Annotated in this window: 55 protein-coding genes, 1 tRNA gene and 1 pseudogene (1 of these 57 running past the window's edge); 13 read left to right on the top strand and 44 right to left on the bottom strand. The window is 54.7% G+C overall.

Annotated features, from left to right (window positions below; genetic code table 11):
• Positions 1-1,029 carry the 3' portion of a class I SAM-dependent RNA methyltransferase gene (locus Yoon_RS15140; protein ID WP_370642188.1) on the top strand. 54 nt of this gene lie to the left of the window's left edge, so the window shows 1,029 of its 1,083 coding nt (coding positions 55-1,083); its start codon lies beyond the left edge, outside the window; the stop codon is at positions 1,027-1,029.
• On the opposite strand, the gene Yoon_RS15135 is transcribed toward Yoon_RS15140, so the two are convergent.
• From Yoon_RS15135 to Yoon_RS15050, 18 genes are all read right to left on the bottom strand, one after another.
• Entirely contained in the window at positions 1,026-1,667 is a 642-nt protein-coding gene (locus Yoon_RS15135; RefSeq protein WP_238113314.1) for an ATP-binding cassette domain-containing protein, read from the bottom strand. The two genes, Yoon_RS15140 and Yoon_RS15135, sit on opposite strands and share 4 nt — an antisense overlap.
• Positions 1,660-3,351, bottom strand: coding sequence for an ABC transporter permease (locus Yoon_RS15130; RefSeq protein WP_238113313.1), 1,692 nt, complete (start codon positions 3,349-3,351; stop codon positions 1,660-1,662). The genes Yoon_RS15135 and Yoon_RS15130 overlap by 8 nt, the downstream gene beginning before the upstream one ends.
• A gap of 24 nt (positions 3,352-3,375) precedes the next feature.
• The gene (locus tag Yoon_RS15125) at positions 3,376-4,575 is read right to left on the bottom strand and encodes an ABC transporter substrate-binding protein (protein WP_238113312.1); all 1,200 of its coding nucleotides are present in this window, start codon (positions 4,573-4,575) and stop codon (positions 3,376-3,378) included.
• 13 nt (positions 4,576-4,588) lie between these two features.
• The gene (locus Yoon_RS15120) at positions 4,589-5,197 is read right to left on the bottom strand and encodes a CDP-alcohol phosphatidyltransferase family protein (protein ID WP_238113311.1); all 609 of its coding nucleotides are present in this window, start codon (positions 5,195-5,197) and stop codon (positions 4,589-4,591) included.
• Positions 5,198-5,292: 95 nt separating this feature from the next.
• The gene (locus Yoon_RS15115; RefSeq protein WP_238113309.1) at positions 5,293-7,293 is read right to left on the bottom strand and encodes a hydantoinase/oxoprolinase family protein; all 2,001 of its coding nucleotides are present in this window, start codon (positions 7,291-7,293) and stop codon (positions 5,293-5,295) included.
• A gap of 9 nt (positions 7,294-7,302) precedes the next feature.
• On the bottom strand, positions 7,303-9,075 hold the full coding sequence (locus tag Yoon_RS15110; protein WP_238113307.1) for a hypothetical protein: 1,773 nt from the start codon (positions 9,073-9,075) through the stop codon (positions 7,303-7,305).
• A gap of 39 nt (positions 9,076-9,114) precedes the next feature.
• Positions 9,115-9,489 (bottom strand): GtrA family protein, encoded by a 375-nt coding sequence (locus tag Yoon_RS15105; RefSeq protein WP_238113305.1) that lies wholly within the window; start codon positions 9,487-9,489, stop codon positions 9,115-9,117.
• A gap of 33 nt (positions 9,490-9,522) precedes the next feature.
• A complete protein-coding gene (locus tag Yoon_RS15100) occupies positions 9,523-10,458 on the bottom strand; it encodes a glycosyltransferase family 2 protein (protein WP_238113303.1) in 936 nt (311 codons plus the stop codon).
• 120 nt (positions 10,459-10,578) lie between these two features.
• Positions 10,579-11,421: a pantoate--beta-alanine ligase gene (gene panC, locus Yoon_RS15095; RefSeq protein WP_238113301.1), complete on the bottom strand. Its 843-nt coding sequence runs from the start codon at positions 11,419-11,421 to the stop codon at positions 10,579-10,581.
• Positions 11,418-12,248: a 3-methyl-2-oxobutanoate hydroxymethyltransferase gene (gene panB / locus Yoon_RS15090; RefSeq protein WP_238113299.1), complete on the bottom strand. Its 831-nt coding sequence runs from the start codon at positions 12,246-12,248 to the stop codon at positions 11,418-11,420. The genes panC and panB overlap by 4 nt, the downstream gene beginning before the upstream one ends.
• Before the next feature lie 612 nt (positions 12,249-12,860).
• Positions 12,861-13,847, bottom strand: a complete 987-nt coding sequence (locus Yoon_RS15085) for an ABC transporter substrate-binding protein (protein WP_238113297.1) — start codon at positions 13,845-13,847, stop codon at positions 12,861-12,863.
• Between the two features lie 43 nt (positions 13,848-13,890).
• Positions 13,891-14,742 (bottom strand): ABC transporter permease, encoded by an 852-nt coding sequence (locus Yoon_RS15080; protein ID WP_238113295.1) that lies wholly within the window; start codon positions 14,740-14,742, stop codon positions 13,891-13,893.
• Positions 14,739-15,659: an ABC transporter permease gene (locus tag Yoon_RS15075; RefSeq protein ID WP_238113294.1), complete on the bottom strand. Its 921-nt coding sequence runs from the start codon at positions 15,657-15,659 to the stop codon at positions 14,739-14,741. The genes Yoon_RS15080 and Yoon_RS15075 overlap by 4 nt, the downstream gene beginning before the upstream one ends.
• Positions 15,656-16,084, bottom strand: coding sequence for a GNAT family N-acetyltransferase (locus Yoon_RS15070; RefSeq protein ID WP_238113293.1), 429 nt, complete (start codon positions 16,082-16,084; stop codon positions 15,656-15,658). The genes Yoon_RS15075 and Yoon_RS15070 overlap by 4 nt, the downstream gene beginning before the upstream one ends.
• The gene (locus Yoon_RS15065; protein ID WP_238113292.1) at positions 16,077-16,859 is read right to left on the bottom strand and encodes an ABC transporter ATP-binding protein; all 783 of its coding nucleotides are present in this window, start codon (positions 16,857-16,859) and stop codon (positions 16,077-16,079) included. The genes Yoon_RS15070 and Yoon_RS15065 overlap by 8 nt, the downstream gene beginning before the upstream one ends.
• Before the next feature lie 22 nt (positions 16,860-16,881).
• Positions 16,882-18,336 (bottom strand): dihydropyrimidinase, encoded by a 1,455-nt coding sequence (gene hydA, locus Yoon_RS15060; RefSeq protein ID WP_238113291.1) that lies wholly within the window; start codon positions 18,334-18,336, stop codon positions 16,882-16,884.
• Positions 18,337-18,349: 13 nt separating this feature from the next.
• Positions 18,350-18,565, bottom strand: coding sequence for a hypothetical protein (locus Yoon_RS15055; protein ID WP_238113290.1), 216 nt, complete (start codon positions 18,563-18,565; stop codon positions 18,350-18,352).
• A 44-nt stretch (positions 18,566-18,609) separates the two neighbouring features.
• Complete coding sequence (locus tag Yoon_RS15050; protein ID WP_238113289.1) at positions 18,610-19,860, bottom strand: Zn-dependent hydrolase; 1,251 nt, start codon at positions 19,858-19,860, stop codon at positions 18,610-18,612.
• A gap of 170 nt (positions 19,861-20,030) precedes the next feature.
• Here Yoon_RS15050 and Yoon_RS15045 point away from each other — a divergent pair, with 170 nt between their 5' ends.
• Complete coding sequence (locus Yoon_RS15045; protein WP_238113288.1) at positions 20,031-20,642, top strand: TetR family transcriptional regulator C-terminal domain-containing protein; 612 nt, start codon at positions 20,031-20,033, stop codon at positions 20,640-20,642.
• A gap of 42 nt (positions 20,643-20,684) precedes the next feature.
• Here Yoon_RS15045 and preA read toward each other — a convergent pair whose 3' ends face one another.
• A complete protein-coding gene (gene preA, locus Yoon_RS15040) occupies positions 20,685-21,989 on the bottom strand; it encodes an NAD-dependent dihydropyrimidine dehydrogenase subunit PreA (protein WP_238113287.1) in 1,305 nt (434 codons plus the stop codon).
• A gap of 1 nt (position 21,990) precedes the next feature.
• Positions 21,991-23,325, bottom strand: a complete 1,335-nt coding sequence (locus Yoon_RS15035; RefSeq protein WP_238113286.1) for an NAD(P)-dependent oxidoreductase — start codon at positions 23,323-23,325, stop codon at positions 21,991-21,993.
• Between the two features lie 319 nt (positions 23,326-23,644).
• On the opposite strand from Yoon_RS15035, the gene Yoon_RS15030 reads away from it, so the two are divergent.
• On the top strand, positions 23,645-24,493 hold the full coding sequence (locus tag Yoon_RS15030; RefSeq protein WP_238113284.1) for an SDR family oxidoreductase: 849 nt from the start codon (positions 23,645-23,647) through the stop codon (positions 24,491-24,493).
• On the opposite strand, the gene Yoon_RS15025 is transcribed toward Yoon_RS15030, so the two are convergent.
• A complete protein-coding gene (locus Yoon_RS15025; RefSeq protein ID WP_238113282.1) occupies positions 24,459-25,112 on the bottom strand; it encodes an androgen-induced gene 1 family protein in 654 nt (217 codons plus the stop codon). The two genes, Yoon_RS15030 and Yoon_RS15025, sit on opposite strands and share 35 nt — an antisense overlap.
• Positions 25,113-25,302: 190 nt before the next feature.
• Between Yoon_RS15025 and Yoon_RS15020 the strand changes: the two genes are divergently transcribed.
• Positions 25,303-26,079, top strand: coding sequence for an ion transporter (locus Yoon_RS15020; RefSeq protein ID WP_238113281.1), 777 nt, complete (start codon positions 25,303-25,305; stop codon positions 26,077-26,079).
• A gap of 6 nt (positions 26,080-26,085) precedes the next feature.
• On the opposite strand, the gene dxs is transcribed toward Yoon_RS15020, so the two are convergent.
• The 6 genes from dxs to Yoon_RS14990 all read right to left on the bottom strand — a co-directional run bounded on the left by dxs (position 26,086) and on the right by Yoon_RS14990 (position 31,293).
• On the bottom strand, positions 26,086-27,999 hold the full coding sequence (gene dxs / locus Yoon_RS15015) for a 1-deoxy-D-xylulose-5-phosphate synthase (RefSeq protein WP_238113279.1): 1,914 nt from the start codon (positions 27,997-27,999) through the stop codon (positions 26,086-26,088).
• 12 nt (positions 28,000-28,011) lie between these two features.
• Positions 28,012-28,875, bottom strand: coding sequence for a polyprenyl synthetase family protein (locus tag Yoon_RS15010; RefSeq protein WP_238113277.1), 864 nt, complete (start codon positions 28,873-28,875; stop codon positions 28,012-28,014).
• On the bottom strand, positions 28,868-29,104 hold the full coding sequence (locus tag Yoon_RS15005; protein ID WP_113776828.1) for an exodeoxyribonuclease VII small subunit: 237 nt from the start codon (positions 29,102-29,104) through the stop codon (positions 28,868-28,870). Before Yoon_RS15005 ends, Yoon_RS15010 begins: the two co-directional genes overlap by 8 nt.
• A complete protein-coding gene (locus Yoon_RS15000) occupies positions 29,101-30,024 on the bottom strand; it encodes a histone deacetylase family protein (RefSeq protein WP_238113275.1) in 924 nt (307 codons plus the stop codon). Before Yoon_RS15000 ends, Yoon_RS15005 begins: the two co-directional genes overlap by 4 nt.
• Before the next feature lie 64 nt (positions 30,025-30,088).
• The gene (locus Yoon_RS14995) at positions 30,089-30,790 is read right to left on the bottom strand and encodes a response regulator (RefSeq protein ID WP_238113273.1); all 702 of its coding nucleotides are present in this window, start codon (positions 30,788-30,790) and stop codon (positions 30,089-30,091) included.
• On the bottom strand, positions 30,787-31,293 hold the full coding sequence (locus tag Yoon_RS14990; RefSeq protein WP_238113272.1) for a MarR family winged helix-turn-helix transcriptional regulator: 507 nt from the start codon (positions 31,291-31,293) through the stop codon (positions 30,787-30,789). Before Yoon_RS14990 ends, Yoon_RS14995 begins: the two co-directional genes overlap by 4 nt.
• Before the next feature lie 147 nt (positions 31,294-31,440).
• Between Yoon_RS14990 and Yoon_RS14985 the strand changes: the two genes are divergently transcribed.
• The gene (locus Yoon_RS14985) at positions 31,441-32,310 is read left to right on the top strand and encodes a branched-chain amino acid aminotransferase (RefSeq protein ID WP_238113271.1); all 870 of its coding nucleotides are present in this window, start codon (positions 31,441-31,443) and stop codon (positions 32,308-32,310) included.
• Here the strand turns inward: Yoon_RS14985 and Yoon_RS14980 are convergent.
• Positions 32,307-32,486: a hypothetical protein gene (locus Yoon_RS14980; protein WP_238113270.1), complete on the bottom strand. Its 180-nt coding sequence runs from the start codon at positions 32,484-32,486 to the stop codon at positions 32,307-32,309. The genes Yoon_RS14985 and Yoon_RS14980 overlap by 4 nt on opposite strands.
• A 173-nt stretch (positions 32,487-32,659) precedes the next feature.
• Between Yoon_RS14980 and Yoon_RS14975 the strand changes: the two genes are divergently transcribed.
• Positions 32,660-33,265, top strand: coding sequence for a hypothetical protein (locus tag Yoon_RS14975; RefSeq protein ID WP_238113269.1), 606 nt, complete (start codon positions 32,660-32,662; stop codon positions 33,263-33,265).
• Here Yoon_RS14975 and Yoon_RS14970 read toward each other — a convergent pair.
• Positions 33,262-34,182 carry a DMT family transporter gene (locus tag Yoon_RS14970; RefSeq protein WP_238113268.1) on the bottom strand — a complete coding sequence of 307 codons (921 nt, stop codon included), beginning with the start codon at positions 34,180-34,182 and terminating at the stop codon, positions 33,262-33,264. The genes Yoon_RS14975 and Yoon_RS14970 overlap by 4 nt on opposite strands.
• A 113-nt stretch (positions 34,183-34,295) precedes the next feature.
• Here Yoon_RS14970 and Yoon_RS14965 point away from each other — a divergent pair, with 113 nt between their 5' ends.
• Complete coding sequence (locus Yoon_RS14965) at positions 34,296-35,321, top strand: fatty acid desaturase (protein WP_238113267.1); 1,026 nt, start codon at positions 34,296-34,298, stop codon at positions 35,319-35,321.
• Here Yoon_RS14965 and queG read toward each other — a convergent pair.
• The 4 genes from queG to Yoon_RS14945 all read right to left on the bottom strand — a co-directional run bounded on the left by queG (position 35,289) and on the right by Yoon_RS14945 (position 38,354).
• Positions 35,289-36,335 carry a tRNA epoxyqueuosine(34) reductase QueG gene (queG, locus tag Yoon_RS14960; RefSeq protein WP_238113266.1) on the bottom strand — a complete coding sequence of 349 codons (1,047 nt, stop codon included), beginning with the start codon at positions 36,333-36,335 and terminating at the stop codon, positions 35,289-35,291. The genes Yoon_RS14965 and queG overlap by 33 nt on opposite strands.
• 6 nt (positions 36,336-36,341) lie before the next feature.
• Positions 36,342-37,007, bottom strand: a complete 666-nt coding sequence (locus Yoon_RS14955) for a glutathione S-transferase family protein (protein ID WP_238113265.1) — start codon at positions 37,005-37,007, stop codon at positions 36,342-36,344.
• A gap of 63 nt (positions 37,008-37,070) precedes the next feature.
• Complete coding sequence (mtgA, locus tag Yoon_RS14950) at positions 37,071-37,823, bottom strand: monofunctional biosynthetic peptidoglycan transglycosylase (protein WP_238113263.1); 753 nt, start codon at positions 37,821-37,823, stop codon at positions 37,071-37,073.
• A gap of 57 nt (positions 37,824-37,880) precedes the next feature.
• Complete coding sequence (locus Yoon_RS14945; protein WP_238113261.1) at positions 37,881-38,354, bottom strand: helix-turn-helix domain-containing protein; 474 nt, start codon at positions 38,352-38,354, stop codon at positions 37,881-37,883.
• A 51-nt stretch (positions 38,355-38,405) separates the two neighbouring features.
• Between Yoon_RS14945 and Yoon_RS14940 the strand changes: the two genes are divergently transcribed.
• Positions 38,406-38,792, top strand: a complete 387-nt coding sequence (locus tag Yoon_RS14940; protein ID WP_238113259.1) for a hypothetical protein — start codon at positions 38,406-38,408, stop codon at positions 38,790-38,792.
• Between the two features lie 37 nt (positions 38,793-38,829).
• Here Yoon_RS14940 and gltB read toward each other — a convergent pair whose 3' ends face one another.
• The 4 genes from gltB to Yoon_RS14920 are packed head-to-tail and all read right to left on the bottom strand — an operon-like array spanning position 38,830 to position 46,194.
• Entirely contained in the window at positions 38,830-43,362 is a 4,533-nt protein-coding gene (gene gltB / locus Yoon_RS14935; protein WP_238113258.1) for a glutamate synthase large subunit, read from the bottom strand.
• Positions 43,349-44,059, bottom strand: a complete 711-nt coding sequence (locus Yoon_RS14930) for a hypothetical protein (protein ID WP_238113256.1) — start codon at positions 44,057-44,059, stop codon at positions 43,349-43,351. Before Yoon_RS14930 ends, gltB begins: the two co-directional genes overlap by 14 nt.
• Positions 44,056-44,727 (bottom strand): hypothetical protein, encoded by a 672-nt coding sequence (locus Yoon_RS14925; protein ID WP_238113254.1) that lies wholly within the window; start codon positions 44,725-44,727, stop codon positions 44,056-44,058. The genes Yoon_RS14930 and Yoon_RS14925 overlap by 4 nt, the downstream gene beginning before the upstream one ends.
• A 39-nt stretch (positions 44,728-44,766) precedes the next feature.
• On the bottom strand, positions 44,767-46,194 hold the full coding sequence (locus Yoon_RS14920; RefSeq protein ID WP_238113252.1) for an NAD(P)-dependent oxidoreductase: 1,428 nt from the start codon (positions 46,192-46,194) through the stop codon (positions 44,767-44,769).
• A gap of 217 nt (positions 46,195-46,411) precedes the next feature.
• Between Yoon_RS14920 and Yoon_RS14915 the strand changes: the two genes are divergently transcribed.
• Positions 46,412-47,215 (top strand): undecaprenyl-diphosphate phosphatase, encoded by an 804-nt coding sequence (locus Yoon_RS14915; protein WP_238113249.1) that lies wholly within the window; start codon positions 46,412-46,414, stop codon positions 47,213-47,215.
• On the opposite strand, the gene Yoon_RS14910 is transcribed toward Yoon_RS14915, so the two are convergent.
• Complete coding sequence (locus Yoon_RS14910; protein WP_238113248.1) at positions 47,212-48,189, bottom strand: complex I NDUFA9 subunit family protein; 978 nt, start codon at positions 48,187-48,189, stop codon at positions 47,212-47,214. The two genes, Yoon_RS14915 and Yoon_RS14910, sit on opposite strands and share 4 nt — an antisense overlap.
• 163 nt (positions 48,190-48,352) lie before the next feature.
• Between Yoon_RS14910 and Yoon_RS14905 the strand changes: the two genes are divergently transcribed.
• Positions 48,353-48,438, top strand: a tRNA-Leu gene (locus Yoon_RS14905).
• 209 nt (positions 48,439-48,647) lie between these two features.
• Here the strand turns inward: Yoon_RS14905 and istB are convergent.
• Positions 48,648-49,316, bottom strand: a pseudogene (istB, locus tag Yoon_RS14900) (IS21-like element helper ATPase IstB); the annotation flags it as partial.
• 114 nt (positions 49,317-49,430) lie between these two features.
• Between istB and Yoon_RS14895 the strand changes: the two are divergent.
• The gene (locus Yoon_RS14895; RefSeq protein ID WP_238113247.1) at positions 49,431-49,763 is read left to right on the top strand and encodes a hypothetical protein; all 333 of its coding nucleotides are present in this window, start codon (positions 49,431-49,433) and stop codon (positions 49,761-49,763) included.
• Positions 49,764-49,841: 78 nt separating this feature from the next.
• Here the strand turns inward: Yoon_RS14895 and Yoon_RS14890 are convergent, their stop codons facing one another.
• From Yoon_RS14890 to Yoon_RS14880, 3 genes are all read right to left on the bottom strand, one after another.
• Positions 49,842-50,633 (bottom strand): endonuclease, encoded by a 792-nt coding sequence (locus Yoon_RS14890; RefSeq protein ID WP_238113246.1) that lies wholly within the window; start codon positions 50,631-50,633, stop codon positions 49,842-49,844.
• On the bottom strand, positions 50,630-51,961 hold the full coding sequence (locus Yoon_RS14885) for a DNA cytosine methyltransferase (protein WP_238113245.1): 1,332 nt from the start codon (positions 51,959-51,961) through the stop codon (positions 50,630-50,632). Before Yoon_RS14885 ends, Yoon_RS14890 begins: the two co-directional genes overlap by 4 nt.
• Positions 51,962-52,217: 256 nt before the next feature.
• Positions 52,218-53,360, bottom strand: coding sequence for a site-specific integrase (locus Yoon_RS14880; protein ID WP_238113244.1), 1,143 nt, complete (start codon positions 53,358-53,360; stop codon positions 52,218-52,220).
• 821 nt (positions 53,361-54,181) lie between these two features.
• Here Yoon_RS14880 and Yoon_RS14875 point away from each other — a divergent pair.
• A complete protein-coding gene (locus tag Yoon_RS14875) occupies positions 54,182-54,823 on the top strand; it encodes a sulfatase-like hydrolase/transferase (protein WP_238113243.1) in 642 nt (213 codons plus the stop codon).
• A gap of 152 nt (positions 54,824-54,975) precedes the next feature.
• Positions 54,976-55,122: a hypothetical protein gene (locus Yoon_RS14870; protein ID WP_238113242.1), complete on the top strand. Its 147-nt coding sequence runs from the start codon at positions 54,976-54,978 to the stop codon at positions 55,120-55,122.
• A 166-nt stretch (positions 55,123-55,288) separates the two neighbouring features.
• On the opposite strand, the gene Yoon_RS14865 is transcribed toward Yoon_RS14870, so the two are convergent.
• A complete protein-coding gene (locus Yoon_RS14865; RefSeq protein WP_238113240.1) occupies positions 55,289-55,906 on the bottom strand; it encodes a DNA-3-methyladenine glycosylase I in 618 nt (205 codons plus the stop codon).
• 42 nt (positions 55,907-55,948) lie between these two features.
• Positions 55,949-56,728, bottom strand: coding sequence for an IS110 family transposase (locus Yoon_RS14860; RefSeq protein WP_238113239.1), 780 nt, complete (start codon positions 56,726-56,728; stop codon positions 55,949-55,951).
• Positions 56,729-56,939: the final 211 nt, after the last annotated feature.

The raw sequence follows: 56,939 nt of genomic DNA, 5'->3' as shown, positions 1-56,939 counted from the left end.
GGTTTTGCCGACGCTAAGCTGACCCAAGGCGGCGTGACATTTATGGGCGGTTGGCCGGATGTGTGGCGCGCCAATCTCAAGATGCGCGGTGCCACGCGTGTTTTGGCGCGGGTTGGGTCGTTCATGGCGTTTCACCTTGCGCAGCTAGATAAGCGCGCGCGCAAATTCCCTTGGGGTGATATTTTAGACCCTAAACTGCCTGTTCGGGTCGAAGTATCGACAAGTCGTAAATCCAAAATCTACCACGCCGGGGCAGCAACCCAGCGGATCGAAACCGCATTGCGCGAAAGCCATGCAATGACCATCAGCGCAGATGCGACCATCGTGATTAAGGCCCGGATCGACGACAACCGGGTGACGATCAGCATCGATACCTCGGGTGAAAGCCTGCACAAACGCGGACACAAGGAGGCCGTCAACAAGGCGCCAATGCGTGAAACGCTCGCGGCATTGTTTTTGCGTGAATGCGGATATGATGGAAATATGCCCGTGTTAGACCCGATGTGCGGTTCGGGCACCTTCTTAATAGAAGCCGCTGAAATCGCGCGTGGGCTTGATCCGGGGCGCACCCGCAGTTTCGCGTTTGAACAATTGGCTAGTTTTGACCCAGACCAATGGGCGCAGATGCGCGCGCAATCCCCGACAGAGACAGAGCAGCGGTTTTTCGGCAGTGATCGCGATGCGGGCGCTATCCGAATGAGCCAAGCAAATGCAAAGCGCGCCGGTGTGGATGATCTGATCACCTTTCAAAACCACCCCGTCACGGATTTACAGCGCCCCGACGGCCCGCCCGGCCTAATTGTCTGCAACCCGCCTTACGGCGGACGGATTGGCAACCCGAAGTTGCTATTCGGGCTTTATGGAAGTCTTGGGAAGGCCTTGAAAGAGCGCTTTGCGGGATGGCGCGTTGGGATTGTTACCAGCGATGCCGGTTTGGCCAAGGCAACTGCTCTGCCCTTTAAACCCAAAGGGCCACCCGTCCCACATGGTGGGCTCAAGGTCTGGCTCTTCCAAACTGGTCCACTTTAGCTTTGCGCTTGTAGCGTAATGATCGGGCCGCCTGCGGCTTGCGCGTCATCTGCATCATGGGTCACCATCAGCACCGGCAGCGACCGCGCCTTTGCACGGGCAAAGACCAAGTCACGCACCTGCGCACGTAAGGCGGCATCAAGGCGCGAAAATGGCTCATCCAACAGTAACGCACAGGGCTCTGATAGCAGCATACGCATCAAGGCAACGCGCGCCTTTTGCCCACCAGAAAGCGTGGCGGGATCACGATCTTCAAATCCGGCGAGATCAACCTCAATCAGCGCCTGCGCGATCTTATCGCGTCGCTCAGTCTTGGTGCCACCGGGCGCGAGGCCAAAGGCCAAATTCGCCCCAACCGAAAGATGCGGGAAAAGCAGGTCATCTTGGAACAAGATGCCAACCCGGCGCTTATGCGCGGGTAAACCCGTAATATCCTGACCGTCTAACATCACAGACCCTTGCGCAGAAAAATCCGCAGGCAGGGTCCCTGTGATAAACGCAAGCAAGGTTGACTTCCCAACACCCGACGGCCCCATAACGGATAGGACCGCACCCGGTGCAATGTCATGTGATACGGTTAGCAATCGCCCTTTCTGGCTAGAAATTTCGATATTCCGCAGGAATAGACCCTTATCCATCGCGTAATCCTTTTCGGTTGCTCCACAGCATCGCCGGGAACGCAAGCGCCAGCGCAAAGGGCAGCAATGCCGCCCCGGTTTGCAAGAGGCCGTAAACTCCGATCGCCCGGCGATCCGCCCCTGATGCCAATGCGACAGCTTCGGTTGTCAGTGTCGTGACCCGGCCACCGCCAATCAACAATGTTGGTAGGTATTGCCCAACTGAAACAGCTAACCCGACCGCGAGCGCTGTTAAGATCGGGCGCAACAGCATCGGCAAACGTACCCGCCACAACACCGCATCCGGGCTTGCGCCAAGCGCCGCAGCAACAGTGCCCGTGCGCACATCCCACGCCCGAAACGGGGCTGAGAGTGACAAAAACACATAGGGAAGTACAAAAACCAAATGCGCCAGCATGACAGGAAAGCGCCCGTTTTCGGCGCCAATGCCCAGCATGAGCGTCTGTAGCCCCGGCAAAAATGCCGTTTGCGGTATGAGCAGCGGCAGATAGAGCAACCAAATGCCGCGCTGCGTGACCCGCAAACCGTAGCGGTACTCAGCCTCTAGGCAGCCGATGGTCAGCGCAAGCGCCACAATAGAAACCGTCACGGCGATCACGGCGGTTTCGCCTAAGGCCGCGAGCGCGCCCGGCCCGTGCCGCATCCAATTGCGCAGCGTAAACCCATCCGGGAATGCGTCTGGAAAACCCCAGTACCCAGCAAACGACCAAATCGTAAGAACAACCAGCCCAAGGAAAACAGCTGCAGATGAAACTCCGCCAAAAAATAGTGCTCCTTGGGCAAGAATAGGATCGAATTTACCGCGCGCACCCCTTGCCACCCAGCCCTGTCCAAGCTTGGCGATAATGCCTTCGGCCACCCGCCATAGGACCAATACGCCGATCACCAACCCAAGCTGCAACAGCGCACCTGCCGCCGCCAATAGCCGCATGTCAAGATCGGGATCCGACATCCATTTTACGATCTGTACGGATAATGTTGGTGGCGTGTTCGGCCCCAAAATCACGGCCACGTCGACGACTGACATCGCATAGGCCAGCACGACATAGACCGGCAACCTGATCTGCGCATAGACCCTTGGGAATACAGTTTTCATCCAGCCCGTGATCCGACCATAGCCCAAGGCTTGAGCAATCTTAATACTGCTTTGGCTTTGCGCCTGACCAAGGGCGGCAATGCTGATCAGGATCAAAAATGGTATTTCTTTGACGATAAGCCCAGCCATCATCGATAGGCCCAAAGGGTCTTGAACGATTAAGACGTCAGGCGGACGGTCCCAGCCTGTGATCGCTGGCGACACCAGCCGCGCAATCCAACCTGAGGGCGCAATCAAGAAAGCCAGCCCAAACGCGGCGGCGGCATGTGGAACCGAAAGAAGCGGCGAAAGTAGCCGTTCTAACGTCCGAAATGCGCGTGTGCCTGACCAGCCAGCCAGCAATAGCATTACCGCGCAAAGCGAGATAACCGTCGCGCCAACCCCGGTTGTGATGGATAACAATGCCGCGCGCGGCAGGCCAGGCCAATCCAAGACAGCGTGAAACGGATATAGCGACGGCCCGGTTAGCCCAGCCGCAGGCAAATGCCCAAAGGCAGGAAGCAATGCGCCCCATAGCCCGGCAGCAACCGGGCCAAGCATCAGCAAAAGCGTCAACGCAGGAAGAGCTGGCAAAACGGGACGCCGCATTAGATCACACGCCCCGCAATCATGTTATTGCGCAACACCATACCGCAGCGCCCAATCATCCGCGATGCGTGTCATCCAGCTTGGGTGCGGCTCTGCTTGAATAGCGCCTAATTCAGCAGGTGTGAGGGTCGCGACGCCTAGTTCCAGCCCGTCAAATACGGCGCGGTCTGCTTCGGTCAATGCTTCCATATTTAGAACTGTGCCATATCCCAATACCGCTGGGTCTTGGGCGCGCGCTTGGGCCTCCGGGGACATCAGGAAATCGGCGACAATCATTGCCCCTTCTTTAGACCCTGAATTATAGGGAATCGCGACAAAGGACGCGTTGCCGATTGTGCCGTTGTCCAAGACGAATGTGCGCACAGTGTCAGGCAGTTCATAGTTCGCAATCGCGGTTGAGGCCGCACCGGGGCTGAACGAGATCGAAAGATCAATTTCCCCATCTGCAATCAGCGGGAACATGGCCGTGCCCGTCGCAGGATAGGCTTTGCCATCACGCCATAGATGCGGAGTTAATGCATCCAGATAGGCCCAAAGCGGAGCTGTCACCGCATCGTAGTTTTCGTCTGTTGCAGGCACTTGCAACGTGTCAGGGTCTTCCAAGATGTCGACCAAGACCTGTTTTAGAAACGTCGTGCCCAAGAAATCCGGTGGCTGCGGATAGCTAAAGCGACCGGGGTTTTCCTGCGCCCATTCGAGCAAGGCCTGCATTGACCCGAGTGTTTCCGGCATGGTTGCCGTGTCATGCACGAGAACGACCTGCGCCATGGCCCACGGGCTTTCGTATCCGTCCGTTGGCACTGTGAAATCTGTTTGCACGGCTTTGCCATCAACATCAACCAGCGCCCAGTTTGGCAAGCTTTCGGCATAGGGACCAAACAGCAGGTCGGCATCTTTCATCGCCGCAAAGTTCGACCCGTTAATCCAAATCATATCAATCGCGCCGTCGTCATCTTCGCCGGCCTGCTTTTCAGACAAAACGCGGGTCACCGCATCTGCGGTATCCGTTAGCTTTACATGCTCTAACGTCACCCCGTATTCGGCCGCAACCCGGTCCCCGACCCATGCGATGAATTCGTTGGTTGTTGTCGATCCACCCCATGCGTTCCAGTAAACGGTTTGTCCGTCTGCAGCCGCAATCACGGCATCCCAATCGGCTGGATCGACATCAGCGAGCGCTGGCAAGGGGGCCAGCAGTGCGGCCAAAACAGAGAGATGTTTCATCAAGAGGTATCCTTTATGCAGTGTAAATCTGTTTTGCGGCATAGATCCGCAGGCTCGCCGTCACGAAACAAAGCGCGCCAAATGCCCACGAAAGCGGGGCAAAATAGTCGGGCAATAGGCAAAGCAGCACAAAAAACACGATGGTTTCTGTGCCTTCGAGAATGCCATTGGAGTAATAGAGCGACTTTTGCCCCTGCGCATCCGTCTTAAGCCCATGTTTTTCAGCCAAGACTGCATAGCCCAGAAAGCTCGCGCCATTGAAGTAGAACGCCGTCAGCAAGAACGCCCCCGCCGCGCCATTGGCGATGGGCGATAGCCAGACAAAGCCCATGGGAATGGCCCCATAAAACAAAAAGTCGGCCGTAATATCGAGATAGCCACCAAAGTCGGTTTTCTTGGTCGCCCTAGCCACCGCGCCATCCAGTCCATCGGCCATGCGGCTTGCCAGCAGCGGGATAAGCGCCAACATTGGCGCGCCAAGCGCGATGACAAGCGCCGCGAATAGCCCCAGCCCTAAGCCAATCAACGTCACGCTATTCGCAGTCATGCCTATCGCAGCAATACCGCGGCCCAGCCTGTTCAATGGCGGGTCAATCAATTGGCGTGCATAGCGGTCGAGCATTCTTCCATCCCTTAAGTCCACATCTTGTCGCCGATGCCGCCAAGCGGTGCAATCAGGCTGACACGAATGTGAGACAACCACCGTTTTTTGACACATTAGCCAGTTGCGATACGCGGACGCCCAGATGCGGTGACCCGCAAAATAGCTTCTATGAACATGTGTTTGTCCGCTATTTTGGCCTGCTTTATATCGCGATCCACGCTTACCCGGGGGGCGTCAACCCCGGCGGCTTGGGCCTTGGCCGTAACATGTGCAGATAGGCCTGCTTCAAGCGCAGCCAATCCGACCTCTTGATTATCATAATGCTGCGGCCCGTCGGGAAGATGGGCCGTGAAGCCGCCATTGTCAGACGCGACCAACGATCCCGTCACAGAAACCCGCACCTGCCCAACGACCGCACCAATCGCATTGGCCACTTCCCCATGTTTGGGTAAGACCATCTGCGCACCAAGCCGATCGCCGACTGCGCCGTAATATGTCGCAGCCGACGCCCCAAGCCCAACGACAGGCACGCCAAGGCTCAACTGCATCTGTAAAATTCCCTGATGCCTGTTGAGCCCTGCACGTGTGAGCGCATGTTGGGTCAGCGCAGCCGGATCATCCGCAAAACCATCCTGTGCAAAGCTGGCTTGCAATAAACAGTCAACGGTTTGCGCAACCAATTGGTCGACAATCATCTGCCCCAGCGTCGCGGGATCAGCAGCTACACGCTGCCCGCTGCCATTGCGGCGACGCGCAAACAAAGTCGCGGCCTTGATTGCCGCAGACTTGTCCCAACTCTGCGCGAGATTCAACACATGCGCCGCATCCGAGGGGGTAAGCCCCGCGAGCATCACAAAGCCGCGTTTGATCAGGCGCCCGAGCGCCGGGTTCTCATTACGTGTCTGAACGGCCTCGCCCAGCCGCAAAGGTCCCGCCGCTAACCGCTGTGCAATCGTTGTTTCGCGCGCATCTAATCCTTGCGGCATCGTTTTCCACACGGGAATGACAAGTTGACCACCATCCGCAGGCGGAACGTCATGTGCCAATGCGCGATCTAAGGCTGCATGAACCAATTCCGGAAACTGCACGGCCGCCAATGACAAGGGCATTAATCGGCGCGGACCCAAATGTAACCCGCCATTCAGACCGTCAGTTATATGGACCTCGCTATCGCCACCCAAGCCCGTCGTGCGCATCGCAACAGCTTCGACCATGGTGCGAAACGGACCGACCCGCGCGCCGCGCGGGTCAATCTGTGGGCACCCATCCTGGAGCAAGCAAACATCTGTGGTGGTGCCGCCAATATCGCTGACCAGCGCGTTGTTTTCACCAGTCAGCCAGCTTGCACCAGCAACCGATGCGGCTGGTCCGCTTAAGATGGTTTCAATGGGTTTTTCGCGCGCAACATCCGAGGAAATCAGTGCCCCGTCCCCGCGCACGACCATCAGACGCGCACCTATACTACGGGCGCGCAGATGCGCTTCACACGATGAAATCAGCCCATCAATAAGCCCAATCAGGCGGGCATTTAACACTGCGGTCAACGCGCGTTTTGGACCACCCAACCCCTGTGACAGCTCGTGCGAGCACGTAACCGGCTTGCCGGAGTACCCGCGAATGGCATCGCGGACTGCGACTTCATGGGCTGGATTGCGGGTTGCGAAACTTGCGGCGACTGCAAATGCCGTTACCCCAGGATCAAGCCCTTCTAACGCTGTATTCAATGCAACCAAGTCGAGCGGAGCTATTTCAACACCGCCGTGATTATGGCCACCGTTTAACGCAATAACCGGGTCACCACCCATTGCGTCATTCAGGCCCGCACGCCGTAAATCGGCCTCTTCGAACCCAATCGCAATCAAGGCGACACTGCCGCCGTGTCCTTCGACCAATGCGTTGGTGGCCAATGTGGTCGACAGGGAAACCATTGCAATGTCTGATGGGGTCACATGCGCATCTGCAAGCACCCTATCAATTGCGGCACCGACACCAATGGATAAATCGGGGCGCGTCGTCAGCGCCTTTGCGGTTGCCCGAACGGTGTCTGATGCCTCGTGCAAGACGACCGCATCTGTATATGTTCCGCCCGTGTCGACACCCAAGAGATACGCCATCGGTCTCAGCTACCGCACTATTTCAAACAGCATTTGTTCGTCATTTGACAGGGGAACAGGGCGCAACCAATCCGCCGTTTCGCCCATCGCTAAGCCGCGCACAAATATGCTTTTGTAAGAATAGCCGCGACATAAAAGCAGATGGGTCGCGGACGTGTTTTGCGAATAGGCTTTCATCTCCTCTGCTTCCATCTGGAACGGAACAATCCCATTCATAAAGGCGGCGGTGCTGCGATGATAAGGGGCTGAAATGGCCGCGTGATGCGTCGCCCACATCAATGAAGGGCCGTAATTGACATGCGATAGAATGACGGCCGGCGGGACATCGTTTAGTGCATTCAAGGAGGTATAGCTGCGGCAATTGTCCTGTGTAGCGACAGCCGTGCTGTTGCTAGACGGAAGCAGAGGCATCAATGCCTGAACAACCGTCACCGGCGACACAATCAAAATGGCAATAACCAGTGCAAGCAATCCATCTTTCAGGTCGCGGGTTGTGAAATAGCTTCGTCCATAATGGGCAATCACCACGCCGCCAATCATCGGCACCACGCTGGCCGCGATAATGACTGTCCGCATCTGTAAAAGCATCATCGGCAGCCCGATCAGACATAATATCAGCAGCAGACCTATCGGTTTACCCATTGGATCGCGACGTGTTTGCACCCAAAGTATTGCGCCAAAAATCAACGCCGAAAAGATCGGGAGCACAAAGACCAACGCGACCGCAGGTTTTGAAATTGCGTAGACGATCCCCGGTTTTGCTTCGGTAATTTGCGTGCTGATCAATTCTTGCAGGTCCGATGGAATCTGTGCGTAGGGCCCCGCAAGACAATGCGCCAGCATGGGCCATGCAAGCGCAAGCCCGCCCGCAGTAACCACCGCCGCGACGCCAAGACTGCGGATCGGTCGGACTTGCGCCCCAGCGACAGCGACGGATAGCAGGCTTGCCGCCATTGCGATCGCAACCAGGCTCAAGGTTGGTCGGGCCAGTTGATCACACATCAAATCCATGCGGATATCAGGCCCGGTTTGACCAAGCCAGAACACGGTGCTTCCTGCCCCAAGCGCAAGACAAAATGCGATCAGTGTATGCCGGGTCTGTCGGGTGGCCGCAAATACAGCATGCACCAAAAGAACCGTCCCGACGCCCACGATAAACACAAGGCTTTCAAGCCCAACGGCCAACGAAAACGCACCTGCAAACCCACCGATTATACCGGCCATAATCGGGCGGCTTGGCCAAATCACGGCAAAGGCCATGATCACCATCATCAGAAACTGAACGTTGTGATGATCGAGGTTGCCTGCACTCGTATGTAAATCAGCCGTCAACGGCCAGATCACCGTGCACACCATCGCGAAACAGGCCGCAGTGACACCAAAAACCCGCCGTGTGCCAAACCCGATGATCAACAAAGTGAGAACCATGATGAGCGTCGGCCAAGCTGTCACGGCAATTTGCTCGGCAGTCTCGGGGCTAAAGAACCATGACATGGGCACGATAATGGCCGCAATTCCCGCATCAATGTAGCGCGACCAATGCAGTGACACACCTTCTGGCGGGATCAACCGGTATTGCCGGACCTCATACCAGCCTTGCCCAGCAAGCCAGTCGCGCACGGACAGCAGCCGCATAACGTCATCGTTGCCTTTGGTCCCAAAATCTTCGCGCAGCGTCATCCCGTCAACGGCGGCTTTACCGATAACCAGTGCCAAAGCTGCCAGAATCACAAGTAAAAATGCGTTGTCACGCAGGATGCGCAAGACGGGAGTGCTTTTCATAACGGCATCCTTTGTTGATTTGGCGCAGTGCATATCATCTTAATCAATGTCGCGAAACGCGATCTGGCGCGCGCCCCAAAAGTTGAGAAACATACCCACAAACGACCCCGATATGAAAGCAATGATGATCACCTGGGCGTCAGCGCCGAATGTACGAATTACGCTTGTGTATACACAGTAATTAATTGCCGTCCCGACCAATTGCACTGCGAGGTAGCGGTTAAACTGTCGGCGTTTCCCAGACCTTCCAGCACTCCCAAATGTCCACACCCGATTCAGGCCCCATGTGACGACAACGGCCAAGGGGAACGATAGCGCCCGCGCGATATAGGGGTTTAGCCCCGATGATAAGAAAATCCACAGCGCGCCGCCGTCGACAACAAAGCCCACGGCGCCAACTACTCCAAAGCGCATGATTTGCCCGACAAGGCCCGTGCGCATCGCGATCTAGCCGTCGCGCGGCGCAGGATGGGACAGATAGGCAAGGCGCTTCATCTCGCGGCGTCCGCGAGTGACAGTATCCAAGATCAAGCCCGCCATGAATGACAGGGTTGCGATGATCATGATTGCAGAGGCCAAAATTGCCGAAGGAACACGTGGCACTAATCCGGATGCAACAAATTCGGTTAAGATCGGGTAGCCGATGATCACGGACAACAGCGCCAAAAGCACCGCAATACCGCCAAAAAACGGCAAAGGCCGTTCTTCTTTGACCAGCGATACAATCACCTTCAAAATGCGCACCCCGTCGCGAATTGTATTCAATTTGCTGTCGGACCCCGGCAAGCGGTCGATATAGACCGTGTCGTGATCCGCGATGGGCATCCGCAGTTCAAGCGCGTGCACGGTCAATTCTGTTTCGATCTCAAACCCATGCGAAAGCGCAGGGAAGCTTTTGACGAAACGACGCGAGAAAATCCGGTATCCGGTCAGCATATCGCTGGTCCGACGACCAAAAATCGCGGCAACTAAACCTGTCAGCATCCAGTTCCCAAGACGGTGGCCGGGGCGGTAAGCCTCTTGAATTTCGGTCACGCGGCAACCGCTGACCATATCAAGCGATTCCTGTCTAAGCTTGGCAATCATCGCGCCTGCGGCGCCAGCCTCGTAGGTGTTGTCGCCATCAACCAGCACGTAAATATCCGCGTCGATATCTGCAAACATCCGGCGCACGACATTACCTTTGCCCTGTTGCGGCTCTGAGCGGACAATTGCACCTGCGGCCTTGGCCACGGCGACCGTGTCATCCGAAGAGTTGTTGTCGTAGACATAGATATCCGCGCCCGGCAGCGCCTTTTTGAAGTCCGCAACGACAAGGCCAATCGGCTTGGCCTCATTATAGCAGGGAATCAGAACTACGACTTTATCATCGGATTGAGACACGTGAACGGTCCGTCATTAGGCTTACATTAGACTGCTGTATAAATGAGCAATCAAAACCTTAACAGTGATAACTTCATACCGCCTTTTGTGGACAAAAACGGGTGGCAATGCTGCCGCAGTCTAAACCGCGATATTGTCGATCAAACGCACGCCCGCCAACCATGCTGCCGCAAACAGCCGCGCGCCGGGTTCGGTTTTGTTCAACAGCCCAAGATCGGTCCCATCGCGCAATTCAAGATAGTCGATATCATTGAAACCCGCGGCAAAGATGCGAGCACGTGCTTCGGCGCCGACCTCTGTCATAGCGGCGCCTGTAAGCAACTGATCACGCAAATCTTCCATCACCTCGGCAAGGATCGGGGCAAATACGCGTGAGCGATCTGACAACAACAGGTTGCGCGAAGACATCGCAAGCCCGTCTTCTTCGCGGATGGTCGGGCAGCCGACGACCTCGATCGGGATGTCCAAATCCTTGGCCAGACGGCGCACGATCTGCAACTGCTGATAGTCTTTTTCGCCAAAAAACGCTTTGTCCGCGCTTGATTGTAAGAACAGCTTGGGAACGACAGTCGCGACGCCGTCAAAATGACCCGGGCGGGTCGCACCGCATAGCATATCCGTCAGCCCGGACACGGTGACCGTCGTCGCGAACCCGTCAGGGTAAATCTGATCCGCGTCAGGCACATAGATCAGATCCACACCCGTAGATTCCAATTTGCGCGCGTCGTCATGTTCCGTGCGCGGATAGTTTTCAAGATCATCAGGATTGTTGAACTGCTTGGGGTTCACAAAAATCGTCACGATCACGCGGTCGCAGGTTTTGCGCGCGGCACGCGCCAGCGACAAATGCCCCTGATGCAACGCCCCCATCGTGGGAACGACACCAATAGTTTCGCCAGCTTTGCGCCAAATGGCTGTCTGCGCACGTAACCCCGCAAGGGTCCGCTCAATCGGTGCGATCATGTCTTGGGGGCCTTGTCTGCAAAAATATGCTCGGGTGCAGGAAAGCTACGCGCGCGAACTTCATCAGCATAGGCCGCGATCGCTTTCTCTGCATCATCGCCAAGATGCGCGTAGCGTTTCACGAACTTCGCCTTAAACGCGGTGAACAGGCCCAGCATGTCGTCCACGACAAGAATTTGTCCGTCACAGCCCGCACTTGCGCCGATCCCGATGGTCGGGATTTCAATCGTGTCGGTGATTTCATTGGCAAGGTTTTCAGGCACTTTTTCGAGCACAACGGCAAAGGCCCCGGCATCAGCGACGGCTTGGGCATCAGCGATCAATGCGGTCGCGCCAGTATTGCCCCGCCCTTGAACCTTGTAGCCACCTAGCGTGTTCACCGACTGCGGCGTAAGCCCGACATGCGCCATCACAGGAATGCCGCGATCAACAAGAAACGCGATAGTTTCTGCCATTGCAACGCCGCCTTCAAGCTTCACCGCGCCTGCGCTTGTTTCACGCATCAGATGTGCCGCGTTGCGAAACGCTTGCTCGGGGCTTTCCTCGTAGGACCCAAACGGCATATCGATCACCATCATCGCGCTATTCAACCCGCGTGCGACGGCCTGACCATGCATGATCATCATCTCCATCGTCACGCCAAGCGTCGACGGCAACCCATGTAGAACCATGCCAACACTGTCGCCCACCAAAACAAAGTCACAGTGATCATCCATCATCTGCGCCATTGGCGTTGTATAGGCAGTCAGGCTGACCAAAGGCGTGCCGCCTTTTGCCGCCAGAATATCAACGGGCAAAGGGGCTCGTTTTTTTGCGGTTGCGCTCATCTGGTCCTCCAAACGGATACGAAAGTTAACCCCCGTTACCAGCGAAACCACGCGCTTTCCAGCATCTAGCGATGCGACAAAGTTGATTTTACCCAACGTTGAAGGGAAATACTGGTGAAGGGCAAGTAAACTTGGGGCTACAAACACCACGAACGCAACCATTCACAACGATCGATGCTAATGTCTGCTGTGCGGACGAAGCGACTTCATGAGAAGTGCAAGCCTTACTCTCCAAAGTCGCAACTTTTTGTGGCTTCGTCCCAACGGCCCCCCGAATCCAAGCAACTGTCTACCTGAAGAAAAGCCTTATCGATCAACCAGATCAAACCAACGACGATGACGACGCCAACACCCAATCTTCTCGCAATTTTCATTCTTTACGCCAAATCATTGTATTCAGAAAAGTCTCATCGGTTCGGCCTGTTCTGTCAACAAGGGCTCAAACCCGACATTCGCCGCGAAATGCTGTCGCGTCTGATTGTTGGTTTGTTTGGGGAAATCGTTCCGGAAACTTGACGATAAACACTGTCTGTTTTCAATGCATTGGTGGAACCCAAGACACCGAAAAGAAAACCCGCCCCGGATCATATCCGCGGCGGGCCATAACATAGTTTAGTTCAGCGCTGCATCGGTGATGACGCTTGTCCAAGCGCCTTCCGGCGCGGCAGAGATCACAGGATCAGAACCGCCAGCAAGCAGCGTATCAACGGTGCGCTGGTAGTCAGCTGGGTCCAAAGCGCCGTTTGACCCTGCGGTCAGCTTGGCGATTTCACCCATCATGCGGATTTGTGCGGCTTCGGTCTGCGCACCTGTTTCATCGTTATCTAGCACGATGCCAGCGGCGGCTTCTGGGTTTGCTTCGGCCCATTTCCAACCTTCCATGGACGCACGCACGAAGCGGACCATTTTGTCAACGAACTCCGGATCTTCGAGGTTCTCTTCCAGCGCGTAAATGCCATCTTCAAGCGTCGCAACACCCTGATCTTCGTAGGCAAATGTGATCAGCTCATCCGGGGAAACACCTGCATCAAGCACCTGACCATATTCGTTGTACGTCATTGTCGAAATACAATCAGCCTGACGTTGCAGCAGCGGATCAACGTTAAAGCCTTGCTTAAGAACGGTGACACCGTCTTCGCCGCCATCGGTAGAAATGCCTTCTTGTGACATCCATGATAGGAACGGATATTCGTTACCAAAGAACCAAACACCGATGGTTTTACCAGGGAAGTCTGCGACGCTTTCAATGCCGGAATCCTTCCAGCATGTCAGCATCAAACCTGATGTTTTGAACGGCTGCGCGATGTTCACAACTGGCAGACCTTTTTCACGGGCGGCCAGTGCGGATGGCATCCAGTTCAGCATCACGTCAGCGCCGCCACCGGCCAAAACTTGCGGAGGTGCGATGTCTGGGCCGCCGGGCAGAATTGTCACGTCAAGACCTTCGGCCTCGTAGAAACCTTGATCAAGTGCGACGTAATAGCCCGCAAACTGTGCCTGTGTGACCCACTGCAATTGCAGCGTCACATCGTTTTCGCCCGCAATCGCCGGGCTGCCAAGACCTGCGGCAAGCGCCGCCGCTGTCATAAGTTTTTTCATTTTGACCTCCAAGTCAGTTAGCGCCCATTTGCGGGCATTCGTGTTATTTCCTTTGTGACGGGTGCCAGAATGTGACCCGCCCTTCGATCCACGCCATCAGCCCATAAAGTGAACTGCCAGCAATCGCGGCTATGACAATTTCAGCCCAGACCATATCTAACGCAAGCTGCCCGACACTTGTTGAGATACGAAACCCCATCCCAACCGTCGGAGAGCCGAAAAATTCAGCAACGATGGCACCAATAAGCGCTAGGGTTGTGGCAATTTTCAACCCGTTAAAAATAAACGGCATTGCGGCAGGCAGTCGCAGTTTAAACAATGTCGGCCAATAGCCTGCGCCGTATGTGCGCATCAGGTCGCGCTGCATGACCGTCGTGTCCCGCAATCCAGCAACCGTGTTCACCAAAATAGGGAAAAACACCATGACGCCCACAACGGCGGCTTTGGATTCCCAATCGCTGCCCAGCCATTTCACAAAGATAGGCGCGGTGCCGACAATGGGCAGTGCGGCCATAAATCCACCCACGGGCAGAATGCCGCGCGTCAAGAATTCGGACCGATCCGCAAGGATTGCGACGCCAAAGGCAGCGATCCCACCGATGATGTACCCTGTCGCCGCACCTTTGATGACGGTCTGTTCAAAATCGGCCCAAAGTCGAGGCCCCTCTTGCATCAACCGTTCGCCAATGATCGAAGGCGCCGGCAGGATGACGGCCGAGATATCAAGCATCCGTACCAGCCATTCCCACATCAACAGCAAAGTCACGCCAAAGATGATAGGCGCCAAAATTTGCACAAAACGCATGTTTGACTGCGGCCCATTTGCTAACCGCGTGTTGACAAACCAACCCACAGCCCAAATGCCCAACGCACCAATAATACCTGCCCAAATCATGCCTGCACCATCCCCATCCGACGCAGGGTCAGACGTTCCAACAGACTAAACAACCCGACCAATGCCGCTGCTGTGATGGCGGCTGCAAAAAGCGCCGCCCATGTCACCAACGGTTGCCCGTATTGATCGCCAACCAGCATCCGCGCCCCAAAACCGGCGCGTGCACCTGTTGGCAATTCCGCGACAATCGCGCCGACAAGCGACGCCGAAATGCCGATCTTTAGCGAAGCAAACAAATAGGGCACAGAGGCCGGGAGCCGGAGTTTCCAGAACCCCTGCGACGGGCTCGCGTGATAGGTCCTCAGCAAATCAAGCTGCATGCCATCGGGGCTACGCAGACCTTTGACCATGCCGACGACGACGGGGAAAAAGCTGAGGTAGGCACTAATAATCGCCTTAGGGAACAATCCCTGAATGCCGATAGATCCCAGCATCACAATGATCATCGGCGCAAGCGCGAGGATCGGAATTGTCTGGCTGGCGATGGCCCATGGCATCACGCTCATATCCATCGCGCGATTGTAAACGATCCCTACGGCCAGCAGAATGCCAAGACTGGTTCCGATTCCAAAGCCCAGCAAAGTCGCCGAAAGCGTGACCCAACCGTGATAGACCAGTGACCGTTTTGAAGTGATTTTTTTAAGTACAATCGTGTTCCACATCTCAACGGCCACCTGATGCGGCGAAGGAAGACGTGGGCGCTCTTGGACGAATGTCGCGGCGATAAGGCTTGGATTACGCAGAGTCAGACCAAGGCCAGTGTACTCTTGCCGCGCGGCAGGCGTATCGGGTGACACAACCACCCCATCACGCTGTGCCTGATCCGCGGTCAAATGCATATTCATCGGCACAACGGCCAATACCCAAAGCATTAGGATCGCGCCAACAACCGTCAGAACAGGAAGAATGGATTTCATCGGTTCCACTCCATCGTGATTTCGTCAATGCCATCCTCGCCCATCCAAGCATCCCCGATCTGAATAAATCCATGTCGGCGATAGAACCTATGTGCCCGATCATTTGCGGCATGTGTGTTGAGCTTAAGATAGTCGCGGTTTTCTTTGGCCCGGGCCAACAAGGCGGCGCCGCCCCCCTGCCCTGTGTTTTCAACGTAAAAACCCCAAATATGGCTTTCCGCAGGATCAAGCGACAAATACCCTTCGACAGGATCACCGAGCACATAGGCCTCGCGCATGGGGAACCCCTTGGTCAACGCATCAACAATTGCATCTGGGGCAAGCGTGCGCGGCATCCAAGAGGTTCTATCGATCCAACCGTTCACTATGGCACCGCAGGACGGGCCATCAGCGGCGACCGCGCGCCGTATTGTTGTTTCACCCATCCAAATGCCCCGCGCGCAGACCGTCACGCACGCGGTGCGCAATTTCGATGAATTCAGCACTATCGCGAATGTCCAAGGGACGCTCTTTCGGCAAGGGGCTTTCGATCACATCGGTGATCCGGCCCGGGCGTGGGGACATCACAACGATCTTTGTCGACAGGTAAACCGCCTCTGGTATCGAATGTGTGACAAATCCAATGGTTTTTTCGGTCCGCGCCCAAAGCTGCAAAAGCTGTTCATTCAGGTGGTCACGCACGATTTCATCAAGCGCACCAAAGGGTTCATCCATCAGCAAAATATCGGCATCAAACGCCAGCGCACGCGCAATAGACGCGCGCTGCTGCATCCCCCCAGAGAGCTGCCATGGGAATTTATTTTCAAACCCGGCCAGATCAACCAGTTCTAACACCCGTTCCACTCGCGCAGCTTGATCGCCTTTACTAAAGCCCATGATTTCAAGCGGCAGGCGAATATTGCCGCCAATCGTGCGCCACGGGTATAGCCCTGCCGCCTGAAACACATAGCCATAAGCGCGCGCTTTGCGGGCTTCTTCGGGGGTCATCCCGTTCACTGTGAGCGTACCAGCGGTTGGGGTTTCCAACCCCGCCATACAGCGCAAGAACGTGGTTTTCCCGCAGCCAGACGGGCCAATAAAACTGACAAAGTCACCCTTATTGATTTCTAGGTTCACGTCCTTAAGCGCATGCACTGGGCCGTCGTTGGTTTGGAACGTCAGGTCAAGTCCCTGCGCGTTAATGATCGTTTGCTGGCTCACTGCTCTCGTACTTTCTTTTTACTTATACGCCACTTGCCGGGATGCCCGAGCGCTGAACGGGACGTGGGTTAGTCACTTCTTTCCAAGATGACAGTGCTTTGTTCACGGCCGTATTGGGTGCGCGCTTGACGAATTTACCGTGGCCTTCCTCGGCACGCATTTCACCGTCATAAATTGCCACCTGACCGCGTGTCAGGGTAAAGCGCGGCAAGCCTTTGACCTCTTTGCCTTCGAATACGTTGTAGTCAATCGCTGATACTTGCGTGTCGGCTGTGATCGTTTTGGATTTTTCCGGATCCCAGACCACCAAATCCGCATCAGCGCCCACAAGAACCGCACCTTTTTTCGGGTAGCAATTCAAGATTTTCGCGATATTGGTTGATGTCACGGCAACAAATTCATTCATCGTCAAACGGCCTGTCGCGACGCCGTGGGTCCAAAGCATCGGCATCCGATCTTCAAGCCCGCCAGTCCCGTTCGGAATTTTCGTAAAATCGTCGATTCCATTGCGTTTTTGTTCTGTCGTAAAGGCGCAGTGGTCAGTCGCGACAACCGACAATGATCCGCTTTGCAGACCCGCCCACAGGCTGTCTTGGTGTTGTTTGTTGCGGAACGGCGGCGACATCACGCGGCGCGCAGCGTGGTCCCAATCTTGGTTGAAATATTCACTTTCGTCCAACGTCAGATGCTGGATCAGCGGCTCGCCCCAAACGCGCTTGCCTTGCATACGCGCACGGCGGATGGCCTCGTGACTATCTTCGCAAGACGTGTGCACCACATAAAGCGGCACACCCGCCATGTCGGCAATCATGATGGCGCGGTTTGTGGCCTCACCTTCGACCTGCGGGGGGCGTGAATAGGCGTGCGCCTCGGGACCTGTGTTGCCTTCGGCCAGCAGTTTCGCGGACAGTTCCGCTACGACATCGCCGTTTTCAGCGTGTACCATCGCGATGCCGCCCAATTCGCTCAGGCGTTTGAACGACGAATACATTTCATCATCGTTCACCATCAGAGCGCCTTTGTAGGCCATAAAGTGTTTGAACGTGTTGATGCCACGCTCTTTTACGACGCTTTCCATCTCGTCAAAGACTTGCTCTCCCCACCATGTCACCGCCATGTGGAAGGAATAGTCGCAAGCCGCACGGCCTGATTTATTGTCCCACATTTTTAGCGCGTCATGCAGACCTTGGCCCGGGCTAGGCAGCGCGAAATCGACAACCATCGTGGTGCCGCCAGCAAGCGCTGCACGCGTGCCGCTTTCAAAGTCATCGGTGGAATAGGTGCCCATAAACGGCATTTCGAGGTGCGTATGCGGGTCGATCCCGCCGGGCATGACATAGCAACCAGTTGCATCTAGCTCTTCGGCACCCGAAAGGTTCTGGCCTATCTCGATGATCGTGCCATTTTCAATCAATACATCCGCCTTATAGGTCAGGTCGGCTGTAACAATGGTTCCGTTTTTGATGACTGTAGTCATGGCGGTGGCTCCTTTAGGCGCTTAAATCAGGTAAACAGATCGGGGCACCGCTATCGTCATTCACGGTAAACAGGCTGGCCCCGTAGGTATAAAAATAGCACCCGTTGGTGTCGCGGTTCACTTCGGACATATCGATGTCCGGGGGAATAAACGCAGCAACATCGGCGGGTATCGCGATTGGGTCGACAGACGGCAGCCCACAGGCTGATAGCAATGCGAGGGCGACCAATGCCGCCCCGCGCCTTACCAGGCTTGTTTGCTGGCAACCTATCATCAGCTGACGACTTCCGCGGTTTCAATAACCGCGTGGAACAGCACATCAGCCCCGGCAGCAGCCCATTCTGGACTAATTTCTTCGGCCTCATTGTGGCTGAGGCCATCAACACAGGGGCACATGACCATCGCCGTCGGTGCCAATCGGTTGATCCAACAAGCATCGTGGCCCGCGCCGGAAATGATATCGGTGTGCGTGTACCCCAAACGGTCCGCTGCATCGCGCACCGCTTTCACGCAGGTCGGATCGAACGTGACCGGGTCAAAGTGACCAACGGCCTCAATCTCCATTTGCAGACCCAATTCTTCGATAATTGGCACCGCTTCGGCCTCAAGCCGGGCTTTCATGCCATCGAGCTTTTCCTGATCAGGCGAACGGAAATCAATGGTAAACACCGTTTTTCCGGGGATCACATTGCGTGAGTTGGGGTATACATCGCAGTGGCCAATTGCGCCAACCGCACCGGGCTGGTTTTCCATCGCGATTGTGTGGACCAATTCCGTGATCCGCGCCATGCCAAGCCCCGCATTCACCCGCATATTCATCGGGGTAGACCCGGTGTGGGCATCTTTGCCGGTTAGTGTGACTTCTAGCCACCATAGCCCTTGGCCGTGTGTAACGACGCCAATTTGCTTATTTTCCGCCTCAAGGATCGGGCCTTGTTCAATATGCAGTTCAAAGAACGCATGCATCTTGCGGTCGCCAGTGGTTTCTTCGCCTTTCCAGCCAATCCGCGCCAGCTCATCGCCGAATTTCTTGCCTTCTGCATCTTCGCGATCATAAGCCCAATCTTGGGCATGCATCCCTGCAAAAACACCAGAGGCCAGCATCGCTGGGGCAAAACGCGTACCTTCTTCGTTGGTCCAATTGGTCACGACGATGGGGTGTTTGGTCTTGATATCGAGATCATTCATCGTACGCAGGATTTCCAAACCGCCCAACACACCAAGCACACCGTCATATTTGCCACCCGTAGGCTGCGTATCCAAATGCGATCCAACGTATACCGGAAGCGCATCCGGGTCCGTGCCTTCGCGGCGGGCGAACATATTGCCCATCTGATCCAACCCCATCGAACAGCCCGCATCCTTGCACCAATTTTGGAACAGGTGACGGCCTTCGCTGTCGGCATCAGTCAATGTTTGGCGGTTGTTCCCGCCGGCAACGCCGGGGCCAATTTTCGCCATCTCCATAAGACTATCCCACAAACGTGCGCCGTTGATCTTTAAGTTTTGGCCTGGGGCTGTCATGAAGTGTCTCCGCATATGTTCGTCGTGATTTGACCAACTGGTCAAAGAGAGGCTATCAGAGACGAAGGCCCAGTCAAGTTTTCTGCGCAAAAGACACGCATATGCTGTAAAAGAAAACAGTTATACCGAGTAGTCAAAGTAGACGCCCAAAAAATGAGCAGTTACCCATCATGAACAAGCCTGAAACCCGTATTCAACAACGCAATCGCGCGGCTATTATGTCTGCCGGGCTTGAAGTTTTTTCACAGTTTGGGCTGCGTGGATCGACGCTCGATCAAATCGCTGAAGCCGCAGGGCTATCAAAGCCGAATCTGCTTTATTATTTTCGGTCGAAAGATGCGATTTACACGGCCCTTCTCGAAAAGCTTTTGGAAACTTGGCTTGACCCGCTGCTTAAGTTGGATCCGCAAGGCGACCCGATCCAAGAGGTTTTAGGCTATGTGCGTCGCAAGCTCACCATGAGCAAAGAGTACCCGCGCGAAAGCCGCCTTTTTGCAAATGAAATTCTGCTGGGCGCGCCGCATATCGCGGAGCACCTTAGCAAAGATTTGCGGGCACTGGTCACGGAAAAAGCCGTGGTGATTAGGGAATGGGAAGCTGCGGGCAAAATTGCACCTGTCGATCCCTACCATCTGATATTCTCGATCTGGTCAACGACGCAGCACTACGCCGATTTTGATGTGCAGGTGCGGGCTGTTTTGGGCGGCATTGATCCGTTTGACGATGCGATGAAATATCTCGACACGCTGTTTCGTCGGATGTTAACGCCGCCAAAGGCGTAAAAATGGCCTTGGCAGATTTTCCGTCAAGGCCCTTTTCCGTGTCTATTCCGCCGCAAAGTTGCTCGGATTATTGGGATGCGTTGTCCAATTTGCGTAGTCTTTTTCGACAATTTTCCCGGTGCGTGGATCTATTTCACCGGGGGTTATTGCTTCCATTGTGATGCAGTTTTCAATTGGGCAGACATCAACGCAAAGATTACAGGCAACACATTCTTCATCGATGACGCTAAACGTGCGGTCTTCTGACATTGCGATTGCTTGGTGGCTGGTGTCTTCGCAGGCCGCATAGCAGCGCCCGCATTTAATGCAATCATCTTGGCTAATTTTGGCTTTGGCCACGTAGTTCAGGTTTAGGTACTGCCAATCCGTCACGTTTGGCACGGCCATCCCAACAAAATCAGCGGTCGAGGTATAGCCCTTTTCATCCATCCATTGGGACAGGCCGCTGATCATTTCTTCAACGATCTTAAAGCCATAGGTCATCACAGCCGTACAAACCTGCACGTTACCACAGCCCAACGCCATAAATTCAGCCGCGTCACGCCATGTTGTCACACCGCCAATGCCGGAAATCGGGAGACCATGTGTGCCGGGATCGCGGGCAATTTCAGATACCATGCTCATCGCAATGGGTTTCACCGCCGGGCCGCAATACCCGCCGTGCGTGCCTTTGCCGTCAATCGTCGGCTGTGGTGCCATCGCGTCAAGATCAACGCTGGTGATGGAATTGATCGTGTTGATCAGGCTCACCGCATCGGCCCCGCCATTTTTGGCGGCTTGGGCTGGTTTACGTACGTCCGTGATGTTTGGCGTCAGCTTAACGATGACAGGCTTGTCATAGTATTTCTTGCACCATTCCGTGACCATCTGAATGTATTCAGGCACTTGACCGACAGCCGATCCCATACCCCGTTCGGCCATGCCATGCGGGCAACCAAAATTCAGCTCAATCCCGTCAGCGCCCGTTGCTGCGACCTTTGGTAGGATCGCTTTCCAAGCGTCTTCTTCGCAAGGGACCATGATTGACACAATGATGGCGCGGTCAGGGTAATCCGCTTTGACGCGGGTGATTTCATCAAGGTTAGTTTGCAGATCGCGATCCGTGATCAATTCGATATTGTTCAGCCCGAGCAACCGCCGATCGGCACCGTAAATCGCGCCATAGCGTGGGCCGTTCACGTTCACCACTGGCGGCCCTTCAGCCCCAAGTGTTTTCCAAACGACACCGCCCCATCCTGCCTCGAACGCGCGACGGACGTTGTATTCTTTATCCGTTGGCGGGGCCGAGGCCAGCCAGAAAGGATTCGGAGATTTGATGCCCAAGAAATCTGTTGTTAGATCAGCCATTTTAGTTGCTCCCCATCAAGGTTGCATGAATATCCATTGCCGCGTCGCGACCTTCGGCAACGGCAGTGACCGTCAAATCATCACCGCCGCTTGCGCAATCGCCGCCGGCCCAAACACCTGCAACGCTGGTGCGCCCGGTTTCGGTCACCGCGATTTTGCGGCCTGACAATTCAAGCCCAGCGTCGGTTTCAAGCGTCTGGCCAATAGCCTTAAACACTTGATCGGCCTGCAACCGGATCATTTCACCGGTACCTTTCAGACCGTTGCCATCATCACTTGTGTATTCCAGTTCAACCTCGCGCACTGTGCCATTGCCGCGCAGTGCGACAGGTTGAACGTTGAACATCAACCGCACGCCCTTAGAGGCAGCAAGATCTTGTTCATAGGAGCTTGCGCTCATACCTTCACGGCCACGACGATAGGCGATTGTGACGTTCTGCGCACCAAGCAGTTTGGACTGCACAGCCGCATCCACGGCGGTCATACCACCCCCGATCACAACGACATCGCGGCCAACGGGCAATTTGGTCAGGTCACTGGATTGACGCAGTGCTTTGATGAAATCAACAGCATCTTCGACGCCGTTCTTGTCTTCACCGGGGGTGTGCAGCGCGTTTACGCCGCCCAGACCAACCGCAAGGAAGACAGCGTCGAAATCCGCCTGCAACTGGTCAAGCGACAGATCCGCGCCCAACCGTTTGCCGTTTTCAACCGTTATCCCACCAATGCCCAGCAGCCAGTCAACTTCGCGCGCAGCAAAGTCATCCGTCGATTTGTAGGCAGCGATTCCATATTCGTTTAGCCCACCTGATTTTGGCAGCGCATCAAACATCGCAACATCATGGCCAAGCATCGCAAGACGGTGCGCGCTTGCCAGCCCGGCAGGTCCGGCACCAACAACGGCGACGGTCTTACCGGTGGCCGCTGCACGATCGTAAGGGTGGCTTTGCTTTGCCATCAGCTTATCCGTCGCGTGGCGTTGCAGGCGGCCAATTTCAACCGGTTTACCTTCAGCGGCTTCGCGCACGCAGGCTTGTTCACAGAGCTCTTCTGTCGGACAAACGCGGGCGCACATACCGCCAAGAATGTTCTGATCGAAAATCGTTTTCGCTGCCGCCTCGGCAGTGCCGGTGCTGATCTGGCGAATAAACAGCGGAATATCAATCGACGTCGGGCAAGCCGTCATGCAGGGCGCATCATGGCAAAAATAGCAGCGATCTGCGGCGACGGAGGCCTCGTGCGGGGCAAGTGGAGCGTGCAAATCCGCGAAGTGAGTCTCGACGGTTTCAGAAGGTAATCGCGCTGCGGCGATACCCGGAGTCATTTGGCTGGACATTTGATCTTCCTGTCGTGGCTTGTTCGCGTAGCTTTGCACAGGTTTATTTTTTATCAAATGGTAAATTTTTGAATTTGGGAAATAATTTGAACTCGTCAGAGCACACAGATCCTACTCAATAACATTTTATCTTTATGTTTCAGAATACTACCCGGAACATCATTTACCTTATTCCCGCGACTGTTCGCGAAGTCAGTCCGAAATTGCAAAGCAAAGGCGTCGAAATATTCACCAAACCCTAGACGAGTCCATGAAATATTTGGGTCGTATTGTGCCCACCGGACTTGCGAACCCCCCTCCACTCCGGCACCTAAGACACATGAAATATTCGGTTTTGACATTTGGATACGGCTATAGCGCCCAAGCGCTCGGGCGTGTTTTGCTCCAACAAGGCCACAGCATTTTGGGCACAACCCGGGGTGAGCCCACCCCGGCCGACGGCGCGCAAATCGTGCAATGGCCGGGAACGGATATGACGGCCGCACTGGATGCGGCGACACATCTTTTGATTTCTATCGCCCCCGATGCGGCCGGCGACCCGGTATTGGCCGCACTGCAAGACGAAATTACCGCCCGTGCAGCACAATTCAAATGGGTGGGCTACCTGTCTACTACCGGTGTTTACGGCGATCATAACGGCGGTTGGGTCGATGAAACGACCGCGCTGTCCCCTGCAACCAAACGCGGCATCGCGCGGGTCAAGGCAGAGGCCGCTTGGGCCGCGATCCCCGATATTCCGCTGCATATCTTCCGGCTTGCGGGCATCTATGGCCCCGGCCGCGGTCCGTTCGCGAAAGTACGCAATGGTACAGCCCGCCGGATTATCAAAGAGAACCAAGTTTTTAGCCGCACCCACGTCGATGACATCGCCCAAGTGCTCGCGGCCTCGATGGCCCGTCCAAACCCCGGTGCGATCTACAATGTTTGCGATGACGACCCCGCCCCGCCGCAAGATGTGATGGGCTACGCGGCCGACCTATTAGGCCTGCCGTTGCCGCCTGCGATAGATTTCGAAACCGCCGAGATGACCCCGATGGCGCGCAGTTTTTATGCTGAAAGCAAGAAAGTGCGTAACGACAGGATCAAATCTGAGCTGGGTGTGAAACTTCTATATCCCGATTATCGATCCGGACTTAAGGCGCTGCTGGCACAGGAAAAGCCCGCCTAACACCCCACGCGATTGCCGCAAACAGCAGCAGCAACACAATCGCGATGGCGATGTTTGATCCGTAGAATACCATGCGCTGCGGCAGTTCGAGATCGTTCAAGAAACGGTAGGGCAAACCGCTCGTCACGGTACCAACGGGCGATGGATTCAGCGGACCCACAACAAATTCAGCCCAAAGAACATAACTGCCAATCACCCCAACCAACCACGCGAATGCAGGTGCTAAACGCCGATAACTGCGGTGAATAAAGATCGTATCAATAAGCTGCAGCAATGGCCCGAACAAATGCAAATAGAGCTCAAGGTGCCATGCCATCAATTGGCCATCGCTGGTCACCGAAGTTGGATCACCAAAATACAGGCGCCAAAACAAGAATACGACCATCGCGTTGATGACCGATGTCATGCAAACGAAGCCGTCCCAACGCTTGTCAGAACGGCCTTCTTGAATCGCCATCATGCGGCTGGCTGCAAAGAACGATGCAAACAGCGCCCAGATCGTCAGATAACGGGCGGGCCCTCCAAAACCATCATAGCCGCCAAAGACCAGTGTCCGCAGAACATAGCCCCCCGCCAGCAAGAATACCGCCCAGCGGTAGAAATGAATAAAGCGCGCCATATGAATTCCTCCTCGTGCAGGGACGTTGCGTTGAATTTCGCGAGGCGTCTATGATGACGCAGCGTCTGCTGCAAAATCCACCGCGAGCCAATGCGCAGGCGTCAATCTGCCCATGCAGACCGAGCTAACCCTTGCCGATCACAGCCAAAGACCGCATATCGATCCTGTTTTTGCACCTAAGGGACACGACATGACTTTGCGCCAAAGAACTGCAACACTGCTGAACACGCCTCTGTTTGTTAACCTGATCATCGGCGTGATTGTGTTTAATGCCATTATCCTTGGGCTCGAAACTTCAAAACCATTGATGGCGCGCGTCGGCAGGTTGATCACCTTGTTGGACCAGCTGTGTTTGACCATTTTTGTGATCGAATTGCTGGCCAAGCTCTTTGCTTCTGGGCCGCGATTTTTTCGCAGCGGCTGGAACATCTTTGACTTTGTGATTGTCGGCGTATCGCTGCTGCCCGGCGGCGGCGGCTTGTCGGTGCTGCGTGCGTTGCGTATCTTTCGCGTGATGCGCGTTATCTCTGTGGTGCCGTCTCTGCGGCGTGTCGTCGAAGGGTTCATTACCGCTCTGCCCGGCATGGGATCCGTATTCCTGCTGATGGGCATCGTCTTTTATATCGGGTCCGTCATGGCGACAAAACTATTCGGCGATAGCTTCCCGGAATGGTTCGGCAGTCTGGGCCAATCGGGTTATTCTCTATTTCAGATCATGACACTCGAAAGCTGGTCGATGGGAATCGTCCGCCCCATCATGGAAGTCTACCCATACGCTTGGGCGTTTTTTGTACCCTTCATCTTGGTCACAACATTTGCCGTTGTGAACCTGCTGGTCGGTTTGATCGTCAATTCGATGCAAGACGCCCACGCCGAAGAAGACAACGCCGCGACAGATGCTTACCGTGACGACGTGATGGCCAAACTGGACGCGATTGAAAAGCGGTTAGCCGGTCTGGATAAATAGCTACGGTTAAGCCCGCTTTTCCAGACTCGCCACCCCGAGCACATCCAAAACCTTCGCTTCGATATCTGAGGCATTCAGCCCGGCGGTATCATACATCGCGCGGGGGCTGGCCTGATCGATGAACGTATCAGGTAAAACCATGGACCGGAATTTCAGGCCCTGATCGAACACGCCCTCATCCGAAAGCATTTGCGCAACATGCGATCCAAAACCGCCGACGCTGCCTTCTTCGATGCAGATCAGCGCCTCGTGGTCAGCGGCAAGTTTAAGGATCATGTCCTTATCCAACGGCTTGGCGAAACGCGCATCTGCGACCGTTGGTGTAATTCCTTTGGCAGAAAGCGCTTCACTCGCGGCGGTAACTTCTTGTAGGCGTGTCCCGAATGACAGGATCGCAACCCGCGATCCTTGCGTGATCATGCGGCCTTTGCCGATTTCCAACAGGTCTGGGTTTTGTGGTATCTCGACGCCAACACCTTCGCCGCGCGGAAAACGGAACGCAATCGGGCCATCATCATAGGCGGCGGCTGTTGCGACCATACGCACTAACTCAGCTTCATCCGCAGCGGCCATCACAACGATTCCCGGCAGGTTCGCAAGAAACGCCACATCAAAGGCTCCGGCATGGGTCGCGCCATCCGCACCGACAAGCCCAGCGCGATCAATCGCAAAACGGACTGGCAAGCGCTGGATCGCCACATCATGTACAACCTGATCGTAACCACGTTGCAGGAAGGTCGAATACAGCGCACAAAATGGGCGCATCCCCCCTGCAGCAAGCCCCGCGCAGAATGTCACCGCGTGCTGCTCTGCAATGCCGACATCAAAACACCGGCTAGCATAGCGTGCCATAAAGCGGTCCAACCCGGTGCCATCAGGCATCGCCGCCGTCACCGCGCAAATTTTCGGATCGTCCGCTGCTAGTTTGATCAGCGTATCCGAAAAAACAGATGTATACGACGGTGCATTGCTCGGCGCTTTTTTCTGTTCGCCAGTGATCACATCAAACTTGCCGCGCGCATGCCCTTTATCGTCGGCGCCCTCGGCGGGGGCATAGCCTTTGCCCTTTTTGGTAATCGCGTGGATCAGAATTGGGCCGTCTGCGCGATCTTTGACGGTGCGCAATACGGACAAGAGTTGATCCATGTCGTGCCCATCAATGGGGCCAAGGTAAGAAAAGCCCAGTTCCTCGAACAAGGTGCCGCCAACGGTCATATGCTTGAGCATATCTTTAGCACGCCGCGCGCCTTCACGAAATGGTTCGGGCAGCAGTGACACTGCCCCTTTGGCCGCCGCCTTGAATTCTTGAAATGGTTCGCCTGCGTAAAGCCGCGATAGATACGACGACATCGCACCTGTCGGTGGGGCAATCGACATTTCGTTGTCGTTTAGGATCACGATCAAACGCTTTCCCAGATGACCGGCGTTATTCAGCGCCTCATAAGCCATACCGGCCGACATCGCACCGTCGCCAATCACGGCAATCGCATCGCCACCTTCGCCGCCCAAATCACGCGCTACGGCAAAACCCAACGCCGCAGAAATCGACGTGCTCGAATGGGCCGCGCCAAAGGGGTCATAGGGGCTTTCAGAGCGCTTGGTGAACCCCGACAACCCGCCTTCTGTGCGCAGGGTACGGATACGGTCACGCCGTCCTGTCAGGATTTTATGCGGATAGCATTGGTGCGATACATCCCAAATGATCTTATCTTTCGGGGTATCAAACACCGCATGCATCGCGACCGTCATTTCGACAACGCCAAGGCCCGCGCCAAGGTGACCACCAGTGACAGAGACAGCGGCGATCGTTTCGGCCCGTAGATCATCGGCCAATTGGCGCAATTCGGCATCCGTCAGTTGCTTCATATCCGCTGGCGTGTTCACACGGTCCAAAACGGGTGTATGTGGCTGGCTGGTCATCGTCGCTACCCTTTAGTGCGTCCGCGCAATCACAAAACGCGCGGCTTCTTTTAACGTATCGGCGTCGTCGCCATAGATAGATAGCGCATCGCAAGCCTCTTGCACCAGATCACTTGCGCGGCGTTTCGCCCCATCAAGACCTAGCAAAGAAACAAATGTCGCCTTGCCCGCATCCGCATCTTTGCCAACGGCCTTGCCGACCTGATCCGCATCGCCGATCACATCCAACACATCATCCCAAATCTGAAACGCAAGGCCCAGCGCATCGCCATAGCGTTGTAACGCAGATGCATCTGCTTGGGCCAACCGCGCGCCAGACATTGCCGACCAATTGATCAACGCCCCGGTTTTACCAGCCTGCAACGCAGTGATTTCGTCCAAGCTCAACGGTATATGCGCGGTTTCCGCAGCAATATCAGCCGCCTGACCGCCCACCATGCCGCGAACGCCAGATGCTTGGGCCAGAGTCTGTGCAAGCAAAATACGTGCATCAGCGGCAGCATCCACCTGCAACACGCACTCAAATGCCATCGCCTGCAAAGCATCACCGACAAGCACAGCCGTCGCCTCATCCCATTTCACATGTACCGTCGGCAGGCCGCGCCGCAAGTTATCATCATCCATGCAGGGCAGATCATCATGCACCAAAGAATAGGCGTGCATACATTCAATCGCTGCCGCTGCGGGCAGGGCTGTCGTCACACCATGCAATCTGGCGGATTCCAGCACCAGAAAGGCGCGCAGCGCTTTGCCGCCTTGAGTCGCATAGATCATACCCTGCGCGATAGTCCCTGGCTGGTCGGCCAAAACCGCTGCAATATAGGATTGCGTCAGCGCTGCGGCTTCGCCCAGCGCAGATCGAAAGGTATCAGCCATCAAGCGGCGCGGTCCCTTTGGGGGTACCGTTTTCATCAAAGGCAATCTTGGCAACTTTTTCTTCGGCCGCTTTCAACTGCGCCTCGCAGCGCGCTTTCAATGCAGCACCACGTTCGTAGAGGGCAATCGATTGATCAAGCGCCACATCCCCGCGTTCCAGCTGACCGACAACGGCCTCCAGCTCTTTCATCGCGTCTTCAAAGCTCATTTCTTCGACTGGCGTGGTCATCGGCCTCTTTCCTCTAATACGCTGATATGGGCACGCGCCGCGTCACCCAATGCCTGTAGGTCATAGCCACCTTCCAGCATAGACACAACGCGCCCCGCACAATGTTCATCCGCCAAATCGCACAGGCGCTCAGTCACCCATGCAACATCAGCTGTGCGCAGTTTCATCCCCGCCAATGGATCATCCTCGTGTGCATCAAATCCTGCGGAAATCAGCAAAAGTTGCGGAGAGAAGGCAGCGACACGCGGGAACACTTGGGTTTCCATCGCCGTGCGAAACGCGTCTGATCCGGCCCCTTCTGGCAAAGGCACATTCACCACGTTACCGACACCTGTTTCATGCGCGGCACCCGTGCCGGGGTATAGCGGCGATTGATGGGTCGAGCAAAACAAAATACGTGGGTCTTCTTCAACCAAATCCTGGGTGCCATTACCGTGATGCACGTCAAAATCCACAATTGCGACACGGTCCAACCCGTGATGACCCAACGCATATTTCGCCGCAATCGCAGTATTGCCAAAGAAACAAAACCCCATCGCCGTTTCACGTTCAGCGTGATGGCCCGGTGGGCGGGTCGCAACAAAAGCACTTGCAACCTCGCCCACCATTACCAAGTCAACGGCACGCACACCGCCGCCCGCCGCACGATATGCCGCTTGCAGCGTGCCAACAGACATATGCGTATCCGCATCCAAAGACACCCAGCCGTTTTCGGGGCCTGCATCTTTAATGCTATCAATATACGCCTTCGGATGGGCGCGCAGTAGATCATCTTCGGCGACCAAAGGCGCTTTGACCCGAATCAGATCCAGATCTTTCACGGCTCCTAAAACTGCGTCTAACCGGGCCACTTGCTCTGGATGACCGGGCGGGGTGACGTGATCATAGCATGCGTCATGGGTAATCAATGCGGTGGCCATTTGCCCCCCTATTTCTTTTTTCCCTTAAATACTCCCGCCAGAGGCGGGCTTTGCCAAGGTGCCGCTACTCCGGCGCAAGCATATAGCCCGCTCCGCGCACCGTTTGCAGGTAACGCGGTTGTTTCGGATCAACCTCGATCTTGCGGCGCAAACGGGTGATTTGCACATCCACGGCACGCTCTTGGGTTTGCCCGCCAGACCGGCTGAGTTCTTCGACCAGTTGCGCCCGCGAAATCGGCGCACCTGGGCTTGCCGAGAATATCCGCATCAATTGGCTTTCGGTCGCGGTGAGGCGCACGAGGTCTTCGCCACGCCACATTTCACCGCGTTCGATATCATAGCGAACCGGCCCCATATGCATGACCTTTGGCGCAACCGTTGCTGGCTCTGCCTCTGGAACGCGGCGCAAAATTGCATTGATGCGCAGCAATAGTTCTTTGGGTTCAAACGGCTTGGCAAGATAGTCATCCGCCCCCGCCTCAAGCCCCGAAATCCGGTCATCGGTTTCGGCTTTGGCGGTCAACAACATAATTGGGGTGGTGATCGTTTGGCGCAGGTCCCGACACAACGACACACCGTCTTCGCCCGGCATCATCACATCCAGAACGATCAGGTCAAATTCAAGCCCAGATAAAATGCGTCGCGCGTGTGCTGCATCACGTGCGGTCGTTACTAAGAAACCGTTACGGACCAAAAATTTACGCAAGAGGCTGCGAATGCGTTCGTCGTCATCGACAATGAGTAGATGTGCATCGTCAGCCTTCATTCCGTTCTTTCCTTCATCGCCTCAAAATGGTGGCGTGTCTGATCGTCCATCATCGCCTCCAACACCTGCCGAAACCCAGCCACGGCATCCGGCCCAACCTTGCGGTAGGCCGCCCGCATCCGGTCGCGCTGGGCGTCCGACAATGCACGTTCCAATTCCGCCCCGTCAGCCGTTAAGTGCAAATGCCGTTCGCGTTTGTCCTTTTGGCCGACAGTGCTGGCCACCAAACCGTCTTCTATCAATGTACGCAACACACGATTCAGCGATTGCTTTGTAACACCAAGAATAGAAAGGAGATTATTTACCGTCGTTCCGGGGCTACGATGAATAAAATGGATCGCGCGGTGATGCGCACGCCCATAAGATTTTTCCGCTAAGATACGATCTGGATCAGCAGTAAAACCGCGGTAGGCAAAAAACATCGCCTCGATCCCTTTACGCAATTGTTCATCAGTCAGGAATAATAGGCTTTGCCCTGTCTGTGCCTGCGGTCCATCACTCATGCGCTTTCCCCCTCGCGTTCAAGTCACAATACGTCAGCTTTATTGACTTTCCAAGAATCAACTGCTAGCGAATCCGCGAAAACACGCAATATAATGTCCAAATCGGACCTATTGTCGTAATAAATGCAAATTCTACGGGAGGCAACGATGGGCGCTGCATATGATGATCGTGACGGTAAAATCTGGATGGACGGCCAATTAGTTGAATGGCGCGACGCTAATGTCCACATCCTCACACATGCCATGCACTATGCGTCTTCCGTTTTTGAAGGCGAGCGTTGCTACGAAGGCAAGATCTTCAAATCAGTGGAGCATTCAGAGCGCCTGATCAAATCTGGTGAATTGCTAGATATGGAAATCCCTTATTCCGTCGCCGAAATCGAAAAAGCCAAATATGACGTGCTTGAGGCCAACGGCTGGACCGACGCCTATGTACGCGTTGTGGCTTGGCGCGGTGCTGGCGAAGATATGGGCGTTGCATCCAACAAAAACCCGGTGCGCATGGCCGTTGCCGCGTGGGAATGGGGTGCCTATTACGGCGACGCAAAGATGAAGGGCGCCAAGCTCGACATCGCGAAATGGAAACGCCCATCTCCCGAAACAATCCCAACTGCCGCCAAGGCCGCCGGTCTTTATATGATCTGCACCATGTCCAAACACGCAGCCGAGGCCAAAGGCTGCTCGGATGCGCTGTTCATGGACTATCGCGGCTATGTTGCCGAAGCGACGGGCGCGAACATCTTTTTTGTCAAAGACGGCGAGGTCCACACCCCCGATCCGGATGCGATCCTGAACGGAATCACCCGCCAGACCGTCATCGGCATGCTCGAGGCCAAAGGCATCAAGGTCCACGTCCGCCGCATCATGCCTGAAGAACTAGCTGATTTTGAACAATGCTGGCTAACGGGCACGGCCGCCGAAGTTACCCCCGTTGGGCAAATCGGTGATTACACATTCGAGGTCGGCGCGCTCACCCGTGAAATCGCGCAAGAATACGAACAGCTCGTACGCGCCTAAGATTGCCACTGTTTTGGCGCGCGGTACGCGTGCGTCAAACCGTCGCCGCCACGCTGACGTGCGCGCCGCTGTAAGGTCAGGCTTTGCAGCCTTGGTTTGCGGCAATGTGCGACCGCAAGCAACCGTTTCGTCGTAATTTCGGTGGGTTGATCAGGTTTATCCAGCAGATGTTTCATCTTTGATTCCTCCGTCATGGACGATCACTATACCACAATTTCCTCCTCATGGCGCCAATAACAGCGATGTCTTAATTTGTTACAGCGATCACATTTCAAATATTTGTCGCCTTCACGCCAGCCCTTCATTTGTAAATACAATATAAGGACCGCGTAATCAGTGTAGTGTGTCAATGAATCAACCGGTATCTAAGCCCACCCCGGGCCAATCTTTTAGCCTTCCGCAATCCGAAAACGCAATCAGACAGGTCCTGAAAGGGGCACCGCAAGATCTATGGCTTGATACCATCAGACGTGCGCGGTTTGCCTCGCATAATACGCTCATTTCTTGGATGCTGTGCCAGCCAGAATGCGATTTCGCGGTCGCTGCCCATGCCTTCTATCGCAGCAATCCAGCGCAGTATCTTGATTCGCCGACTGCCTTGCCGCCACACCCGAGTTCCGACCAAATTTTTGCGCGTTGCCTGATCAATTGGGATACCGGTTTCTTTCGCACCCATCGGCTAAAGGTCGAGGAACGTGATGCGCCGTTACGACATATTTCCATTATACATCAAAAGGTTATCGCGCGTCAGCGTGGGTCACTACCGTTTCGTATCCCGCTCCGTTTTTTGGATCCCAAAGGCGGAAAACCGTTGCAGCTCTCTGAAAGCTTGAACCCTGAAAACGCCCCTGATCTTTGGATCAAATATGCGCACGCTCAGTTAGATGTGCCCAGCACGGCACCGGGATTCCCTCGCAGAATTTCGGGGATCATGCGCAAGATTTCGCGCCGCTAACTGCCGACGTTGCCAGTAGCCTTGCGTTGCTGTGCGCGCTTAAGCCCCAAGCGTTGTTCGCGCCAGATAATCAAAACACCCGCCAGAATGACCACTGCCGCGCCCAAGATCATCGTGTGCGTCGGAACCTCGTCAAAGACAAAGTAACCGATTCCCAAAGCAAGAATCATTGAGCTGTAGTCAAAAGGCGCGACAAGCGACGCATCCGCAAAACGGTAGCTTGAAGTCAAAAATATCTGCCCCATGCCCCCGAGCAAGCCCGCCAAAACCAGCATCGACGCGGCGGCGGCAGAGGGCAGCACCCACCCCCATGGAATCGTCAACAGCGAGAGCAGCGCCGAGGTAATACTAAACCAAAATACGATCGCAGCAGTGCCTTCGGTCGCGACCAGTTTGCGCACAAACACCTGTGCCAAAGCAGCCATAACAGCCCCCATGAGCACGACAACCGCGCCCAATGTTTCCGATGTCCCCATTGACGCGCCCACTGACAGCCGTGGCGAAAGTACGATCAACACGCCAACCATCCCCAATGCCACCGCCGACAATCGAAAAATGCCAACCTGTTCGTTTAAAAACATCGCGGCGAACACGACCACGAGCAGCGGGGCCGCATAACCAATGGCCGTCACTTCAGGCAAGGGCAAAAGACCAAGCCCCGTGAACCCTAGGCCCATGGCCGTTGTGCCGACCAATCCACGCCAAAAATGACCCATTGGGTTGGCGGTTTTCCACCCGTTTTTCAGCTCTCCTCGCAGGGACAGCCATCCCAAAATGATCGGGATCGCAAAAAATGACCGAAAGAACACCGCTTCGCCCGGGGGCACCTCAGATGATGCAGCTTTGATCAGGCTCGCCATGGCCATAAACATGCATACCGACAGTACCTTAAGAAGAATTCCGCGCAGTGGCTGCATGTTTGTATCCTTTTGGGCACCTTAGTGCGACACACCAACACAATGAAGCCTTTATTGCTTGCTATCGCTCGGCGTTAAGCTATCCGATACGAAGTCACAATAAGAAGCATCCTATGCCCAAAGATAACACCGTTCTCCCCACCTCAAATGCCCGCGACTGGGTGCGCATTTTGGCCGGCTACCGCGAGCCAAACAGCCTGCGCAGCAGCCTTGAACTCGCGGTTAGCTTTGTTCCATTTGTGGGGCTTTGGGTGCTGGCATGTTGGGTCGCCCAATACAGCTATTTCGGGGCCTTCCTGATCTCAGCCCTGAATGGATGCTTTTTGCTGCGTCTTTTTTGCATTCAACACGACTGCGGGCATGGGTCGTTCTATGGCAACCGCACAGTCAGCGACTGGGTTGGACGCGTTTTGGGGGTGGTTACACTTACCCCCTATGACGTTTGGCGCCGCTCGCATTCGATCCACCATAGCCACGCAGGCGATCTTGATCACCGCGGCATCGGCGATGTGATGACACTGACCGTTGAAGAATATCACCAGCGCACCCCATTTGGTCGCTTTATGTACCGCGCGTATCGGCATCCGCTTGTCATGTTTGGGCTGGGGCCGACATATCTGTTCTTCCTGCAAAACCGCCTGCCACTTGGCTTGATGGATCAGGGCAAGAAATATTGGATTAGCGCAATGGGCACAAATGCAGCCATTGTCGCTGCACTCAGCATCATCGTCTACTTTGGCGGGTTTCAGGCATTGTTCCTTGTTTTCTTGCCCACAACACTGATTGCGGCCTCTGTGGGTGTTTGGCTGTTTTACGTCCAGCACCAGTTTGAAACAACGCAGTGGGATCATGAAGAGGATTGGCAACTGCACGAGGCCGCGCTGCACGGGAGTTCACACTATGATCTGCCGCCGATTTTGCGCTGGTTCACCGCCAATATCGGCATCCACCATGTGCACCACCTGTATAGCCGCATTCCATTCTATCGCCTGACAGAAGTTCTACGCGACCACGAAGAATTGGTAGAGGTCAGCCGTATGACCATTCTAGAAAGCTTGAAATGTGCGAGCCTTGATCTTTGGGACGAAAAGAAACGTCGCTTGGTGTCATTCGCCGCCGTGCGCCGCAACGCTACCTAGGCGCTCTAACGCCCAACGCGCCGCATCAGCGACGGCCGGGTCTGGATCTTCAACGAGTCGGGCGACTCCATCCGCAAGGCTGGGGTCGCCCGAATTGCCAATGGCATAAGCCACATTGCGCACAAAGCGGTCCCGCCCAATCCGTTTGATCGGGGACCCCGAAAACCGTGCGCGAAATGCGGTATCATCTAACCCGGCAAGTTCATCAAGCGGCGGCGCGATGAGATCCTCGCGCGCAGCATAACGTGCATCCCGACCTTCTTGCGCGAATTTGTTCCACGGGCACACGCCCAAACAATCATCGCACCCGTAAATGCGGTTCCCCATGAGGCCGCGCAATTCCGCGTCAACCGGGCCTTTATGTTCAATCGTCAGATACGAAATACAGCGCCGCGGATCGAGCTGATAGGGCGCGGGGAATGCATCGGTCGGACAGATATCCAAACACGCGGTGCAACTGCCACAATGGCTAACCTCAGCCGTGTCCGGTTCCAGCGCAACCGTCGTAAATATTGCGCCCAGAAAGAACCACGACCCCAGATCGCGCCCCAAGACATTGGTGTGTTTTCCCTGCCAGCCGAGCCCAGCGGCCTGTGCCAACGGCTTTTCCATCACGGGGGCCGTATCTACAAAAACCTTAATCTGCGCGTCAGGTACCTGTTCGATCAGCCAGCGCCCGACCCGTTTGAGTCGCTTTTTAACGATATCATGATAATCGCGCCCCTGCGCGTAAACGCTAATCGCAGCACGGTCTGGTTGTTCAAGCACCGCAAGCGGGTCATGTTCAGGCGTATAGGGCTCGGCCAACATGATCACGGACTTCGCTTCGGGCCATAGCGCGGCGGGGTTACCGCGCCAGTGCATTCGTTCGGCCATCCATGCCATTTGCCCGTGCATGTCGGCTGCGACAAAATCTGCCAAGCGCTCGGCTATTTCAGGCACCGCATCGGGGCGGCAAATACCAACTTTGGCGAACCCGGCCTCTTGGGCGTAGGTGATCAGGCGTTCTTTCACACCCGTCTAAAAATCAAGATCAGCGTAATGCGCCGCCGGTTGGAAACCGGGCACCTCATCGGCCAATAGCGACCGAAAGGCTGGGCGCGATTTGATCTTAGCGTACCAATCCTTGACGATATCGGAACGGTTCCAATCAACGTCGCTGGTATAATCCAGACAAGATAAATGCGCCGCCGCTGCGAAATCTGCGATGGTCATTTCATTGCCCGCCAGCCAGCGGCGATCTTCGAGCAAATAAATCATATAATCGAGATGGTATTTGATCGCGCGCGCGCCTGATTTTACATTCGCACTATCGGGATACCCGGTGCCCATCACCTTGCGGTAAACCCGTTCGCCGATCAGCTTGCTGGTGACCTCGTGGTAGAACTTATCATCAAACCAGCCAACAATCCGGCGCGCTTCGTAACGCGCATCAAGGTCTTTGGGCAAAAGCGCGGGCGTCGGGAACTTTTCTTCGAGATACTCGCAAATCGCCGCGCTATCGGCCATCGTCCGGCCATCCATTTTGAGAACGGGGATTTTTCCCGCCGGATTGCGGCGCAAGAAATCAGCGTCCTGTTCCCAATAGCGTTCTTCGACAAGGCCGACTTCGATCTTCTTTTCAGCAAGGCAAAGCCGCACTTTGCGCGAAAACGGGGACAATGGGTAATGGTACAGGGTGTTCATGACGGGCTCACAAATCGGTTTTCCCCTCAATGCAGCATGGAACGCCCCGATTCAATGGTTGGATCAGTTTTCGAAACAATCCGCGCGGCCATCCGCCGCGATTGTGCGCGCCCCGCTGATAATTGCAGAGGTACGTTGGCGCACATAAGGGCTCGGGTTCGAAGCCGAGCGTGATTTGGGCGCGGGCAAGATCGCAGCAAGGCGCGCAGCTTGTGTTGCGTTCAGGTTGGCGGCATCAACGCCAAAATAATGTCGCGCAGCGGCTTGCACGCCAAAGACACCTTCGTCGAATTCAGCAATGTTTAAATAGATTTCAAGGATGCGGCGCTTCGTCCAGACGGCTTCGGACAATGGCGTCCAAAGAGCCTCCATCGCTTTGCGCAGCCAGCTACGCCCATGCCACAGATAGGCGTTCTTGATAACCTGCTGCGAAATCGTCGACGCACCGCCGCGCCCGCGGTCCATCGCGTCGCGAATGGCATCCACATCAAGCCCCCAATGCAGACAGAAATTTGCATCCTCTGCGGCCACGGCGGACCGCGCCATGACTGGCGCGATCTGTTCCATTGGGGTCCAATCGTATTTAATGGACCCAACCCGCGATCGTTCACTCAGCATGTAAGGTGTTACCGGCGGCGGCACGACTGCGTAAATCAATGTGGCCAAAAGCACCAAACCAAGCGCCGCAAAACACGCGCCCCAAACAACGCGGCACAGCTTACGCCAAGCCTGTGCGATCACGCTGGGTTGGGTTTTGCGGGGGCTGCGTTTTTTTGGTGCAGCTTTCTTTTTGGGTGTCTTTTTACGCTCTGCCATCAGGACCATAAGCCATGCAGAGAGCCGCTTGGTCAACCCTTGCGCATAGATGGTTGGCTAGTTCTGTGGTGTTATACGTGCGGATGAAAGCGGAATTTCGCTAGTGCCTTCACGAACAAGGCCAACACGCAGACGTGCGCCCGTTTCCTTGTCGTGCAGTGCAATTGCTGACGACCCATCACGCAACTCCTCATCCCCCCATTGCATAAGCGCCAACAACGTCAAACCAAGTGATTGCCCGCGTGACGTCAAGCGGTACCCATAGCGCGTCCGCTCTCCTTCCTCGCGGTATGGCATACGCTCGAGCACTTCAGCTTCTGTCAATCGTTTGAGCCTCTGGGTCAGCACTGAGCGCGGAATGCCGATATCGTCACGCATGTCTTCATAACGCATCACACCGTAGAACGCCTCTCGGATGATCAGCATCGTCCAACGATCTGACAATATTTCGAGCGCGCATGCTGCACCGCATTGCGCCATTGGTACCGGAGCATTGCGCCGTATAGAATTTCCAATGCCTGAATTTGACATACAGTTTCAGCCTCGCTATCCACACCTGAGTTCAAAATAAGGTTTCAGAAAATGACTGCAATATCAATTCTACTCATCTTCAAAATCGGGTTCACATTTGTGACGGTAATTATGCCGTTCATGCTTTTCTCACAACTAAAACTGGAAACGCTAACGTCAAGCAGCGTGGCCACGACCACCTTGTTTCGGCTTTATGGTACTTCAACAATCTCACTGTTGATTTTATATGGCTGGGGCATTTGGCAGGCCCAATCAGGTTCAATGCCATGGATCGTTGTTTGCGTAGGCATCTTTTCGAACCTCACCGCACCTGCGGTGATCTTTTTTACCAGCGCAGGTAAACAACAACGTATCTTAGGCGCAATTTACGGGGCAATTGGGGTCGGCCTGATTGGTTTCGCGATATTTCCGACCGCTGCGCTCAATAGCGTTTTTTAGGAAAAACGCCCCGCCAAGCTGGCGGGGCGTTCTCGTCTTATTCAGCAGGGATCGCCGCGTTTTCGACGCTCAGTGGATGCTTAAGATGCACGAGCATCTCTTTGGGGCAAATCTGGACAAAATTGTCCTTTTCCAATTCCCAATGCTGCAAGATTTCAGCGGCTTTGCGGCTGCCAGTCTCTGCGCCATGGCGTTCGATCAAGGACTTCAACTGGTCCACCCAATGGTCCACAGTGACGGGGTTCGTCACCAATGTTTCCATGTTGATCAGGTCAGCGGCCTCGCCCTTTGGATCATAAAGATAGGCCATGCCACCTGTCATGCCGGCCCCAAAGTTGGCACCGATAGACCCAAGGATCACGGCCAAACCGCCGGTCATATATTCACAACCGTTGGTCCCGCAGCCCTCAATCACGACAGTCGCGCCTGAGTTCCGCACGGCAAACCGTTCACCCGCGCGCCCAGCGGCGAACAGATAGCCATCAGTCGCCCCGTAAAGCACCGTGTTCCCGATGATCGTGTTTTCGGCCGCAACCAGCGGGCTGACCATAGGTGGGCGCACAACGACTGTACCGCCAGATAGCCCCTTACCAACATAGTCGTTGGCATCGCCTGATACCTCGAGCTTAAGCCCGGGTGCAGCAAATGCCCCCAGTGATTGCCCGGCAGAGCCGCGCAGTTTCACAGTCAGGTGATCCGGTTGCAGATCGTTACGCATGCCAAAGTTTTTGACGATATGGCTAGATGTCCGCGTGCCGATGGTCCGCAGTGTGTTTTGCACGGCGTAATCCAACTGCATCTTTTCGCCCTCTTCCAAGAAACGTGCCGCATCTTTGACGATCTGCGCGTCCAGCGTGTCATCAACAGCATTGCGTGGCTTGTTGCGATCATAGGTGATCTTTTCTGCCCCATCGACAGTGATCAGCATTGGGTTCAAATCCAGATCATCCAAATGCGCCGAACCACGGCTGACTTGTGTCAGCAGATCAGCACGTCCAATCACTTCGTCCAAGGAACGCGCACCGATGCTCGCAAGGATTTCGCGTACTTCAGTGGCGTAGAACGTGATCAGGTTCACGACCTTATCAGCGTTGCCTGTGAACTTGTCACGCAGCGCTTGGTCTTGGGTGCAAACCCCAACCGGACATGTGTTCGACTGACACTGACGGACCATAATGCAACCCATCGCGATCAGCGCGGCGGTGCCGATACCGTATTCTTCGGCGCCCAGCATCGCGGCCATGACAATGTCACGACCTGTGCGCAAGCCGCCATCGGTCCGCAGCGTGATCCGTTCGCGCAGGTTGTTCATGGCAAGCACTTGGTGGGCTTCGGTCAGACCCATTTCCCAAGGAAGGCCAGCATATTTGATCGACGTACCCGGTGATGCGCCAGTCCCGCCGTTGTGACCTGAGATCAGGATCACGTCGGCCTTTGCCTTGGCCACACCTGCGGCAATCGTACCGACACCAGACGCCGCAACCAGTTTCACAGTTACCTTACAGATCGGGTTGATCTGCTTCAGATCATAGATCAACTGCGCGAGATCCTCGATTGAATAGATATCGTGGTGCGGCGGCGGTGATATCAAGGTCACGCCTTTGGTCGAATGGCGTAGCTTTGCAATCAGGTCGGTGACCTTCATGCCGGGTAGCTGGCCGCCCTCGCCGGGTTTGGCACCTTGGGCAACTTTGATCTCAAGCTCTTCACAGGCAAGCAGATATTCTGCGGTGACGCCAAAGCGACCTGAAGCAACCTGTTTAATCTTTGCCGAGGCGTTGTCACCGTTTGGCTCCGGGGTGAAATCATCTGGGCTTTCGCCACCTTCACCGGAATCAGATTTTGCACCGATGCGGTTCATCGCAATAGACAAGGTCCGGTGCGATTCAGGTGACAGCGCACCCAAAGACATGCCCGGCGTCACGAAACGCTTACGGATCGCGGTGATGCTTTCGACCTCTTCAATCGGCACAGGTTTTGCCATCGGTTTGATCGCCAAAAGATCGCGCAGGTGGATCGGCGGGTTGGATTGCATAGACTTGCTGTATTGCTGCCACATCGCGTAGGACGCGTTGTTACAGGCCGCTTGCAGCATATGCATTGTTTGGGCTTCCCAAGCGTGCTTTTCGCCTGTACGGCGCGCCTTGTAGAAGCCACCGATTGGCAGAATGTCTGACGGGTTTTTCCAACCGCGCGCGTGCACTTCTTCGACCTTGGTTTGGATACCGCTGGTACCGATGCCCGAAATACGGCTTTGCATACCGGGGAAGAATTCAGCAACCATCGCGCGCGACAGGCCGACGGCCTCAAAGTTGAGCCCACCTCGGTAAGAGGACAGAACGGAAATCCCCATCTTCGCCATGATTTTCAGCAATCCTGCGTCAACCGCTTTGCGGTAACGGCCCACGGCCTCGGCCAAGGTGCCATCAACCAGCCCGCGTTCAACACGGTTGGCAATCGAATCTTGGGCCAAATAGGCGTTTACAGTGGTCGCGCCACAGCCGATCAGAACCGCAAAGTAATGCGGATCGATACATTCGGCGGACCGCACGTTGATTGAACAGAACGTCCTTAGTCCTTTGCCAGTCAGCCCCGAATGCACTGCAGATGTTGCAAGGATCATCGGCATTGGCACGCGGTCAACGTCTTGGTGTTGGTCGGTCAGCACAAGGTGTCCAGCGCCAGAACGCACAGCATCTTCAGCTTCTTCGCGGATGCGCTGAAGCCCTGCAGACAACGCGCCGCGCCCTTGCGCAAACGTACAATCAATGAATGCCACATTGCCACCAAAGCGGCTGACCATCTCATCAAACTCACCGTTGGACACAAATGGGCTTTCGAGCACCAGAATCTCGGCTTGGGACGAATTTTCGTCCAGCACGTTTTTGAGGTTCCCGAACCGGGTTTTCAACGACATCACGCGTGTTTCACGCAAACTGTCGATCGGCGGGTTGGTGACTTGGCTAAAGTTCTGACGGAAGAAATGCGACAGCGGGCGATAAACGCTCGAAAGCACGGCAGACGGGGTATCATCCCCCATCGACGCGATCATTTCTTTGCCGTCCTCGGCCATTGGCGCAAGCACCTGTTCAAGGTCCTCGATGGAATAACCGGCCGCAACCTGACGCTGGCGCAGATCAGCACCGTCAAACAATGTGACTTCGGGTACATCGCCCATCGCTCCGGTCAGATCGACAACTTTTTCAATCCAGTCACCAAATGGCTGCGCGCACGACAGCACGTCTTTCATTTTGGTGTCATGGTAAAGCTTACCTTCGACCATATCGACCGCTATCATCTGGCCGGGGCCAAGCGCGCCTTTTTCGACAACAGTCGCTTCGTCGATCGGAACCATCCCAACCTCGGACCCCGCGATCAGCAGCCCGTCACCTGTCACGACGTAGCGCAGCGGACGTAGGCCGTTGCGGTCAAGACCACCACACACCCAGCGCCCATCGGTCATCGCGAGCGCAGCCGGGCCATCCCATGGCTCCATCACGGCGTTGCAGTAGGCGTACATATCTTGCCAAGCCTGCGGCATATCCGAGGCTTGCTGTGCCCATGCTTCGGGAACCAGCATCGTTTTTGCCATTGGCGCATTGCGGCCCGCACGCACGAGAACCTCAAAAACTGAATCCAATGCAGACGAATCCGATGCACCCGACGGGATAATCGGTTTGATATCTTCTGCTTTGTCCCCAAACGCGCCAGAAGCCATGCGAATTTCGTGAGACTTCATCCAGTTAACGTTGCCTTTAAGCGTGTTGATCTCGCCGTTATGGGCCAACATGCGGAACGGCTGTGCCAAGGACCACTGCGGGAATGTGTTGGTTGAATAGCGCTGGTGATAAATCGCAAAGGCCGATTCAAACCGCTCATCCATCAGGTCTGGATAGAACTCAGCAACCTGTTCGGCCAGCATCATGCCTTTATAGATGATTGAACGGCACGACAGCGAACAAATATAGACACCGTTAATCTGTGCTGCAGCCGCAGCTTTTTCGATACGACGGCGGATGATATACAGCTCACGTTCGAACTGTTCATCATCTATGTCCTTTTCGCAACGGATCAAAATTTGTTCGATCTCGGGGCGGGTCGCGTTCGCTTTTTCACCCAGACATTCAGTGCTTACCGGCACATGGCGCCAGCCATAGATATAGTGACCAAGGCGCAGCACTTCGGATTCAACGATCGTGCGGCAACGCTCTTGAGCACCGAAATCTGTGCGTGGCAAGAACACCTGCCCAACAGCAATTTTTTCGCCGTCTTTGGGTTCGTGCCCGGTGCGCCGGATTTGGTCCTGAAAGAACGGGCCGGGGATTTGCACGTGAATACCCGCGCCATCACCTGTTTTACCGTCCGCATCGACAGCACCGCGGTGCCAAATCGCCTTAAGCGCATCAATACCGTTTTCAACAACACCGCGCGAAGCGGTCCCGTCGATGGCAACCACAAGACCGACACCGCATGACGAATGTTCGTCTTCGTCAGCATACAGACCGTTTTCGGTCATCCATTTACGCTTTGCTTCTTCAGCCGCGACCCAAGCTTGATCATAGGTGGTCATAGGTAGTCTCCTCAGAAAATGGTGCGGATGATAACGCAACGCCGCAGCCATGTTTGGGCCGCGTACTTAGAAAACCCGGCTCGCCGGGAAAGATGAATTCGATGGGGCGTTCATCAAAGGGTTCTTCGCCAGCCGATGATGTGGTTACGCCCGTACCGCCAAAAAACCGACGCCATTCGGGGCTGATCGTTTCGTTGCCGCGTGTTGACCAAATGACGGTGCCATCAGGCGCAGAAGCGGTGATTTCAAATGCTGTTTCCAGCAACGTCACGCCGTCAATGATCACTTCACGCCCAGTCAAACGGTCAGTCCCGACGTAATGGGTCACGCCAAACCGATCCGTATCGGTGTAAAAATCATAGTGATCCACACCATTGGCCAGCAGTTCGGAAAACGACGCTGGGTCAGCAGCATCCGGTAGAAGCCATTTGTTATACCCGTCACGGGGATAAAAACTGCTGATCCATTGCGCCTCTGCATCAATGACGCTTAGGAAAGTCATTCCCTGCTCGTCCAGCGTCACGCGCTGTTGGTGGCCCGAAGGGTCACCTGCGCAGGTAAAAAGATGCTCGACTTCGCAGCTTGCATTTTGTGTCGTCACATAGGCGGTACACCCCGACGGCAAGCTAAACGTCGCCGGTCCGGTTTGTGCCGCTGCAGGGCTCGCCGCGACCATAAGGAGCGCCACCATTTTCATGGTTGAAAACTCGCTTCGATTTCATTGCATTCATAAACAGGTTGATCTGCAAAGAACCCCGGCTCGCCCGGATAGATAAACTCAACGGGTGACATATCGGTAATCTGATCAGGGCTTTCATCAAGCCAAGATTCACCGAAAAAGAACAAGCGATGCTTTTTGCTGACGTATTGGCGGCCGCTACTTGCGTCCAGCACGTTGCCGTCGGCGTCCAGAGTTTGGCCTTGAAATTCAGTCTGCAACAATTCTTCGCCGTCAATTTCATAGGCGATCCCAGTCAGCATATCAAAGCCGACATTGCGTTCGGGGCCATCTTCGGTCTCGATGGTGAAATCCCACGTATCAATGTCGTTCGCGAATAGTTCAGTCAGTGAAGACGGATCTGCAACGGGTTCGCGCAAATAGTCATCGCCCAGTACCGAATATGTTTCCATCCACTGGAATTCACCGTCGACACGCTGCACGCTGAATACGCCACCCTGACCGATCAAGGCGATCCATTGGTCACCGGGGTTGTCGGCTTCGCAGGTCCAAACATTCACCATGACACAGCCTTTTTGCTGCACAGTCAGCTTGGCTTCGCAGCCTTCGGGTGCCGCAAAGCTTTGCTGGGCGATGGCTGGGCTCGCCAACGTCAAGAGCGCAAGGGTCATCAGGGACTTCATCATGTCTTAACCTTTTCAGTCAGTATGGTGAGAGGGTGAATTTTATTCTGCAGCCACGGCGGCGGTTTCGTTCAGATAGTTCAAAATGGCAGCCGCGCTGTCGCGCCCGTCACGGATCGCCCAAACGACAAGCGAGGCGCCGCGCACGATATCGCCAGCAGCAAAAACACCATCAAGGCTGGTTGCACCCGTTTCGAATTCGGCCTTCACTGTGCCCCAACGGGTCACTTCAAGCCCATCGACACCCCAAAGCTTTGGCAGATCCTCGGGCGAGAAACCAAGCGCTTTGATCACGAGGTCAGCGGGTTCTACATAGTCAGCGCCCTCGATCACTTCGGGGGCCTGACGGCCAGTCGCATCGGGCGCGCCAAGACGCATCTTTTGCACCTTCACACCCGTGACAGCTTCGCCTTCAAACCCATCGGGTGCGGCAAGCCAGACAAATTCAACACCTTCTTCTTCGGCGTTTTGGACTTCGCGTTGCGATCCGGGCATATTGGCGCGGTCACGACGGTAAAGGCATTTCACGCTTTCAGCGCCTTGGCGGATCGACGTGCGCACGCAGTCCATGGCAGTATCACCACCGCCAATCACGACAACGCGCTTGCCGGCAGCGTTCAGCTCACCGCTTTCGAACTCGGGAACAACATCACCGAACCCGGTACGGTTGCTGACGGTCAAGAAATCAATCGCGTTGACGATGCCATCAGCATCTGAATCCGGAAGATCGCGGGTCTTATAAACACCTGTCGCAATCAACACCGCATCATGCTTGCCTCGGATTGCATCAAACGACAGATCTTCGCCGACGTTGCAATTCAGGACGAATTCAACGCCGCCTTCTTCCAGCTGCGTCATTCGTTTCATGACAACGTCTTTTTCAAGCTTAAAGCCGGGAATGCCGTAGGTCAGCAAACCGCCACCGCGGTCATAGCGATCATAAACGGTGACCTGCACGCCTTGGCGGCGCAGCATATCAGCGGCGGCCAGACCACCGGGGCCCGCCCCAATGATGCCGACGCTATCGGTGCGCTCCATGCTTGGTGTGATCGGTTTAACCCAACCTTCTTCAAACGCCGTGTCAGTGATGTATTTTTCAACGGACCCGATTGTCACCGTGCCGTGGCCGGATTGTTCAATCACACAATTCCCCTCACAAAGACGATCTTGCGGGCAAATACGGCCACAAATCTCGGGGAATGTATTTGTCGCTTGGCTAATTTCATAAGCCTCTTGCAGGCGGCCTTCGGCAGTCAGGCGCAGCCAATCGGGAATGTTATTGTGCAGCGGACAGTGCGACTGGCAATAGGGAACACCACATTGGGAACAACGGCTGGCTTGCTCTGCGGCTTTCGCCGTTGCAAACTCGGCATAGATTTCACCAAAATCCTGTTTGCGCAGATTTGGCGGGCGCTTTTGCGGCATCTCGCGGTCTACGTCAGTAAATTTTAGCATCTTCTGGCCAGCCATCCGCTGTCCTCCCATATTACAGAGCGAACTGCCTTGTAGAACAGGATGTCAGAAAAGAAAAGGCAGCATTACTGACCTATATAAAAAAATTTGCTACGCTTTTGCGAATTTTACTGGCTGCGGTCGATAAATTAGGACCAAATCGGACCCAATTACTCTCTTTCCCCAACGATACATCAGGTTAGGTTGTGGAAAAGCGAATCGCAGGCAGATCACAATGACGACTTTCAATCTTCTACTTGTGGCGCTGATCCAAGGCGTGACAGAATTTCTGCCCGTTTCATCTTCGGGTCATCTGATCCTTCTTCCCTCTCTCACCGGGCTTGATGATCAGGGGCAGGTTATTGATGTCGCAGCACATGTTGGCACACTACTTGCGGTGATCTTGTATTTTCGGGCCGATGTTTGGCTTGCGACACAAGGGTTGCTGCGCGTGATGCAAGGCAAGATCGACACCCAAGGCGCACGGCTTGCGATGGGCCTGATCGTCGCGACCATTCCGGTGATCCTATTTGGCCTCTTCCTCAAACTGACCGGCCTATCCGATCAAATGCGGGGAATCGCGGTGATTGGATGGACCATGACGATCTTTGGGCTGGTTCTGTATTGGGCGGACCAAAACGGGCCAACTGAAAAAACCGTCGAAGATTGGGCCCTTAAGGACGCAATCAAGATGGGTGTATGGCAAGCGGTCGCATTGATTCCCGGTACCTCACGGTCAGGTATCACAATCACCGCCGCACGGTTGTTAGGCTATACACGTTCAGAGGCGGCGCGCATTTCGATGCTGATGTCGATCCCAACGATTATCGCATCCGCGAGCCTGCTCGGGCTTGATCTGGTTGGAACCGTAGATATCGGCGCAGTGCGCGATATTGCCATGGTCGTTGGCATGTCATTTGTCGCGGCGCTGATCGCGCTGACCTTAATGATGCGACTTTTACGCGCGGTCAGCTACACGCCCTACGTCATCTACCGACTAGGGTTGGGCGTGTTGTTGCTGTGGATCGCCTATACTTAGGCCTTTAGGTTTTTGGCTGATTCTTTGATCGCGTCGTACTGACCCGACGGGCGGAAACGCCACAGATAATCAGGCAGCACTGCATCAAGCGAGGTCGGCTGGATGCCAAAGCTATCCAAACCATTCGCCCCAGTAACAACATTGTCCACGGTCAAGCTTTTGACCTGATCCTTGGTAACTGGCCCTTTGACCAAACCGAGCGACAAAGTCCGGCCAACACCAAACCCCCAAGCCATCATGCGGGCAATTCCGAACGGAATATTCACAACCAAACGACGGCGACGCACAACGGTCAGCATCTTTTTAATCAGGCCACGCATGGTCAGCACATCAGGACCGCCCAGTTCGTAAACGCCAGCCTCGGCATCGCCTATCACGGCTTTGGCAGCGGCGGCGGCAACATCGTCGACATAGACCGGTTGGAACAGGGTATCGGCGCCGATGATCGGCAAGACCGGGCCAAAGCGCGACATGCCCGCAAACCGGTTAAAGAAAGTATCTTCTGGGCCAAACACAATTGAGGGACGCAAAATCACGGCACCAGGGAAATACTGTTGAACCGTGGCTTCGCCCGCGGCTTTGGTACGGCAGTACTGGCTTGGCGCGTTTTCATCTGCGCCAACAGCCGAAATATGCACCATACGGGCAACATTCAGTTCCGCAGCGATCCTTGCGATACGTCCGGCACCTTCGGCATGCACCGCGTCAAAAGTGTTTTTGCCAACTTCATCTAAAAGACCAACACAGTTCACAACCGCATCTGCGCCCTCGGTTGCAGAGGCAACGCTAGCATCGTCACGGATATTGCAAAAAATTGGCTCTACCTGTCCGACAACACCGTAAGGGCGCACGAACATCGCCTCGTTCACGGTACGGACCGCAACGCGGACGCGCCATCCTTCAAGAGCCATGCGTCGGGCAATATAGCGCCCCACAAAACCCGAACCGCCGAATATGGTGACTAGCTTAGACATGGCTTGGCCTCGTTGCTTGTTTCGCCCGGTTTACCCGGCCACCCAAGGCCAGACAAGGCGCATTTGAAATGAATCTGCATCGCGTTCCCGCTTGGTCGCAATTTTCAAGTCGAATCGCGTTGACAGTGCCCCCGTCCAGCCTTACATCGCCCCCACGACACCTGCCCAGGTGGCGGAATGGTAGACGCGCCAGCTTCAGGTGCTGGTGTCTGTATGGACGTGGAGGTTCGAGTCCTCTCCTGGGCACCAAATACTTCAATAAACCACTGCTTTAAATAGATAAATTGAATAACTGCTATTTCAGCCCACCTTTCAGCCCACCCTGTAAATTCACTGATTTGATGATCATCTCTCGCTTTTTGGTGCCCTGTCTTTCTGACGCTTCACTGTTGAATGTCATTGAGAACTGACCCGGTATTGCCACCGGGATTTGACCCGTCTCTATTGTTTATCAGCAGTTACGTTTTGGTCAATGTGGTGGCCTCCTTTGTGGTTTTCTTTGCGGCTTCTGAACTGGCCTTGAAGCGGTAGCTGTCGTTGCCTGTTTCGAGGATGTGGCAGCGATGTGTGAGACGGTCGAGCAGCGCCGTTGTCATCTTTGCGTCACCGAAGACCTGCGCCCATTCACTGAAGCTGAGGTTGGTTGTGATGACGACGCTGGTGCGCTCATAGAGCTTGCTCAGAAGGTGGAACAGCAACGCACCGCCAGACGGACTGAACGGCAGGTAGCCGAGTTCATCAAGGATAACCAAGTCGATTTTGGTCAGCATCTCGGCCATCTTACCAGCCTTCCCAAGTGCTTTTTCTTGTTCCAATGCGTTGACGAGTTCGACGGTCGAGTAAAAGCGCACTTTGCGTCTGTGGTGCTCAATGGCCTGGACATCGATAGCCGTGGCAACATGGCTTTTGCCAGTGCCGGGCCCACCGATCAGAACGACGTTTTCCGCATTCTCGACGAACTCGCCGCGATGGAGCTGGCGGACAGAAGCCTCGTTGATGTCGCTCGACGTGAAGTCAAAACCCGCGAGGTCCTTGTATGATGGGAAGCGCGCCACCTTCGTGTCGTAGGCAATCGAACGGACCTCACGTTCTGCCATCTCCGCTTTGAGCAGTTGAGACAACATAGGTGTAGCGGCCTCAAACGCTGGAACGCCGCCGAACACGCGGAATGCATGCCAGTGGGCATCGAACAGCATCTCATGCGTTTGAAGGGGATAGGCTCGGACAATAAAAGCCCGGCTGTGGCTGACCTGGTGCGGGCGCAGCGCGCGCGATGGCCAGACAGTGATCTCTTATTTCCCAATCATGCCGATCCGACCCGGCCCCGCGACAACTTCAAGCGATCTCTCGCGACGTTCAAAGCGCTTGATGGGGTCCCATCGCAGTTTCAGTTATACGATCTTAAGAGGATCGCCATTAGCCTCATGATCACAGGTCAGGGCGTAAGGCGAGAAGATGTGTCTCACTATGTCGACCACAAAGGCAATATCGATACCACCATGATCTACGATCTGGGATTTGTTGACCCCCTCAGGCCCGTGACGGAGAAACTCGGGCAAGTGCTGGGGCTTTAGAGGATGCTTGCTCCAATCCCCCATCAGCCTTAACGTCATGCTGAATGAGGGGGCTCAAGAACGCTGACGGCAGCCTCTTTAGGTTGCGTTGTATCTCGCCAATTCAGACTCACTAATCTGATCACTTTGCGCCAATCGATAATGCTTCTCTTGAACCACCTTGATTTCATCATTGTCAAAGGCAAGCTCAAACAGTGCAATTAGATCATCTTCAATGAACTGTGCTGAAATAGCGCGTGAAATGAGGGTCGGATATTTTTCTACACAGCACTGAATGTCTTGCTCAGTTTGAATGACACTCAATTGATCGTTGCCGCCTTTGGCTTGTACAGGAATGATAAACTGACGCCCATTACTGTCTACGCCAACGTAAATCTCATCAATCTCGATCTGACCGATGTCTGCGACGGTGGTACGTAGGTGGTTTTGCAATGAGTAGGCCACGAGACCCAGAAATACGTCAATCAATCGGTTGTACCGAACCTTGGCGAGTAGGGCTTGTTCGTCTGAGAGTGCATATTGCCCGATAATCTCCGGCGTGGCGTCAGGTATTTTGATTGCCACCATATCGTCGCGTGGAACGATGCGGTTCACGTTGACCAGTTTAAAAGCGTACTTGGCACGACCTTTGCCGCGGATCACCCATTCCTTGCCATCTGCTTGAGTCGCCAGAATGCGGCTCGGCATCGGTGTACGATAGCGAATAGAATACACAACGTCGCCGAGGTTCTTGGGGAGTTGAATGTCTAAGTCAGTCGCAGCGGTTTCTAGGTCGCTACGCTCCCAAAGAATTTCACTCACACCTTCATTGTATCGGTCAAAAAAAATCTTTTCGATCAATGCGTGATAGCGGTTGGTGGACTTATTCATTCTGCCGCTACCATATTTTGAAGTTCTTGTTCAATTTGTGCTTGGCTGCGCTTTTTATCGCCACTCTTGCGATCACGCCGACCAATAGGGTTCTTCACTTTCCAAAAGCGTGAAGCCTCTGACAAGTCCATAGTCAGCAAACGCTCATCGCCAAGTTTGAGTGTTGTTTCAGATTGCTTTGGGACGAAGCCGAGAGCCTTGATTACAGCGCCTGCAACTGCGCGGGCCAAGGGTGGTGGGACTGCGTTGCCGATCTGTCTGGCACCATGCCATTTCGTCTGATGGAAACGGAACCAATCTGGGAAGCCATGAAGCCGCCCCATCTCCCGCACCGTAATGCAACGATTGTATTTTGGATGTATGGGGCGCGGGCTGGTGAAAGCCCCTCGTGATGCGTCTGTTCCTGCCCTAAGGGTATTAGAAATACCATCTGGGTCCAGTTTGAACAAACGTGAAATAGGTTCAACTTTACCAACGGGGGTGCCTTTAAAGCGGCGGCGTGATATTTCTGTATGACTGGTTCTCATGCTGCTGGTAAGAATTTCAGGAGACCATTCGCGCGGGTGGCCGTAGCCCCATGCATCATTTGTCAGGCAGCGCAGTTTGGCCGCGTAAGAACTCGGTGCACCAAAGCGCTTGGTTGCGACCCAGTCTTTCCCATCAAGGGACGAGAAGCCTTCCGCGTCGGGCAGATCAAACAGCGCTTCCTCAATGGTGGGCGCAGATGGCAGATCAGATGATGTTTTTGCACTTGGCTTGGTTGTTGTAGCCATCGGGTAAGAGGGTAATGTCTCGCCTCGCTTTACACCCATCAGAAATAGTCGGTCACGGCTTTGCGGAACGCCATGGTGCGCTGCATTTAGTACTTTAGGCTTCACCAGTACATCATACCCTGCTTCGGTAAAGCTTTCGATGAGTTCGTTGAGAAAGGCTTTGTGCTTCCCAAGCGTGAGGCCTTTGACGTTCTCGAACACAAACGAACGGGCGTTTAGTTCACAGACAATGCGGATAAAGTCTCGGACAAGTACGTTGCGAGGGTCGTCAATTGCACGTTTGCCGATCAACGAAAATCCTTGGCAGGGTGCGCCACCGCAAACAACATCAACTGGTTTCCCTTCGATGCCTGCTTCTCGAACGATATCGGTTCCTGAGAGTTCAGTGATGCTATGTGGAAGGACCGCACACTCAGGAAAGTTAAAAGCGTGACAAGCCGCATGAACAGGATCAATTTCAACCGCCGCTTTAACGTCGAATCCTGCCTGCTCAAACCCGAGAGACATGCCGCCGACTCCGGCGAATAGGTCAATGGCGATAGGACGGTTGTTCAATGTTTGTTCCTCAGTCGGTCGCTAGATACGGTAGAGTCGTACTGTTTTGCTGACAATATCTTCATCAGTGCGGATTAATAAAGGATTAGTTGATGAGTTCTGCAAGAAACAAATCATACTGATTAAGCGCCGCCTCCATTTCTGGCAAGTATGAATGGCTATTATATACCTGCCACGCCAGAAAACGATCCGTTTTGGTGATTCAAAATCTTTTCGGTAAGTGTGGATAGCACCTATCCACGGCCTATATTTCGACCTAAATCACGAGTATTGAATTTTGCCAATCCTCCATCAGGCTAATCCGTGCCTCTAGCTGGTCTGATCGTTGGTAGGCGCGGACGGTGTTGGAGCCAACTTTGTGGCCGAGGGCCATTTCTTTGACTTCGAAGGGGTAGTCGGATTGTTCATCCGCCCAGGTGCGGAAGGACGCCCGGAAACCGTGTGGGCGAGCGGTGTAGCCCTCTCGTTTCATGAGGGTGGACATGGCCATATCTGAGAGCGGCTTGCCGCGATTGCTGGCGAAGATATACGGGCAATCCTTCATGTGCGGCATGGTCGCGATAAGGTTTTGAGCGGCTTTGCTGAGCGGTATCCGATGCGGCGCGCCGGTTTTGGTGCGCTCTGCGGGCAGACGCCAAACGCCTTCTGTGATTTCATCGAAGGTGGCGAGACGCACTTCACTGGTCCGCGCCGCCGTCAGGATCAAAAATTGCAATGCCTTTGCGGCGATCAGCTCTTGCCCAGACAGCCATTTGTAAAACTTTGGCACTTCTTGATAGGGCATGGAGGGGATGTTTGTGACCTCATGCCGCTGCTTGCCCATCAAGGCCCGCGCCTCCATGGGCGCTTGAAGATCAACTTCTAGCCCGAGCGCCGCCGCGTGGCTTAATGTCAGATTCAACCGATTGAGCGCTTTGCGCGCCGTATCCGCTTTGCTGTGCCAGATGGGATCAAGCACATCTTTGATGGCATGCTGGTCAATGGATTCAATGGGCTTACTGCCAATCTTGGGAAGGATATGGGTTTTGAGCGGCGACAGCCACCGACCAGCCTTGCCGTCGTGCTTAAGCTCTGCCTGACGGGCCTCAAAGCAACCATGAACAGCTTCTTCGACGGTCAGGCTCAATGGCTTTTTGCTCTGTTCTTGACGTTCCGCAATAGGGTCCATGCCATCGCGGACATGTTGTCGAGCCTCACTGGCCCGCTCACGCGCTTCCGCAATCGACACATCCGGCCACCGGCCCAATCCCATTTCACGGCGCTTGCCTTGGATCACGATACGAACGATCCACTTGCCGGAGATCTTCTCTTTTTTGATGAGCCAAAGGCCCTGACCATCCGCATGCTTGCCGGGGCCAAGGTTCTTTGCTTTCATCTGAGTGAGGGCATTGTATTTCACGTGGCCCACCTTTTGGCATATTGGGAACCGAACATATTAGCCCACCTTTTGGACCACCTTTGGACATGTAAAATGATGCGCTGCTATGAGAAGCTAAGTCAACATAGAAGCCGCAAATACCCTTCTTTTATATATCTTTTGGGATGGTATTTTCGTGCTTGAGAAGGTAGTTATATGCCTCCCCTGGGCACCAAGATTTACAAAAAATACCGTAATAGCATATACTTAGCGCCATACCACCTATCCATTACCCGTATGTTCCCCAAGTTTGCCGTGGAGCACTTCTGGAGATGCCGTTGGAATTGACCTCCGTTCGATTTTTCGTAGTTATGCGAGGCATGTGGAATTATCTAGATCAGTGAGCCTCAAGAACCATTAAATTTAGTGTGATGGATTGCCACTAACTATAAAATAACAATGATTTCAGATCCTTAATCAACGACTTAAAGTGGGATTGAGCCAGTCACATGAACTCGGTTCTGATCGAAACATGTGGAGGGTCGTACAGCGTGAAGACACGCTCTAAATTGTCGGTGATTTTGCCATCGGGCCATCTACGAAAGATGAAGACTGGCTCCAGATACTCTTCGGCCAGCTGCCCGATGCAGAGCAGCGTCTAGTCATTGGCAACCACGATCGCGCGCCAACGCAAGCTTTGCCTTGGGTGTCCGTCACTCACCTTACCGAGGTCGGGAAACCGTTGCAAATAGTGGCGAAGATGAAGACGGAAATCTGCTAAACGGCTGGTTCCTCAACAATTCGGACGCGGCAGCACGTGCCGCCAATGAGGATAGTGCCCCCCCTATACTACCCAACGAGCCATGGATTTCATCCGCGAAGCGGGTGACACATCGTGGTGTCTGCACCAAGGCTACATCAAGCCGCATTGGCTCTATATTGTGCCAGCCCCGTACCACGCCATGTACCCGCCCAAAACTCACGCCAGCGTTGTACGAAATGAGGCTGAGCGCGCCAAGGTGATCGGGGGCTACATCGGATTACTCAAGCAGATCGATGATCAACTCGGTGAACTGATGGCATTTCTTGATGCTGCAGGAAAAACCGACGATACGATGATCATCTTTACGTCCGATCACGGCGATTACCTTGGCGATCACTGGATGGGCGAAAAGGAGCTATTCCATGACGCTTCCGCATGCATCCTGCTTATTGTGGTTGATCCGCGCCCCGATGCCGACGGCACGCGCGGCTTAAAGACAGGCACATTGGTTGAAGCCATCGATTTGGCGCCGACCATTCTAGAGTATTTCGGCGGTGCAGAGGTTCCCCATATTATCGAGGGACAACCGCTCAGCAAAATCACACATGGCACCCAGACATCTGTCCGTGAATTTGCAGTCTCCGAGTATGATTACGCCTTCCGTCAGATCCGCCGCAGATTGGGCGTAGAGATTGCCGACGCGAAAGAAGCCCTTGCCAATGATCCAGACATGATTGGTTGACCGGTCCAGAGAATGTTCAGATAAAATACTTACAAGGCAGAACTTTGGCTCTCAACATGCCAATCCCACGCCGCGGGCGGGTATAGAAACATCGCGTGCAGGGCAGTTCAATGCTACCTTTTGATGGAAGTCGACCATACGACCTTTCCCGCATGACGCTGAATCTACGGGTAAATCTGCATAAAACCCCGCAGGAACTAGGCCGGTTTGAATTTGTTGATTTCTCTGGCCCTGATCCAGATGCGATCCGCGACCAGTTTAAGGAAATGGGTTTTCGCTTGTTGGAGATCGCGGCCTAAAATTCATCCCACCGCCACCCGGGAGCTATTACCCAATTTCGATGGATCGGCGGATGCGTAAGTCATTGAAATTTTATGCATAACGAATGGGATTCGTCTGCTGGAAACCAATTTTATCAACGCGGCCGGATTTATGCCGACGACCTTATGAAGCGCGTACGAGCCATCAACGATCTGAACGAACAGGCGGCGTAAATACTACACGCGCACGCGCAGCAACCTCGCGCGAGGCGCAACCGATGGCGTGATCATTGATCAACCCCATCGCTTGCATAAATGCAAAAGCGGTTGTGGGACCGACAAAACGCCAGCCGCGTTTTTTCAGCTCTTTTGAAAGTGCAACAGAGGCAGGTGAGGTTGTACGGCTTTGCGGCGTGCCCCCCTCTTCTTTCGGCTCAAATCCCCAGATGAACGCAGCAAGCGAGCCTTCGGTATCAACCAATTCGCAACAACGCTGGGCGTTATTAATCACAGCCGTGATTTTGCCGCGGTGCCGGACAATGCCGGCATCATTTAGCAGGCGCGTCACGTCACTATCATCAAACTGTGCCATTTTACGAAAATCAAACCCGGCAAACGCCGCGCGAAAATTCTCGCGCTTGGTGAGGATCGTGCGCCAGCTAAGACCCGATTGAAAACTCTCCAAACAAATCTTCTCAAACAGGCGAATATCATCACCCACCGGATAACCCCATTCGTTGTCGTGATAGGCGATGTAATCTTCGGTAGCAGCGCACCAGCCGCAACGGGTAATATTATCGGCTGGGTGAACGTATAGCGGCATCAAAGCATCCTTTCTTGCGGGGGTGGTGGGTCAAGACCCACCCTACATCTTACGCCCGATTGTAATGATCGGCCCATCCTGAAACGGGTCCGTATCAACGGATTCGGGTGCGCGTTTTGGAGTATCCCATGGATCAGGCGTTTTCATTTCCTGCACCTTGATTGGGGGTTTATGAGCCTTTTTGGCCCCTCGCCGCCGTGCAGCACGAAACTTCCACACGATCAGCCCATTAATCATTACAATCAGAAAACCGCCGAAGCCAATTGCAATATTATGTGTTTCCATCTCTCCAGCCAGTACCGCGTCGCGTCTTCCATAAAACGGCTCAACGATGATCAGCTCTCCGGTGAATGCAGGGGCACCGCGTTCCAACGCCTGCACCACGCGAGACCGCTCTGTTGCGCTCTGCGAGATAAACCCCCGCAAAATGGTTTGCCCATTCGGATCGGTCATTGTGGCAAGCGCGTGTAGGGTGTCGAGGACGTCGTTTTCATCAACGACAAAAGCCAGCTGGGCGACAAGATCACCCTCGGACGGGACCAACGTCAGAACGACATCTTGGCCTTCGCCCGTCGTGGTTGGGTACAGCGTCCCAACCAGTTGACCGCTAATCGCCACCTCATCAATCTGGTTCGCAAACCCGGATCGGGACAGTTGATGCAGTGGAACCGGTACGGGTGCGGCCGCATTGCGGGCCAGTTGTAGCTGATCGCGTGCGGCTACACTATCGATCACCATCCGGCCAACCGAGGGCGTCACGTAAAAACTAATGACAGAAATAAGCCACCAAGGAGAAAAACGAATAAATGAACGTATAAGCATAATCTGTGTACCGCTAAGAATAATAAGTCGGATTGAATAGCCTCTTGGCAAGTAACCTACCGCAAAATGACGCGGGGGCCATCAAAAGCTATGTCGCGGAAAGCAAAAGGCCGCCTCGTTTCCGAGGCGGCCTTTGATATTTGTATCGTCAGAGTGGGTTCTCGGTGATTGCTTTGCAATCGCCTGTCACCCACGCGGTGTTTCCCCGCTT

Origin of the sequence: Yoonia sp. I 8.24 (assembly GCF_022096995.1) — a bacterium.
Classification (GTDB): Bacteria; Pseudomonadota; Alphaproteobacteria; order Rhodobacterales; family Rhodobacteraceae; genus Yoonia.
This window is presented reverse-complemented; position numbering and strand designations above follow the sequence as displayed.

What these genes read in the sequence shown, in the direction of transcription:
- Yoon_RS15045 (WP_238113288.1), top strand. Translation starts at nt 20,031, where the DNA reads ATGAACAAGCCTGAAACCCGTATTCAACAACGCAATCGCGCGGCTATT.
- Yoon_RS15070 (WP_238113293.1), bottom strand. Translation starts at nt 16,084, where the DNA reads ATGGGTGAAACAACAATACGGCGCGCGGTCGCCGCTGATGGCCCGTCC.
- preA (WP_238113287.1), bottom strand. Translation starts at nt 21,989, where the DNA reads ATGGCTGATCTAACAACAGATTTCTTGGGCATCAAATCTCCGAATCCT.
- gltB (WP_238113258.1), bottom strand. Translation starts at nt 43,362, where the DNA reads ATGACCACCTATGATCAAGCTTGGGTCGCGGCTGAAGAAGCAAAGCGT.
- Yoon_RS14990 (WP_238113272.1), bottom strand. Translation starts at nt 31,293, where the DNA reads ATGAGTGATGGACCGCAGGCACAGACAGGGCAAAGCCTATTATTCCTG.
- Yoon_RS15120 (WP_238113311.1), bottom strand. Translation starts at nt 5,197, where the DNA reads ATGCTCGACCGCTATGCACGCCAATTGATTGACCCGCCATTGAACAGG.
- panB (WP_238113299.1), bottom strand. Translation starts at nt 12,248, where the DNA reads ATGAGCGCAACCGCAAAAAAACGAGCCCCTTTGCCCGTTGATATTCTG.
- Yoon_RS14875 (WP_238113243.1), top strand. Translation starts at nt 54,182, where the DNA reads ATGGATTTCATCCGCGAAGCGGGTGACACATCGTGGTGTCTGCACCAA.
- dxs (WP_238113279.1), bottom strand. Translation starts at nt 27,999, where the DNA reads ATGACCAGCCAGCCACATACACCCGTTTTGGACCGTGTGAACACGCCA.
- hydA (WP_238113291.1), bottom strand. Translation starts at nt 18,336, where the DNA reads ATGACTACAGTCATCAAAAACGGAACCATTGTTACAGCCGACCTGACC.
- Yoon_RS14890 (WP_238113246.1), bottom strand. Translation starts at nt 50,633, where the DNA reads ATGAATAAGTCCACCAACCGCTATCACGCATTGATCGAAAAGATTTTT.
- Yoon_RS14985 (WP_238113271.1), top strand. Translation starts at nt 31,441, where the DNA reads ATGGGCGCTGCATATGATGATCGTGACGGTAAAATCTGGATGGACGGC.
- Yoon_RS15115 (WP_238113309.1), bottom strand. Translation starts at nt 7,293, where the DNA reads ATGGCGTATCTCTTGGGTGTCGACACGGGCGGAACATATACAGATGCG.
- Yoon_RS15135 (WP_238113314.1), bottom strand. Translation starts at nt 1,667, where the DNA reads ATGGATAAGGGTCTATTCCTGCGGAATATCGAAATTTCTAGCCAGAAA.
- Yoon_RS15130 (WP_238113313.1), bottom strand. Translation starts at nt 3,351, where the DNA reads ATGCGGCGTCCCGTTTTGCCAGCTCTTCCTGCGTTGACGCTTTTGCTG.
- Yoon_RS14870 (WP_238113242.1), top strand. Translation starts at nt 54,976, where the DNA reads ATGACGCTGAATCTACGGGTAAATCTGCATAAAACCCCGCAGGAACTA.
- Yoon_RS15000 (WP_238113275.1), bottom strand. Translation starts at nt 30,024, where the DNA reads ATGGCCACCGCATTGATTACCCATGACGCATGCTATGATCACGTCACC.
- Yoon_RS15110 (WP_238113307.1), bottom strand. Translation starts at nt 9,075, where the DNA reads ATGAAAAGCACTCCCGTCTTGCGCATCCTGCGTGACAACGCATTTTTA.
- Yoon_RS14965 (WP_238113267.1), top strand. Translation starts at nt 34,296, where the DNA reads ATGCCCAAAGATAACACCGTTCTCCCCACCTCAAATGCCCGCGACTGG.
- Yoon_RS15035 (WP_238113286.1), bottom strand. Translation starts at nt 23,325, where the DNA reads ATGTCCAGCCAAATGACTCCGGGTATCGCCGCAGCGCGATTACCTTCT.
- Yoon_RS15005 (WP_113776828.1), bottom strand. Translation starts at nt 29,104, where the DNA reads ATGACCACGCCAGTCGAAGAAATGAGCTTTGAAGACGCGATGAAAGAG.
- panC (WP_238113301.1), bottom strand. Translation starts at nt 11,421, where the DNA reads ATGATCGCACCGATTGAGCGGACCCTTGCGGGGTTACGTGCGCAGACA.
- Yoon_RS14975 (WP_238113269.1), top strand. Translation starts at nt 32,660, where the DNA reads ATGAATCAACCGGTATCTAAGCCCACCCCGGGCCAATCTTTTAGCCTT.
- Yoon_RS15050 (WP_238113289.1), bottom strand. Translation starts at nt 19,860, where the DNA reads ATGACAGCCCCAGGCCAAAACTTAAAGATCAACGGCGCACGTTTGTGG.
- Yoon_RS15030 (WP_238113284.1), top strand. Translation starts at nt 23,645, where the DNA reads ATGAAATATTCGGTTTTGACATTTGGATACGGCTATAGCGCCCAAGCG.
- Yoon_RS14920 (WP_238113252.1), bottom strand. Translation starts at nt 46,194, where the DNA reads ATGGCTGGCCAGAAGATGCTAAAATTTACTGACGTAGACCGCGAGATG.
- Yoon_RS15080 (WP_238113295.1), bottom strand. Translation starts at nt 14,742, where the DNA reads ATGATTTGGGCAGGTATTATTGGTGCGTTGGGCATTTGGGCTGTGGGT.
- Yoon_RS14915 (WP_238113249.1), top strand. Translation starts at nt 46,412, where the DNA reads ATGACGACTTTCAATCTTCTACTTGTGGCGCTGATCCAAGGCGTGACA.
- Yoon_RS14995 (WP_238113273.1), bottom strand. Translation starts at nt 30,790, where the DNA reads ATGAAGGCTGACGATGCACATCTACTCATTGTCGATGACGACGAACGC.
- Yoon_RS15010 (WP_238113277.1), bottom strand. Translation starts at nt 28,875, where the DNA reads ATGGCTGATACCTTTCGATCTGCGCTGGGCGAAGCCGCAGCGCTGACG.
- Yoon_RS14970 (WP_238113268.1), bottom strand. Translation starts at nt 34,182, where the DNA reads ATGCAGCCACTGCGCGGAATTCTTCTTAAGGTACTGTCGGTATGCATG.
- Yoon_RS14910 (WP_238113248.1), bottom strand. Translation starts at nt 48,189, where the DNA reads ATGTCTAAGCTAGTCACCATATTCGGCGGTTCGGGTTTTGTGGGGCGC.
- Yoon_RS15085 (WP_238113297.1), bottom strand. Translation starts at nt 13,847, where the DNA reads ATGAAAAAACTTATGACAGCGGCGGCGCTTGCCGCAGGTCTTGGCAGC.
- Yoon_RS14980 (WP_238113270.1), bottom strand. Translation starts at nt 32,486, where the DNA reads ATGAAACATCTGCTGGATAAACCTGATCAACCCACCGAAATTACGACG.
- Yoon_RS14865 (WP_238113240.1), bottom strand. Translation starts at nt 55,906, where the DNA reads ATGCCGCTATACGTTCACCCAGCCGATAATATTACCCGTTGCGGCTGG.
- Yoon_RS14925 (WP_238113254.1), bottom strand. Translation starts at nt 44,727, where the DNA reads ATGATGAAGTCCCTGATGACCCTTGCGCTCTTGACGTTGGCGAGCCCA.
- Yoon_RS14955 (WP_238113265.1), bottom strand. Translation starts at nt 37,007, where the DNA reads ATGAACACCCTGTACCATTACCCATTGTCCCCGTTTTCGCGCAAAGTG.
- Yoon_RS14940 (WP_238113259.1), top strand. Translation starts at nt 38,406, where the DNA reads ATGACTGCAATATCAATTCTACTCATCTTCAAAATCGGGTTCACATTT.
- Yoon_RS14860 (WP_238113239.1), bottom strand. Translation starts at nt 56,728, where the DNA reads ATGCTTATACGTTCATTTATTCGTTTTTCTCCTTGGTGGCTTATTTCT.
- Yoon_RS14945 (WP_238113261.1), bottom strand. Translation starts at nt 38,354, where the DNA reads ATGTCAAATTCAGGCATTGGAAATTCTATACGGCGCAATGCTCCGGTA.
- mtgA (WP_238113263.1), bottom strand. Translation starts at nt 37,823, where the DNA reads ATGGCAGAGCGTAAAAAGACACCCAAAAAGAAAGCTGCACCAAAAAAA.
- Yoon_RS15025 (WP_238113282.1), bottom strand. Translation starts at nt 25,112, where the DNA reads ATGGCGCGCTTTATTCATTTCTACCGCTGGGCGGTATTCTTGCTGGCG.
- Yoon_RS15105 (WP_238113305.1), bottom strand. Translation starts at nt 9,489, where the DNA reads ATGCGCTTTGGAGTAGTTGGCGCCGTGGGCTTTGTTGTCGACGGCGGC.
- Yoon_RS15075 (WP_238113294.1), bottom strand. Translation starts at nt 15,659, where the DNA reads ATGAAATCCATTCTTCCTGTTCTGACGGTTGTTGGCGCGATCCTAATG.
- Yoon_RS15125 (WP_238113312.1), bottom strand. Translation starts at nt 4,575, where the DNA reads ATGAAACATCTCTCTGTTTTGGCCGCACTGCTGGCCCCCTTGCCAGCG.
- Yoon_RS14930 (WP_238113256.1), bottom strand. Translation starts at nt 44,059, where the DNA reads ATGAAAATGGTGGCGCTCCTTATGGTCGCGGCGAGCCCTGCAGCGGCA.
- Yoon_RS15020 (WP_238113281.1), top strand. Translation starts at nt 25,303, where the DNA reads ATGACTTTGCGCCAAAGAACTGCAACACTGCTGAACACGCCTCTGTTT.